The organism is Pseudomonas sp. DW-iso17 (assembly GCF_058725345.1).
Map to the genome: position 1 here is coordinate 341,694 of NZ_JBZXEA010000011.1, position 44,016 is coordinate 385,709.

Consider the following 44,016-nt stretch of genomic DNA (forward strand, 5'->3'; position numbering starts at 1 on the left):
GTCAATCCGAGTGCCTGGCGCACAAACACGGCTTTGGCTTCGGGCATCTGGTCGACGATTTTCAAACCCGCGTTGCGTAACCAGCGCAGCGGCAGTTGATCGGCCTGGAACAAGCGCTCAAAGCCTTCCATCGCCGCCATCAGCGCCAGGTTGTGGGGCATGCGACGTCGCTCGTAACGGCTCAGCACTTTCACATCGGCCAGGCGCTCGCCGCGCTCGGTCGCCGCCAACAGCACTTCGGCCAGCACGGCTGCATCGAGCAAACCCAGGTTGACGCCCTGCCCCGCCAACGGGTGGATGACGTGAGCGGCGTCGCCGATCAGTGCCAGGCCTTCGGCCACATAGCGTTTGGCATGGCGCTGGCGCAACGGTACGCACACACGCGGGTCAGCACTGAGCACGGTGCCCAGGCGTCCCTCGAAAGCACGCTCCAGCTCACGGCAGAAGCCTTCTTCATCCAGCGCCATCAAGCGCTCGGATTCGGCGGGCGTGGTCGACCAGACTATCGAACACCAGTCTTCCTGCCCATCGCGCACCAGCGGCAGGAACGCCAGCGGACCGGTGTCGGTGAAGCGTTGCCACGCGGTACGCTGGTGCGGCTGACTGCTGCGCACGCTGGTGACGATGGCGTTGTGCAGGTAATCCCATTCACGGGTAGGTGTACCGGTCAGGCGGCGTACGGCGGAGTTGGCACCGTCGGCGGCCACCACCAGCGGCGCGCGCAGCTTGCGGCCGTCGGCCAGGGTCAGTAACCAGTCATCGCCGGAGCGGCGCATCTGTTCCAGGCGCGCACTGGCCAGCAGGCCGAGGTCGCAGTCATGCAGGCGATCGAGCAAGGCATCCTGCACCACGCGGTTCTCGACGATATGCCCAAGCACCTCGGCATGCACACTGGCCGCCGAGAAGTGGATCTGCCCGGTGCCGCTGCCGTCCCATACCTGCATTTCGCCATAGGGGCTGGCACGCCGCTCTACGATACCGTCCCACACGCCCAGGCGCTCAAGAATGCGCTGGCTGGCCGCCGACAACGCGCTCACCCGCGGTTCAAACGCCGCAGCCGGGTCAAATGGCTTGACGCTCAACGGGCTGCCGTCGAGCAGCAGTACTTGCAAGCCACTGCCCTGCAACGCCAGCGCCAGGGCGCTTCCGACCATTCCGGCCCCGACAATCAGCACATCTGCGCGCATGTCCATATTCAAGCCTGTCTCGCTGGCGGCTTGCGCCGCACATAAAGGGTTTTGTCGACCCGCGCCACCAGAGTGCCGGAGCCGTCATGAATCTCGACTTTGAGGTGGGGCAGATATTTCTCGCCACCTTCAGTCTGGCGCCGGATCTGATCGAGCAAAGCGTCGTCGATGGAGAATTCGGCATATACCGGGCCTTTGCCCGGCGAGATGAAGTCGATACTCGCAGCCTTGTCCCACACGATGTAGTCGCGGCCCAGGTTCTCGATCAACAGCAACATGTAGAACGGATCGACCATCGAATACAGGCTGCCGCCAAATTGCGTACCGACGTAATTGCGGTTGTACCAACCCAGGCCCATGCGCACCTTGGCATGTCGGAAATCGGCACTCAATGCCTGCACCCGCACCCCGGCGCCGAGGTACGGCGGGTACAGGGTGAGGAACCAGCGCAACAGCCGCGCCTTGCCCACGCGTTGGGTTAGCCACTTACGCATCGGAACGCGTACCCAAGCCCATGGCCTGACGGGCGAACCAGCGTTTGGCCGGTGGTAACAGGTCGAGGCCAAGCAAGCCCATATTGCGGCCCAGCGCCATCAACGGTTGGGCACTGCCAAACAGGCGCGTGACCTGGTCGGAGAAGCCTACGGTGAGTTGCTGGTCGAGGCGCTGGCGCTCGCGATAGCCTTGCAAGGTCGCCAGGTCACCCGGCACAGCAGGCCCGGCCAACAGGGCTTCGGCCAAGGCATTGGCATCGCGCAGGGACAGGTTGAACCCCTGCCCGGCAATCGGGTGCAGGCTGTGGGCGGCATTGCCGAGGACCACCAGGTGCGAACGCACTTGCTCTTCGGCTTCCACCAGGGTCAACGGGTACAGGTGGCGGGCGCCCACTCGCTTGAGGGTGCCCAGGCGATACCCGAACACACCCTGAAGTTCGCTCAGGAAGCTACGCTCGTCGAGGCTGGCCAAGCGCTGGGCGTCCATGCCGATGCGGGTCCAGACCAGCGCGCAACGGTTGTCCGGCAGCGGCAGCAAGGCCATGGGGCCTTCATCGGTAAAGCGCTCGAACGCCTCGCCATTGTGCGCTTCGCTCGGCGTGATGTTGGCGATCAGCGCGCTCTGGTTGTAGGGCCGGGTTTTCACGCCGATGCCCAGCTGCTCACGCAAGCCGGAACGGCCGCCATCGGCCAGTACCGCAAGGTCGCATTCCAGCACGGTTTCATCGTTGAGGGTCAGGCGATAGCCATCGGGCAGAGGCTCCATGCGCGTGACTTCTGCCGGGCAACGCCAGCTCACCACGTCCTTGTCCAAGCCTTGCCACAGGCATTGGCCGAGCCAGGCGTTTTCCACCACATAACCCAGGGCTGGCACGCCCTCCTCCATCGCGGACAAACGCGCGGTGGAGAAGCGCCCACGGTCCGATACATGGATCTGCTTGATCGGCTCCGCCCGTCGGGAAATGGCCTGCCACAGGCCCAGACGCTGGTAAATCTGGCGCGCGCCAAACGACAGCGCGGAAGATCGCGCATCGTAGCTCGGCTGGTAGCTGTCGCCCGGTGCAAAGGGTTCGATCAGTACGATCTTCCAACCCCGAGCCTTGGCCCCGGCTTGCAATGCCAGGGCCAGGCTGGCCCCCACCAGGCCGCCGCCGACAATCGCCAGGTTGACCCGGCTCATCGGGCAGCCGCCATCAACGCTTCGATCTCGGCAACGGTCTTGGGCACACCGCCGGTCAGGATTTCACAGCCTTGCTTGGTCACTACCACGTCGTCCTCGATGCGCACGCCAATGCCACGCCATTTCTTTGCCACAGTCTGGTTGTCCGGGGAAATATAGATACCCGGCTCCACGGTCAAGGCCATGCCCACTTCCAGCACGCGCCATTCACCGCCCACTTTGTACTCGCCCACATCATGCACATCCATGCCCAGCCAGTGGCCGGCACGGTGCATGTAGAAGGCGCGGTAGGCTTCGCTGGCGATCAGTTCGTCAACGTCACCTTGCAACAACCCCAGCTTCACCAGGCCGGCGGTGATGACCTGCACGGTCGCCTCGTGGGCCTGGTTCCAATGTTTGTTCGGCGCGATCTGCTTGAAGGCGGCTTCCTGGGAGGCCAGCACAATCTCGTAGATCGCCTTTTGCTCGGGCGAAAACTTGCCGTTGACCGGCCAGGTACGGGTGATATCGCTGGCGTAGCAATCGATCTCACACCCGGCGTCGATCAGCACCAGGTCGCCGTCCTTGAGCACCGCGTCATTCTGCTGGTAATGCAGGATGCAGCTGTTGCGCCCAGCAGCGACGATGGAGCCATAGGCCGGCATCTTCGCGCCGCCTTTGCGAAACTCGTAATCCAGCTCGGCTTCCAGGCTGAACTCATGCAGGCCGGCACGACTGGCCTGCATCGCCCGCACATGGGCCGCACAGGAGATTCGCGCCGCCTCGCGCATCACCTTCACTTCTGCCGCCGATTTATACAGGCGCATATCGTGGAGCAAATGATCCAGGGCAACGAATTCGTTCGGCGGCTGGGCGCCCAGGTGCGCTTTGGAACGGATCACGTTGATCCACTCCATCACGTGCCGGTCGAACTCGGCATTGCTGCCCATGGCCGAGTACACGCGGTCGCGACCTTCGATCAGGCCGGGCAGGATGTCGTCGATATCGGTAATGGGGAAGGCGTCATCCGCGCCAAAGTCGCGAATCGCGCCCTCGGTGCCCGCACGCAGGCCGTCCCACAATTCGCGCTCGGCATTGCGCTCGCGGCAGAACAGCACGTACTCGCCGTGCTGGCGACCGGGCATCAGCACGATCACCGCTTCGGGCTCGGGGAAACCGCTCAGGTACTGAAAATCGCTGTCCTGGCGGTAAACATGCTCGACATCGCGGTTGCGGATGGCCACGGCGGCGGCCGGCAGGATCGCGATGCTGTTGGGTTCCATCTGCGCCATGAGCGCTTTGCGGCGCCGGGTGTATTCCGCTTTGGGGATATGGATCATGGGCAGATGGGTGTCCTTTCTCAGTGCAACGACGGCTTGGGAGCAGCGGGCTCAGCGGACTTGCGGGTCTCGGTGAACAGCAGCAGCGGCGCGACGCGCAGGTACTCCATGACTTCCATGTAGTCGCCTTCGCCGTCTTCGGATTCTTCCAGGGCATCTTGCACCTGGGAGATGGCCGCCAGGTCCTGCAGCACTTCCTTGGCGTCGGTGCTCAGCTCCAGGCCGCCGGCATTCACGCCGAAACCGTGGAGGAAACCCTGGCACCATTGGCCCAGCGCGGCAGCGCGATCGGCCAGCGGGGCGTCGTCGGTGGGCAGCAGCAGGACCACGGTGACGTCATCACCGGTCAGTTCGCCCTTGACCATTTCTTGCAGGCCGATCAATGCGTTGCGCACATTGTCGGTGGGTTCGGTTTCCAGCAGCTCGGCCACATCGGCCAGCCAGTTGTCGGCATCAAAGCCGACACCGGTGCAACTGCGGCCCAACAGCACGCCGTGCAGTTCAGCAGGCGAGCATGGATGGCCGCTGGCGCTCAGCAGTTTGGAAAAAGCATCGTACGGGGAGTTCTGAATGGGCATGGTGAGCTAGGCGCCAGACGGCGCAATGTCTAGAATGGAGCGCTGTATCCTAGCACCGGCAGACGCACCAAGACTATCGAGGGCGTCAGATCGTTTATCCTGCAGTTGCCATTCATCAGACAAATCCAGTGGAACCCAATGGAAGACACCGACCTGCAAGCGCTGATGGCCAGACTCGAACTGCTAATTGATCGGGTCGAGCAACTTAAGAGTCAAAACGGACTCCTATTAGCTCAGGAAAAGACCTGGCGCGAGGAACGCGCTCACCTCATTGAAAAAAACGAAATCGCCCGGCGTAAGGTCGAATCGATGATTTCGCGCCTGAAGGCCCTGGAGCAAGACTCATGAGTTCAAGCAATAGCGTTACCGTGCAGATCCTCGACAAAGAATATTCGATCATCTGCCCCCAGGAAGAACGCAGCAACCTGGTGAGCGCTGCCCGCTACCTGGACGGCAAGATGCGCGAAATACGCAGCAGCGGCAAAGTGATCGGCGCCGACCGCATCGCCGTGATGGCCGCGCTGAATATCACCCATGACCTGCTGCATAAGCAGGAGCGCCCTGACGTACAGGCCAGCGGCTCGACGCGCGAGCAGGTGCGTGACCTGCTCGATCGCGTGGATCTGGTGCTTTCCACCGATTCAGACACACCCAAGGGCTGATTGCCGAGCAGGTTTAAGGTATACTCGCCCCACTCCCTGGCGTGTTTGCCAGTCGGCGATGTCCCTGAGCCGATTCGCACTACCCTGGAAGTTGCACGTTGGGCTGGTGTGCATGTCCGCTAGACGGAAAGCCTTAAAGCCTACTGCTTCTTCCACCTTGAACTTTCGGGTTCAAGGGCTAAGTCGACAGCGGCTCTGTCGGGGAGCCTGAATTCCCAAACTCAATGCCAGTCCCCGGACTGGCATTGTTTTATGAGCCGAAAAATCATGACCGAACCTGCGCCGCTTTCCCGTCCGCAACTTCGACGCATGTTGCGCAAGGCCCGCCGCGCGCTCACGCCAAGCGAGCAGCGCCAGGCCGCTCAGGGTCTGTACCGGCAACTGGCACAGCACCCGCTGTTTCGCCGGGCCAAACATATCTCTTTATATCTGCCCACGGACGGTGAAATCGATCCGCGCCTGCTGCTGCGTGCGGCCCAGCGTCGCGGCAAAGCCACTTACCTGCCGGTGCTCAGCGCCTGGCCGCGCACCAAGATGGTGTTCCAGCGCGTACGCCCTGGGGATAGGTTGTTGCCCAACCGCTTTCGCATCCTTGAGCCACGGGTCAATGCCCATCACCAGCGCCAAGTCTGGGCGCTGGACCTGGTATTGTTGCCGTTGGTGGGGTTCGATGATTTGGGTGGGCGCCTGGGCATGGGCGGCGGGTTCTACGATCGCAGCCTGGCCTATCTTGCCCGCCGCCAGAGCTGGCGCAAGCCAACGCTGCTGGGGCTGGCCCATGAATGCCAGAAAGTCGAACGCCTGGCGCAGGCAAGCTGGGATGTGCCGTTGGCGGGGACGGTGACTGATAAGCAGTGGTATGTCGCACAAACGCCGCTGGAAACAGCGGCGCCTTGGTGAATGCTTGAGTTAACGCTTGAACGGTTGTGGCTGCTGCTGAGCCAGTTCAACCGGTGCATCGGTCTTGTTCGACCACAGGCTCTGGGCATAACCGGTGGTCACGACGCCCAGACCAAACAAAATAACCAAAATCCATAGTAAATCCGGCTTACGTTGCATCGATTGCCCCCCTTTCAGGCACCTCGTACACGATGACAACAACGTTCCAAAGTAGTCCGTTGCAGCTGCGTCAAGCTTAAAAGCGCGCATTCTGCGGTAACGTGAACCAACACGCAAACCTTGACGCCAACCGACTGTCGGTTTGTCATGCAATTGCCCGACAACTTACCCAATGCCTTTTTCAGGAGCCCAACCATGGCCTACTGGCTGATGAAATCCGAGCCCGACGAACTCTCCATCAACGGCCTGGAAAAGCTCGGCGAAGCGCGCTGGGACGGGGTACGCAACTATCAGGCGCGCAACTTTTTGCGCGCCATGGCCGTGGGCGACGAGTTTTTTTTCTATCACTCCAGTTGCCCGGAGCCAGGGATTGCCGGCATCGGCAAAATCATCCGGGCCGCCTATCCGGACCCCACTGCGCTGGAACCAGAAAGCCACTATTTCGACGCCAAGGCCACCCCGGAGAAAAACCCGTGGAGCGCGATCGATGTCGCACATGTGCAAACCTTCTCCAAGGTGCTGGGGCTCGGCTATCTAAAACAGCAAACTGCACTGGCTGAAATGCCGCTGGTGCAAAAGGGCAGTCGGCTTTCGGTCATGGCGGTCACACCGGAGCAGTGGGCAGCGGTCCTCCAGTTGCTTTAATTGAAACTGGCTTCTTGCGGTGCCTGTCAGGGCCTCTTCGCGGGCAAGCCCGCTCCCACACTGGAAATGCGAACCCCTCTGGGAGCGGGCTTGCCCGCGATAGTCGCGCAGCGACTTACTGGATGATCAGGTTGTTGAACAGCAGGTCTTCTACCACTGGCTTGCCGGTTTCATCATTCATCACCTGCTGCGTTTGCTTCAACGCTTCCTGACGCAGCTTTTCCTTGCCTTCCACACTGCTCATGGTCTCGTTGGTCTGCTGGGTAAACAGCGCCACCAGTTGGTTGCGAATCAACGGGTCGTTGGCCTTGACCAACTTCGCCGCCTCATCACCCGTCACGCGCAGTGCAATGTCGGCTTTGTAGACCTTGAGCTTGGCGGTGCCATCCAGGCCGTAATTGCCCACGAACGGCGGGCTCAGGCTGATATAGCTGACCTTCGGCGCCTCGCCCTCTTTGGCCTCTTCGGCCTGGGCTGCCATCGGCAAGGTCAGGGCCAGCATCAACAGGATCCACGCTTTCACAGTTCATTCCTCGAATTCGGTTGCCGGGTAGCATAACGCTAGCAAGGCTGAGCACAAGCTTATGGGGGCTTATCAGGCGCGGGCATGCTCGTTGACCCACGGGCGTACCCTCCTACACTTATCGGCCACGACGCCAAAAGGAATAGTCCGATGAAAGCTGTGCTGTGCAAAGCCTTCGGCCCCGCCGAAACCCTGGTGCTGGAAGAGATCGCCAGCCCCGCGATCAAGAAGAACGAAATCCTGTTGGACGTGCACGCGGCCGGGGTGAATTTCCCGGACACGCTGATCATCGAAGGCAAATACCAGTTCAAGCCGCCCTTTCCGTTCTCACCCGGTGGTGAAGCGGCAGGCGTGGTCAGTGAAGTGGGTGAGAAAGTCAGCCATCTGAAAGTCGGTGACCGTGTGATGGCGCTGACCGGCTGGGGCAGCTTTGCCGAGCAGGTCGCAGTGCCCGGCTATAACGTGCTGCCGATCCCGCCGAGCATGGATTTCAACACCGCCGCCGCCTTCAGCATGACCTACGGCACCTCCATGCATGCGCTGAAACAACGCGCCAACCTGCAACCTGGCGAGACCCTGCTGGTGCTTGGCGCGTCCGGCGGCGTGGGCCTGGCCGCCGTGGAGATCGGCAAGGCCATGGGCGCCCGGGTGATTGCCGCCGCCAGCAGCGCCGACAAGCTCGCAGTGGCCAAGGCGGCCGGCGCCGATGAGCTGATCAACTACAGCGAAGCCAGCCTCAAGGATGAGGTCAAGCGCCTGACCGATGGCAATGGCGCTGACGTGATTTACGACCCGGTGGGGGGTGACCTGTTTGACCAGGCCATTCGTTCGATCGCCTGGAATGGGCGCCTGTTGGTGGTGGGTTTCGCCAGCGGGCGTATTCCTGAACTGCCGGTGAACCTGGCGTTGCTCAAGGGCGCAGCGGTGGTCGGGGTGTTCTGGGGTTCGTTTGCCCAGCGCCAACCGCAGGACAATGCAGCGAATTTCCAGCAGTTGTTCACCTGGTATGGCGAGGGCAAGCTCAAGCCGTTGGTGTCGCAGGTGTATCCGCTGGAACAGGCCGCCCAGGCGATCAATGATCTGGGACAGCGCAAGGCAGTGGGTAAAATAGTTGTCCAAACCCGATAACACACCTGAAATGCAATCCATGTGGGAGCTGGCTTGCCTGCGATAGCGGTGGGTCAGCTGCTACAGATGAAGCTGAAAGACCGTCATCGCAGGCAAGCCAGCTCCCACAGTAGTTACTTCGCGGTCTTAGGACCTAACCACGACCATCACTTATCTATAGGCGACATGTTCGTAAAAGAACATGCAATTGCTCTCGTTTCCTGTGTTTGCGGATAAGAGGCGATGCTATTTTCGGTAACGAAACTGTAACATTCGCATCCGCAGTCAAAACAAGAAATTTGGAGCTCTTGAATGTTTGCTTTCTTTCGTCCTGCCGCACACCAGGCGCCCCTGCCTGAAGAAAAAATAGACAGTACCTACCGACGGCTGCGCTGGCAGATCTTCGCGGGTATTTTCTTTGGTTACGCCGGCTACTACCTGCTGCGTAAAAACTTCTCCCTGGCCATGCCCTACCTGATCGACGAGGGTTACACCCGTGGTGAACTGGGCCTGGCAATGTCGGCGATCGCGATTGCCTACGGCTTGTCCAAGTTCCTGATGGGCCTGGTGTCCGACCGCTCCAACCCACGTTACTTCCTGCCCTTCGGCCTGCTGGTTTCGGCGGGGGTGATGTTCATTTTCGGTTTCGCGCCTTGGGCAACGTCCAGCGTGACCATGATGTTCATTTTGCTGTTCATCAACGGCTGGGCCCAGGGCATGGGCTGGCCGCCAAGTGGGCGGACCATGGTGCACTGGTGGTCGCAGAAAGAACGCGGCGGCGTGGTGTCCGTGTGGAACGTGGCGCATAACGTCGGCGGTGGCTTGATCGGCCCGCTGTTCCTGCTGGGCATGGCGTGGTTCAACGACTGGCATGCGGCGTTCTACGTGCCGGCCACCGTGGCCCTGGCGGTGGCGGCGTTTGCCTTCATCACCATGCGCGACACCCCGCAATCGGTGGGCCTGCCGCCTATCGAGCAGTACAAGAACGACTATCCGGAAGGTTACGACGCCAGCCACGAAGACGAATTCAGCGCCAAGGAAATCTTCGTCAAGTACGTGCTGCGCAACAAAATGCTCTGGTACATCGCCTTCGCCAACGTGTTCGTCTATCTGTTGCGTTACGGCGTACTGGACTGGGCGCCGACCTACTTGAAAGAAGCCAAGCACTTCACGGTCGATAAGTCGTCCTGGGCGTACTTCTTCTACGAGTGGGCAGGTATCCCGGGTACGCTGCTATGCGGCTGGATGTCGGACAAGATCTTCCGTGGCAACCGCGGCCTGACCGGCATCGTGTTCATGGCCCTGGTGACAGTGGCAACCCTGGTTTACTGGCTCAACCCGCCGGGCAACCCGATGATCGACATGATTGCGCTGTTCTCCATCGGCTTCCTGATCTACGGCCCGGTGATGCTGATCGGCCTGCAGGCACTGGAACTGGCTCCGAAGAAGGCCGCCGGTACCGCAGCGGGCTTCACCGGCTTGTTCGGTTACCTGGGCGGTTCGGTAGCGGCAAGTGCCGCCATGGGCTATACGGTTGACCATTTCGGCTGGGACGGCGGCTTTGTACTGCTGATCAGCGCCTGCGTACTGGCGATCGCGTTCCTGATCCCTACGCTGTGGCACACCAACAGTGTCAGCTCGGCGCGTTAACCGCCCAGGCAATCCTTGGCACAACGCTTGAGCCGCGCCTCCAGGTTTTTATCTGGCATGGCGTGGCTACGCAGGGCGTTCACGGTCTGCTCGACATAATCGCGAGTCGTACCGTAACGCCCGCAAGCGCTTTGCAGTACATGATTAAGCACGATATCGGGCAAGTTGCCGGCATAGCTGGGCAAATGCCGCTCCAACACAAACCCCAACGCCTGGACGGTGCTGCCATCTTCCAATCGGCAACTGAGCCAGTGCGGCCGGTACGAGGGGTAAGGCATCTCACGCTGCCACAGGGCGTAAAGCGAGGCCTCCAACTGGTCCTCCGGCAAGCGGTAGGCAAACCCGCTGCAGGAACCACCGCGATCCAACCCAAACACCAGCCCCGGCAGCTCCGGCGTACCGCGATGCTCGTGTGACCACAAATACAAGCCACGGTGATAACCGTGAACCCGTGCACGCACCCGCTCGGTCGACGAGCATTCAGGGCGCCAGATCAGCGAACCATACGCAAACAGCCACACCGGCCCACCCTTGTGCCGAGCCATGGTGGCTTGCATCGAGCTCATCAATTGTTCGTGAGTGAGTTGCGGCCCCAGATCGAGCCGCGGAGGGTAAGCCAATTGCAGAACATCGGTTTCAATGGCGGTCATGGCGAAAAGCGGTGCGCCTCCTGTGTGTTACCAGTTGTAAGCGACTTTACCGTAATAGAACGCGCCGCTGTAACCGTACGGCGAAAAAGTGCTGTAGGCGAGGTTGCCGCCGCTGCTGGCGAAGGCGTTAACCTTCTCCGGGTACTTATCGGTGACGTTGTCGCCACCCAGGGTGAAGGTCCAGTTCTTCAACTTGTAATCCGCCGACAGGTCCAGCACCCAGGCGGCCTTGAAGGTCTGATCGTTGACCTTGTCCGTCTGATAACTGGTGAACTCACCATAGCGCACCAGGTTAGTGTGCAGCGCCCAATTACCGAAGGTGAAGTCATTGCCCAGGCTCAGCTTGTGCTGGGGCGTGGTATCGCCCAGCAAACCGATACGCTCGCGGCGGTCCACCCGCACCAGGTTGGCCCCCAGGCTGTCGAGAATCGCGGGGTTGGCTTTCACGTCGGTGACTTTGGTGTGGTTGTAGTTGTAGCCCACGGTACTGTTCCAGCGAATGCCGTTATCGAGCTGGTAGCGATAGTTGGCTACCAGATCGACGCCATCGGTGCTGGTGTCCGTGGCGTTGGTGAAGTAACGGGCCGTGGTGTAGTTGATATTGCCGACGCCATTGGCTTGCAGGTAGGCCACCGTGGCCGGGTTGAGATTGAGGTTGGACGACAGGCTGATGCGGTCGCGGATGTCGATGCGGTACACATCGAGCGTGACGGTCAGGTCATCGGCCGGCTCGAGCACCAGGCCGAGGCTGTAGTTGCGCGACTTTTCGGCCTTGAGGTCCTCGGCACCCAGCAGGCGCGCGACCTGACTGTTGGCCGGGAAGGTGCCGGCTTCCTGGATGGTGCTACCGATCAACTGCGATGAGGTGTAGGCAAAATTCTGCTGGGCAAGGGACGGCGCACGGAAACCGTTGGAGATGCTGCCGCGCACGGCCACCTGGGGGGTGAAGTCATAGCGGGCCGACAGCGAGCCGCTGACGTTGGAACCAAAGTCACTGTAATCCTCATGGCGCACGGCAGCCGAGGCGCTGAGCTTTTCGGTGAAGTTGGTTTCCAGGTCCAGGTACTGCGCCCAGTTATGCCGCGTGCTGGTACCGGCATCGGCATCGCGGAAACCACCCAGGCCGGAGCTGCCGGTCTGGTAATAGGACGCGGGCTCGCCCGCCTCGATTTCATAGCCCTGATGCAGGTACTCACCGCCGAACGCCACAGAGACCGGATACGGCAGAAAGCCCACATCGAATTCACGGGACAGGTCCAGGCTGACTTGCTTCTGATCGTTGCTCAGTGTGCCGTTATTGAATTTACGCGGCGTCGCCATGCCCAGTGAGGTGTTGATGGTTTCAGTCCCCAGTTCGTACTGGTTCTTGCCGTAGTTGGCCGACAAGTCGTAATGCCAGTCGTAGGCCAGCAGGCCGCGCAAGCCCACCACCAGCGAGGTGTCTTCCAGGTTGCCTTTGATCAGTGGCAGGTAGCCGTTGGGGTTGAGCGCCTTGATGTTGTTGGACGCGTTGCTTGCCCGGTAGAAGGCTGCCGTTTCACCGCGCCGCTTGCTGTAGCCACCGAAGGTGTAGAACTCGGCGGCATCGTTGAAGGCATACTCCGAGTTGAACTGGAATTTGCCTTCATTGGTGGCCGGCTCACCTTGGCGGAACACACGCTGGCCGTAAGTAGTAGAGCCGATGCTGCCGGGGCGGTAGTCGTTGCCGGCGCGGTTGGTGTAATCGTTGTCGGCGCCTTCGGCAGACAGGTTGATAAAGCCATTGTCGCCCAATGCCAGGCCCGCATTACCGCTGACATTACGCTGGATGCCGTCACCCTTTTTGTACTCGCCAAACTTGCTGGAAACCGAGCCGCCATGGTCGGCGTGCTTGAGGATCACGTTGATCACCCCGGCGATCGCATCGGAGCCGTAACGGGAAGAAGCGCCGTCGCGCAGCACCTCGATATGGTCCACCGCCGACAGCGGGATGGCATTCAAGTCTGCCGGAGCCGAACCGCGCCCAACCGCACCGCCCAGATTGACAAAGGCACTGGTATGGCGACGCTTGCCGTTGACCAGTACCAATACCTGGTCCGGCGACAAGCCGCGCAACTGCGCCGGACGCACGAGTTCGGCGCCGTCCACCAGGCTTGGTCGGGGGAAGTTGATCGACGGAATCAGGCGCGCTAATACGGCACCCAGCTCATCGGAGCCGGTGCTGCGCAGGGATTCACCGGAGATTACGTCGATTGGCGACAGCGATGCACTGGCGGTGCGCTCTTGGGCGCGGGTGCCGGTGACGATCACGGTGTCGAGTTTAGGTGCATCAACCGCAGATGTTTCGTCTGCCAGAACTGGATTGAATCCCACAACGGTCAGCAAATTTGCCGACAAAATCGCCGTGTATCGCGCGTGTTTCCTGTAGCTGCCCATACCGCTCCCCTTTGAATCAAAAATAGAACTGCAATGCGCGAAGTTCGTACGATCGATCCGGCTGGCGGGCGGTGGCGGTCAGTATCTGGTTATGGTCGGTGAAGTCGGTAGTCCGTTGCGATATAGCTTAAAGATATTCATCAGCCAGAATAAATACCTTAAAAGAATAAGCAAAAGCATAAGCACACTCGCCCATTCGTCAGGATCCACGCGGCTAATCCCGGTACTTTCAGCCCCGGTTCAGCCTGGGCGGGCGCCAAGCCGTCAAACTGACGCGCCTATAACGACCCACTTAGCCGCTCATCAAATCGACTACCGAGGTCGCCCATGAAAAAATTCCGATTGCCTGGCCTGCTATTGCTTGCCCAGGCCACCACAGCACTGGCTAGCGAAACGCCAACGGTCACTGACGACAAAGGCTTCTGGTACGCCCAGACCAGCATCTACACCCGGCACTTTGCACCCGACCCGCAACACAACAACAAACAGGACTTGATCGGCCTGGAGCGCAATGAGGCGTCGGGCCTGGTGTATGGCGGGGTGACCTTTCGCAACTCGTTCCGCCAACGCTCGTACTACGCCTATGCGGGCAAGCGCTATGACATGGCCGACTATCCGGTGTATGCGAAGTTGACCGGCGGGCTGATCCAGGGCTATCGCGGCGAGTATCGCGACAAGATCCCATTGAACCGATTCGGTGTGGCGCCGGTGATCATTCCATCGGTGGGAACGCATTACGGGCCGGTGGCGGCGGAGCTGGTGCTGCTCGGGTTCAACGCAGCAATGGTGACGACTGGCGTGCGCTTCTGACACAGCACGGTCCTGGGTGGGAGCTGGCTTGCCTGCGATAGCGGTGTGCCAGGCGGCAAATGAGGCGCTGACCCACCGCTATCGCAGGCAAGCCAGCTCCCACATTTTGCAGCGCAAGGTCTTAGGGCCGTGGGGCATAGGCGAAGACATCGGCGCGCATCCGGTGCGCATCCATGCCGGCGTTGACCAGTGCGTCCAAGGTGCCGTAGATCATCGCCGGCGAACCGCTGGCGTAGACGTGCACGCTATTGAGGTCGGCAATGTCTTCGCACACTACCTCATGCAGCAAACCGCAGCGCCCTTCCCAGCCACACAGGTCGCTGACCACTTTGTGCAGGAACAGATTGGGCAATTGCAGCCACTGATTCCAGTGCTCGATCTGGTAGAAATCTTCCGGGCGCCGTACGCCCCAATACAGGTGCACCGGGTGCTTGAAGCCCGAAGCGCGGCAGTGCTCGATCAGGCTGTGCATCTGCGCCATACCGGTACCGGCGGCCATCAGCACCAGCGGCCCGTCCGGCAACTCGGCCAGGTGGGTGTCACCGAACGGCAGTTCCACACGAGCCATCTGGTTGCGCTGCAATTGTTCGATCAGGTTGCGCGCACTGTCTTCGCGCACCAGCACATGCAGCTCCAACTCACGCCCGGCATGGGGCGCAGAAGCCAGAGAAAACGCCGACTTTTCGCCGTTCTCCCGTTCGAGCATCAAGTATTGCCCGGCGTGGTAACGCACCGCCTTACCGGCCGGGGCGCGCAGGCGCACACGCCAGACATCGCCGCCGACTTCCACGCACTCGATCAATTGGCATGACAATTTGCGCAACGGCAACTCTCCTGGCGCCAGTACGCCATCCCACAACACAATGCAGTCTTCCAGGGGCTCGGCGATGCAGGTGTAGAACTCACCATGATCGCGCACTTCCCCGGCTTGGCGTACCCGGCCCTCCACCAGCAACGCCGCGCAGACATGGCACACGCCATTGCGACAGGCCTGAGGGCACTCATAGCCCAGGCGACGGGCGCCCTCGAGGATTCGCTCGCCAGGGGCCAGTTCCAGCACAGCACCGGAAGGTTGCAGGGTTACACGCATCAATCTATTCCCAATTCTTTCCAGATCGCATCGACCCGCGCCGTGACGGCTTCATCCTTGACGATCACCCGGCCCCACTCACGCGTGGTTTCGCCCGGCCATTTGTGCGTGGCATCCAGGCCCATCTTTGAGCCAAGGCCCGATACCGGCGACGCGAAGTCGAGGTAGTCGATAGGCGTGTTGTCGATCATCACCGTGTCGCGCTTGGGATCCATGCGCGTGGTGATGGCCCAGATCACGTCGTTCCAGTCCCGGGCATTGATGTCGTCGTCGGTGACGATAACGAACTTGGTATACATGAACTGTCGCAAAAACGACCACACACCGAGCATTACCCGCTTGGCATGCCCCGGATACGACTTCTTCATGGTGACGATGGCCATGCGATACGAACAGCCCTCGGGCGGCAGGTAGAAGTCGGTGATCTCAGGGAATTGCTTTTGCAGGATCGGCACGAACACTTCGTTGAGCGCCACACCGAGGATGGCCGGCTCATCGGGCGGACGGCCTGTGTAGGTACTGTGGTAGATCGGCTTGACCCGATGGGTGATGCGCTCGACGGTGAACACCGGGAAGCTGTCGACTTCGTTGTAGTAACCGGTGTGGTCGCCGTACGGGCCTTCATCGGCCATTTCACCTGGGTGAATCACGCCTTCAAGGATGATTTCGGCGGTAGCCGGCACTTGCAGGTCGTTACCGCGGCACTTCACCAGCTCCGTGCGATTACCGCGCAACAAGCCGGCGAAGGCGTACTCGGAGAGGCTGTCAGGTACGGGAGTGACGGCACCGAGAATGGTCGCCGGGTCGGCACCCAGGGCCACGGACACCGGGAACGGCTTGCCGGGATGCTTCTCGCACCACTCACGAAAGTCGAGGGCGCCGCCACGGTGGCTGAGCCAGCGCATGATCACTTTGTTACGGCCAATGACTTGCTGACGGTAGATACCGAGGTTCTGGCGATCCTTGTTCGGGCCCTTGGTGACAGTCAGGCCCCAGGTGATCAACGGGCCGACGTCGCCGGGCCAGCAGGTTTGCACCGGGAGCATGGCCAGGTCGACATCATCGCCTTCAATGACCACTTCCTGGCACACCGCGTCCTTGACCACCTTGGGGGCCATGGCGATGATCTTGCGGAAGATCGGCAGTTTGGACCAGGCGTCCTTCAAGCCCTTGGGCGGCTCGGGCTCCTTGAGAAAGGCCAGCAGCTTGCCGATCTCACGCAGCTCGCTGACAGACTCGGCGCCCATGCCAAAGGCCACGCGCTCGGGAGTACCGAACAGGTTGCCCAGCACCGGGATATCAAAGCCGGTCGGGTTTTCGAACAACAGCGCCGGGCCCTTGTTGCGCAAGGTGCGGTCGCAAATCTCAGTCATTTCCAGCACCGGAGAAATCGGCATCTGGATACGTTTCAACTCTCCGCGCTGCTCAAGTTGCTGCACGAAATCCCGAAGATCCTTGAATTTCATTAACCATGCCACCCGTAAAATAGGCGTACATCCTACCTGCTCTGAGGGCGGCTGGCAGCTTAATTGGCCGTCAATCCACGTGATTGCAACGAACTGAACAACGGTTCCAGGAAGGCTTCGATGTGTCGCGCGCCGACGTCCGAAAGATGGTTATCGTCGGTATACAACGCGCGGCCATTGAGTTCGACCCGGCACAACCCATCGGCGCCGCACAGTAATGGCGCGGGGTCCAGCACCGCGACACCGCTGTCGGCAGCCGCCAATTCATCAAACAATTGCGTGATAAAGGCCTGGCGCTTCACATGCTCGGCCACGGCGAGCCCTTCACCGTCCACGGGCCGGTTCATCATGGCCAGGCGGCTGAGACGGTAAGGCACGATGATTTCCTGCAGCGGCACTTCCTTGACCAACCAGACCTTGTGGCCGGCAGCGCGCAAGTCCCGAATGCGCTCGCGCAGGCCCTGGGCAAAGCGTTGTTCGGCGACGGCACGCACATACTGGCCGGTGCCAGGATCTTTGAGTGCATGCTCCTTGTCACCGGACATTTGCCCATACACATACAGGCTCCAGCGGGCGGCCAACACCACATCGCTGAACGTCTGCTCGGCCATGGCCTTCTCGACGCGCCGGTTGAAATGCGCGCAGCGGGCAATATTTTCCAGGCCATCGAGGGGAATACAGCCGGCAAAACTGGCTTCGACCAGGCTGATATCGTGACGATCAGCGCCCTCTTTGAGTGCCGGTATCAGCGCGGTAGCGTGACTGTCACCCCATACCAACGCCGAAACCGATTGGTCTTTCGGGCCGAAATGGCAGAACAAGCGTTCATCGGGCGTATCTTTGTCGGCCATGCACGCCAGCAGGTCAGGGCTCCACTTCTTGGCCTGGGCAAAACGCAACGCCTGTTCGGACAAGCGCGAAGGCACGCCGTCAGCTTCGCGTATCGCAAGGCCAGTGAAGCCCAGCCCCAGAATGCCGACCATGGCTGACGCCAGAATCGCCTTACGCGAAGCCAGCAAACGTTTTTCCCGGAACGGCGTTTCCACGAAGCGCCAGGACAGATAGCCCAGCACCAGCGAAAGCAGCATCAGCCCCCCCAGTTCCAGCGCGCTCAAGCCATCCACCGCGGCGTAGTTGGCGTACACGAATACCGGCCAGTGCCAGAGGTACCAGGAATAAGAGATCAGCCCGATACCCACCATGATCCGCGTGCCCAACAGGCGAGCGACCCAAGTCTGTTGCTGGCCGTTGGCCCAGATCAACCCGACCACACCCAGCACAGGCAACAACGCAGTCGCGCCTGGGAACGGCGTTTTCGCGTCGTAGCCCAGCACAGCGATGAGGATCAATGCCAGGGAAGCCAGGCTGATCCCTTGCGCCAAGGCCCGCGACGCGCGCCACTCACGCTTGGGCTGCACCGCCAGCATCGCACCGGCCAGTAGCTCCCAGGCCCGCAGATGCAACAGGAAGAAAGCTTTCTGTGGCTCATGCTGAACCGCCCAGACGCTCATGCCAAACGACGCCAGCAGCACCGCGAACAATGCCAGGCGCCAGTGCTTCAAACGGCTGGAAAGCAAGGTCAACAGCAATGGGAAGAAAATATAGAACTGCTCTTCTACCGCCAATGACCAGGTATGCAACAGGGGTTTGATGTCTGATGAAGCATCGAAATAGCCGTGCTGGCGCGAGAACAACAGGTTCGAGGTAAAGGTCACCTGATAATGCGCAGACCGCCCCAACTCTTCATAGTCCTTGGGCGCCAACAGAAACCAACCCACTGCCAGTGTCGCCGCGATCATCACAAACAGGGCCGGCAATATACGCCGGGCACGGCGAGCCCAGAAGTCGATGAAGCTGAAGCGTCCAGCTTGACGCTCACGCCAGATAATTGACGTGATCAGGAAACCTGAGATGACGAAGAAGACGTCAACGCCAACAAAACCGCCAGTAATGCCAGGGACACCAAAGTGGAACAACACGACTGCAAGGACAGCGATGGCACGCAGGCCATCGATGTCTCTGCGGTAAGCAAGGGTGGTCATAAGAATGTGGTCAGTCTGCGACGAAAGGGATGAGCGAAGTCACGCGTCAATTTTTGTTACTTAACGGATACTTATGCCACAAAAATCGCAGAATCTCGACGCAAAAAAAATGGCCCCCCATTAAGGGCGCCATTTTTTTGGACCTGAAACGCTGTATTACTTGCGTTTCATCGACAGGAAGAACTCGTCGTTGGTCTTGGTGGTTTTCAGCTTGTCGATCAGAAACTCGATGGCAGCGACTTCGTCCATCGGGTGCAGCAGCTTGCGCAGGATCCACATACGCTGCAGTTCGTCGTCTGCGGTCAGCAGCTCTTCGCGGCGGGTGCCGGAGCGGTTGATGTTGATCGCAGGGAACACACGCTTTTCAGCGATGCGACGGTCCAAAGGCAGTTCCATGTTGCCGGTACCCTTGAACTCTTCGTAGATCACTTCGTCCATCTTCGAGCCGGTTTCAACCAGCGCGGTGGCGATAATGGTCAGCGAGCCGCCTTCTTCGATGTTGCGCGCAGCGCCGAAGAAACGCTTTGGTTTTTCCAGGGCGTGGGCATCGACACCACCGGTCAGCACCTTGCCGGAGCTCGGGATCACGGTGTTGTAGGCGCGGGCCAGACGGGTGATGGAGTCGAGCAGGATCACCACGTCTTTCTTGTGCTCGACCAGGCGCTTGGCCTTTTCGATCACCATTTCGGCAACCTGCACGTGGCGGGTTGGCGGCTCATCGAACGTCGAGGCAACCACTTCGCCGCGCACGGTGCGCTGCATCTCGGTCACTTCTTCCGGACGCTCATCGATCAACAGTACGATCAGGTGAACTTCAGGGTTGTTACGTGCGATGTTCGCTGCAATGTTCTGCAGCATGATCGTTTTACCGGCTTTCGGCGGTGCGACGATCAGGCCACGCTGGCCTTTGCCGATTGGAGCGCAGAGGTCAATCACACGACCGGTCAAGTCTTCGGTGGAGCCGTTACCGGCTTCCATCTTCATGCGCACGGTCGGGAACAGCGGCGTCAGGTTCTCGAAGAGAATCTTGTTTTTCGCATTCTCGGGGCGATCGAAGTTGATCGTGTCGACCTTGAGCAGGGCGAAGTAACGCTCGCCTTCCTTCGGAGGACGGATCTTGCCAACGATGGTGTCACCGGTGCGCAAGTTGAAGCGACGGATCTGGCTCGGCGAGACGTAGATATCATCTGGGCCGGCGAGATAGGACGCATCTGCAGAGCGGAGGAAGCCGAAGCCGTCCTGGAGAATCTCCAGCACGCCATCACCGGAGATTTCCTCGCCGCTTTTCGCGTGCTTCTTGAGCAGGGAGAAAATCACGTCCTGCTTGCGCGAACGGGCCATATTTTCTATGCCCATTTCTTCGGCCAGTTGGAGCAGGTCGGTAATCGGCTTTTGCTTGAGTTCAGTCAGATTCATATAGGAATGACGTAATCATTTATGGAGGGGGGAAATTAAGCTTTTGGCTTAATGAGGCCGCGCCGCAGAGAAGGCGACAGGATCGCGTACTAATCGAAAAGGAATGCGTCGGCGACGGCTTGCAGGGGGCAGTGGAGAAACCACTGCGGGGCCGAATGTAACACCTGGATTTCGGAGCGTCTAGCCCTGTTTTACGAAAAAGCCCCGCAATTTGCGGGGCTTTTTTGACGACGCTTAGAGGCTCGCGTCGAGGAAAGCTTGCAACTGGGACTTCGACAGAGCACCCACTTTAGTCGCTTCGACATTGCCGTTCTTGAACAGCATCAGGGTCGGGATACCACGCACGCCATGCTTGGCCGGGGTGTCCTGGTTCTCGTCAATGTTCAGCTTGGCAATGGTCAGCTTGCCTGCGTAGGTGGTTGCAATGTCGTCCAGGACCGGAGCGATCATTTTGCAAGGGCCGCACCATTCAGCCCAGTAGTCAACCAGCACCGGGCCGTCAGCCTTGAGGACTTCGGCTTCAAAGGTCGCGTCGGTGACGTGCTTGATAAGATCGCTGCTCATGGATGTCTCCGGATTGTAAGCAAAAAAAACGTTGCCCATCATAGCCGCCCTTCCCCTGTTCAGGAAGCCGCGTCTGATTGAGTCTTGCTATGAGGTTGAATGAGCGTGGGTATGACTCTGTCACGGCGTGGCGGGCGTCATGAACGCAATGCCCGTGCGCAACGCTGCATTACGTATATGTTCCTGCATGGTTTTCTGCGCCGCCGTACTGTTGCGGCGGGCCAGGGCGCGCAGGATTCTGCGATGTTCCTGCCAGGTTTCCATGGCCCGTTCCGGCCGGATGAACGGTAGCTTCTGACTTTCCAGAAACACCTCGGCGCTGGCGCTCAGGATGCTCACCATGGCCTGGTTACCGCTGGCCAGCAGAATACGCTGATGAAATTCGAAGTCCAGGCGGGCGGCCGCTTCGAAGTCGCCCGCCTTGAGCACTTTGCGCATGGCTTGTACGTTGTCTTGCAGGCTGTCCAGTGCATCGAGGGTCAGTGTCATTGCTGCCAACCCCGCCGCAAACCCCTCCAAGGCGTAGCGCAGCTGGAAGATATCCGGCGGCGTGGCCTGCGCCGTGAAGGGCCAGGCGAACCCCGGTGCCTCTTGCACGTCCTGCACGAACACGCCCTTGCCCGGCTGCACGTTGACCACGCCCAAAGCGCTGAGGGACGACAGCGCCTCACGCAACGACGCCCGGCTCACCCCCAATTGCAGGGCCAGGTCGCGCTGGGATGGCAGCGCGTCGCCCGGCCCAAAGCCTTGCTCCTTGATCAGTTTGCGGATGGCCTGCAAGGCCGCTTCCGGTACGGCTTGGGCAATGGAATTCATAAAAAGCTCAGGGTTCCCGATAGCGTGTGTGACCCGTTGTAAAACTATTCATAGCTGGCTGCAAGCCACGCCCCAAAGGCGCTCGCGGCTTTTTGCAAACGCTCGAAAAGGGTGCGGGAAACCTGACCACTGTTCAGACCAGTAAGACCACTGCACCTCAACAAACATCAGCCTTGCAGACGATCCGAACGGTGCTGGCATGGGCTGTGCACTGGGCAAACTCAGAAAATTCCTTCGCCTTTTTCGGAGAGCTGCCATGACCAAGCGCTACAGCGCCCTGCTCACTGCCCTGTTTGCCAGCCTGATGCTGAGCCAGGCACCCGCCCAGGCGAGTGGTCTGGATGACATCGTCGCCCGTGGCACCCTGAAGGTTGCCGTCCCCCAGGACTTCCCGCCGTTTGGTTCGGTCGGCCCTGACATGCAACCCCGGGGCCTGGACATCGACACCGCCAAGCTGCTGGCCGACCAACTCAAGGTCAAGCTGGAACTGACGCCGGTCAACAGCACCAACCGCATACCGTTCCTCACCACTGGCAAAGTCGACCTGGTTATTTCCAGCCTGGGCAAGAACCCCGAGCGCGCAAAGGTCATCGACTTCTCCAACGCCTACGCGCCGTTCTACCTTGCCGTGTTTGGGCCGCCTGATGCCGCCATCGCCAGCCTCGACGACCTCAAGGGCAAGACCATCAGCGTGACCCGTGGCGCCATCGAAGACATCGAGCTGACCGCGGTAGCGCCCAAGGAAGCCACGATCAAGCGTTTTGAAGACAACAACTCCACCATCGCCGCCTACCTGGCCGGCCAGGTCGACCTGATCGCCAGTGGCAACGTGGTCATGGTGGCCATCAGCGAACGCAACCCCAAGCGCGTACCGGCACTGAAGGTGAAACTCAAGGATTCGCCGGTGTACGTAGGCGTGAACAAGAACGAGCCGGCGCTGCTGGAAAAGGTCAACCAGATCCTGGTGGCAGCCAAGGCTGACGGCAGCCTTGGGAAAAACGCGATGCAGTGGCTCAAAGAACCGCTGCCTGCCGACCTCTGACGCGGAGCTCAAAGATGGCCTATCAATTCGACTTTGTGCCGGTGCTGGCCAATACCGACCTGCTCCTGCGTGGCGCGCTGTTCACCCTTGAGCTGACGGCCATTGGCGCCATCCTCGGCGTGGCCCTGGGCACTGTCGGCGCCGTGGTACGGGCGTGGAAGATCCAACCGTTTGCGTGGGTCTTTGGTGTGTATGTCGAGTTGATCCGCAACACGCCGTTCCTGGTGCAACTGTTCTTCATCTTCTTCGGCCTGCCATCCCTCGGGTTGAAAATTACCGAGTGGCAAGCCGCCGTGCTGGCGATGGTGATCAACCTGGGGGCCTACTCCACCGAGATCATCCGTGCCGGCATCCAGGCCATCCCACGGGGGCAACTGGAGGCGGCCGCGGCACTGGCAATGACGCGCTTTGAAGCGTTTCGCCATGTGGTGCTGCTGCCGGCCCTGGGCAAGGTGTGGCCCGCCCTGAGCAGCCAGATCATCATCGTGATGCTCGGTTCGGCGGTGTGTTCGCAGATTGCGACTGAAGAATTGAGCTTTGCCGCCAACTTTATCCAGTCGCGTAATTTCCGTGCCTTTGAAACCTATGCCCTGACCACCCTGGTGTACCTGTGCATGGCGCTGATGATTCGCCAATTGCTCAACTGGATCGGCCGACGGTTTGTCATGAGGAACAGCCGATGAGTGATTTTTCGTTCTGGGACATTGTGCGCAACCTGCTGACCGGCCTGCAATGGACGCTGTTGCTGTCATTGGTGGCGTTTGTGGGCGGCGGCCTGATCGGCTTATTGGTGATGACCCTGCGCATCAGCCGCAAAGCGTTCCCACGCAATATGGCCCGCACCTATATCGAACTGTTCCAGGGCACGCCACTGCTGATGCAGCTGTTCCTGGTGTTTTTCGGCGTTGCCCTGCTTGGCGTGGACATATCGCCCTGGCTGGCAGCGGCAATTGCCTTGACCCTGTTTACCAGTGCCTACCTGGCTGAAATATGGCGCGGTTGCGTCGATTCCATTGCCCACGGCCAATGGGAAGCCTCGGCCAGCCTGGCCCTCAACCCGCTTGAACAACTGCGCTATGTGATCCTGCCCCAGGCGCTGCGCATTGCTGTCGCGCCGACGGTGGGCTTTTCGGTGCAGGTGGTCAAAGGCACCGCCGTGACCTCGATCATCGGCTTCACCGAACTGACCAAGACGGGCGGCATGCTCGCCAACGCCACCTTTGAACCCTTCATGGTCTACGGCCTGGTGGCCCTCGGTTACTTTTTGCTCTGTTACCCCTTGTCCCTCAGTGCGCGCTACCTGGAAAGGAGACTGCATGCCTCTGCTTAGAATTTCTGCCCTGCATAAGTATTACGGCGATCACCACGTACTCAAGGGCATCGACTTGACGGTGGACGAAGGCCAGGTGGTCGCGATCATCGGCCGCAGCGGCTCGGGCAAGTCCACCTTGCTGCGCACCCTCAATGGCCTGGAGTCGATCAACGACGGTGTAATCGAAGTCGATGGCGAATACCTCGACGCCGCCCGCGCCGACCTGCGCAGCCTGCGGCAGAAGGTCGGCATGGTGTTCCAGCAATTCAATCTGTTCCCGCACCTGACCGTGGGCGAGAACGTGATGCTGGCGCCGCAAGTGGTGCAGAAAGTGCCCAAGGCCAAGGCCGCCCAACTGGCCAGGCAGATGCTGGACCGGGTCGGGCTGGGCGAAAAATTCGACGCCTTTCCCGATCGCCTGTCCGGCGGCCAGCAACAGCGCGTCGCCATTGCCCGCGCCCTGGCCATGTCGCCCAAGGTGCTGCTGTGCGACGAGATCACTTCAGCCCTGGACCCCGAACTGGTCAATGAAGTGCTGAGCGTGGTGCGCCAACTGGCTCAGGACGGCATGACCCTGATCATGGTGACTCACGAAATGCGTTTTGCCCGTGAGGTCGGCGACAAGCTCGTGTTCATGCACCACGGCAAGGTACATGAAACCGGTGACCCGAAGGTACTGTTCGCCAACCCGAAAACGGCCGAGCTGGCTAACTTCATTGGCTCGGTGGAACAGCCGGGCTAACCAGTTCGAAACGGCCCTGCCCTTCAAGGTGGGCCTGCGTGCGTACCACCAACGCGTCGAAGGGCAGTTCGGTGTCGATATCGACCTGGGCGGTGAGCCTGCGCCCTGTCACCGGCACACCTGAGACTCGCGCAATCAAGGCCTGGCCGGGTAACAACTGGCCGCTGGCCGACTCATCAGGTGCTTGAGCAGACGACCAGCCGACTGCTCGCCCGTCGACCTGGGCATGCTTGAGACGCAAGCGCAAACGCCCCTCACGACCAAACCGAAACCCTTGCCCATCGGCAGGCGCTGCGACAAAACGCAGGGCCATTGCCGCCGGCTCCGCGCAGAGCACGGTCATGCTGAACGTGCGGGTAGCCAGCACCACAGTGGCATTTTCAACCACTGCATCCCGGTATATCGGCCCATAGTCGATGCGCGACTGGCTCAGCGATAGCCGACAGTTTTCAGCTTGCGCATCAAGTGCTGCCAGCAACATGCATAACAGGGCCAAGGGCAGGCTTGCACGCTTAACCACCCTGGCACACCGCCGATACCGCTTCATAGAATTTGTCATTGTCAGGCTTGGCCTCGGGGTCGATGTGCAACAGGCAAGTGGAAGAGTCCGGCAATGAAACTTTCAGGCTTTGCGACTCGGAGACGTCGTTGAGGAAAATCATGCCCTCGCCCACCACACTGGTGATGAAGCGATTGCCCTTGCCCAAGACCGAGGCGCCCTGAGGCAATGGTCGGCCGTGCTGATCGTTGGCGGTTACCAGCATCCGGCGTACTTTCACCACGTCAAAATCCACGTTATTGAACGAGCCTCGGCCTGCCGCAAGGACCTGGGTGCCGTTTTTCAGGTCCACCCGTTTGGGCAAGGAAGGGGTCTGCACCTGGACGCGGCTGTTGGTGTAGGCCGGCAAGCCGGCGATTACCGCCTGGCCGCTGAAGTCGGTCCATACCGGGCCTTGTGGCGTCTCGACTTTCGCCGAGCCGATATCGCCGACCGAGACGATGCCGAACGTGTCCTGCACGCTGTAGGGCGAAAAGGTCAGCCCGCCTTCGTGAGCCACCGCACCACCCTGCCATTGGCCGGTGTAGCTGGTGCCCAGCGGGTCACGGCTAACGCCCAGGCCCACTCGCGTATAGCGTGGCAACAAGTCCACTTGCCCACGCAACGATTGCTCCCTGGCCCGCATGTCACGCTCAACTCCCACTTCGTAGTTCATATACTCGTTGACCCGCTCGCTCAGTGCAGTGCCCGCGGTAAATTGCTCCCCACGGCGGCTGGTGTAGCTGCTCACACGGCGATCGCCGCCCAGCGGCACGCTGACCTGCAACCGCAGGGACACATCGTTATCCACGGCACGATCACGCCGGCTGCCTGTATAGGTGGCGTCACGGCCAGCCCGTGAACCCCCTACCTGTGAATCAGCGATCAGCGCCACATCGGCATGGCCAAACGACTTGTTCCATGAGGCAAACACATGCTCGCTGGTTTGCCCGCCAAATTGAGCGCTGCGGGTGTAATTCAAAGAAAATACGCCCAGCGTGGGGTCGGCCCAGCTCACGCCCGCGGTGTACTGGTTTTTAAAGTGGGAATCGAGATCATCGGCCCTGAGCGACTGGCCCACTTCAGTGACTTCACGGTAACCATGCGTCTGGGTAGTGGCGCTGAGGTTGACGTCGATATTGGCCCCGACCGGGCTGCTCAGTGACAGGCTGCTGCGTGAGCCGGACACGGCTTTCTGGCTGTCCCGGGACAGGTTATGGCGTGCGTTGACAGAAACCCGCTGGAAAAACACGCTGCTCAGGGTGCCCCCTGCCGCCCAATAGTCATCGGTACTCAACAAGCCAAAACCCGCAGACGAGTGGCTCCCCAGCCCCCAGGTACCACTGCCCATGGCGATCACCGGTGAAGGCCCTTCCTCACCCGCCGTTCTGCGCAACTCGCCCACCGACAAATAGTATCCAGGCGCCGCCGGGGTAGCCCCCGCGAACGATGCCGCCGGCACCACGAAACTGCGCTTGGCACCCCGCACGTCAATTACACTGACCTCAAGGTCGCTGGTGGTGTTAAGCAGGGGCAAGCCCGTCAGCCGGAACGGTCCTTCAGGCACCAACGTACTGTGGACCAACACACCGGACTGGCGTATTTCAACCCGCGATTGGCTTTGGGCCAACCCCTCGACCACTGCGTTAGTGCCGCCTGCGGGTGTTCTGGCCTGCCCATCGGGGGAGAACTGCACGCCCGACAGTTGGATCCCGCCAAACAACGGGTTATTGCTGGAGATCTGGCCTGCCTGGAACGTCGACTGCAACCCGGCGATATCCCGCTGGGCATAAGCGTGCAAGTGTTCGGTACGGGTCTGGCCGTTGTCAGACACATAGAACTGGCGGCTGCGGACAATCCAGTCGTCGAGGTTGAAGCCCGCCTCTGTATAAGCCGACACGAACCGGCTGGGCCCACTGCGCAAATGGCTGTCGTAACCCAGCACGTCATAGTTGAACAACGCTGCCGCGCCGCCGTGGGAAAAATTCCCGCTTTCCCACTGGGGTTCGCGCAAGGCCTGGGTCGGCACCACCAGCACCACTTCGTCGTTGCCGGGGCGCAGCCGCACCATCGTCGCCGGGAATGCGCCGAGAAAGTCATGGCAGGCCTGGTCGGGCCTGGCGCCGGGCTGCAGGATTGCGCCGGGTTTAACCAGCCCGGCCTTCTCAAGTAAACCTGGGGTGAAACACAACTCACCCTGCGAACCAAACCGGGCATCCACCCGCCCAAGCGGGTTGCCATTGACCCGCAACCCCACCACCTGGACACCTTCGCGAAAGCGCGCCGCACTGCGAAAGTAATCGGCAACCTTGGGGTCTATGCCGTGGGTTGTGAGGGCCGCCAGGTCAAACCCTTCCCCGAGTTCCAGCGCGGTCGCCATACCAGGCAGACTCCAGAGCGCCGCAAAGCCGATGGATAACGTGGATCGACCGGGCCAGGCAGTACCGGCAATGTCGCGCCTCGAAGGAAGCCTCATGAACCGATCAACCTTCATCGGTGATGACCGGCGCTCGGTAGCTGTCTACCGAAAACCCGTAGACCGTGGCGGGCTGGATCTCTACTTGAGCCACATTGCCCAGAGTACCTTCGCCCTTCGCCACCAATGCCTCACCCGGCAAGATGTAAGTGCGCGGCAATGTCGCCAGTGTGCCTTGTGGCAGCAGCTGCACATCTGGCGCCAGGCGCACCACATAGGCGCTGTCGTTATGGACGCTGAGCCGGTCCCCGACGCGCTTCCACGTCAACAATTCCCACGGCGTATGGTGTCGCGGCAGGCCTTGGGGGTGCAGGATCAGCGGCAAATTCTGCCGCAGGGTGATGCCAATGGTTGCACCACCCGCAGCCCGCGCCTGGGGGATGCCCTCAAACGACACGCGCTTGAGCCGCTGGGTCTTGAGCGGCTGTTTCAGGGTGCTGATAAAACGCACCAGCTGGGTGTCGCCTGCCTCCACACGGGTAACTGGCGGTGTGACAATCAGTAGCGGCTCCAGGTCTTCAGGCACATTCTCAACTACGGAATGCAGCAGCGCGGGCCCCGCATCGGTGTTCTTGATACTCAGGGTGGCTTCGCCGTCCTCTTCATAAAGCACCACCACTGTTGTTTCCGGCAACATACCGTCGGCGGTGGCAACAGCACTAAAAAAAAGATGCCACAGCCATACACAACTTATTAAAAAACCACGCACTCAGTATTCCCCTCAACTCATGCCATTGACGATTGGCAATCGCGCAGCCATAGAAAAACAGCCAATAAGAAAGGGTTAGTTTCTTGATCGGCTGCTTTCAGTTATTTAGATGTAACTCAATACAAGCGTGGCGCGCCCATCAATGGAAATGTCGCGGCTTAAATCCAGATCCCGAGCCTTGTTGATTACCGCTTTCACCGCGAGCGTACCGGTCAATTGGCTGATAGCGGCAGGGGTAATCGTCGTGCCATTACGCCAGGAGTACTGGCTCGGCGACTGGGCCACTTTGCCATCGCTGTTGTACCAGGCCCCCAGGCCGCTGCGCATGATCGGAAACAGCGTTGTGCCGGAGGACCTGAGGTCCTTGAGAGTCACCGAATAGCCACCGGTACGCCGGGCGCCCACCATACCCAAACCATAGTTCTGTGCTTCGGTGAAGCCCGCGCCGAGGATGCCCGTCACCTTGCTGCCCGCTTGCAGGTCGGTAAACGTGAGCCCGAACCTGGCAGGCGTGGTGCCGCAATTGATCACCAGCGAAGTGGTCCTCTCTTCGCGCGGGTTAAACGCTGTTTGGGACAATTCGCCCGAGCGAATCGTGCCGTAGTCGATGATGCCACTGCCCGCCAGGCTGAGGTTGCAGGCAGCAGGTGTAATGGTGCCCCTGACGACCAACTGCGCACTGGTGGTTGCCTGGGCATTGAGGGTTGCAGCCAGGCACACCATACCGACGGTTAATCCAATAATTTTTTTCATGCTCGTCCTGTCATTAGGAATTAACAGGCGTTCTTTATTTTGGTTTTAGCGACTCCGTCGCTCAACGCTTTATCTTCCGTAACACAAAACTATAAATAAATAACACCCAGGCAGAATTGCCGAATGACAGTCTGGCGCCTTGGTGCCTGGCAAAAAAATCAGACAACACGGTATTTGCTGTGGGCCGTATTAAATTAGGCAACGGCTTTAATCGATCAGCAAAGTAGTCCTCTGACTGAAATCGCATGATCTACAGCCCCGATCACTGTAAGCAATGTCATACACAACTTACGACGACATACAGTTAAAACGTCTTACGGTATCGGATTGCCTATTCGTTTAAAGCTTGCGAAGCTGCCCTGCACTTCCCAGAGATTTCCCTACAGACAGCATCGGTCCAATTACCGAAGCACAACGCGTTGGCGTCAGCGGTCGATCGTGGCACGATGGCAAGGTTATCGACCGAGATCCTCAAACCATGCCGCAATCCCAAGCCAAGAATCTGTCCTTGATCGCCGCCATCGACCTGGGCTCCAACAGCTTTCATATGGTCGTGGCCAAGGCCCAGAACGGTGAGATCCGCATCCTTGAGCGGCTCGGCGAAAAAGTGCAACTGGCCGCCGGGATCGACGACGAGCGCAAGCTCAATGAAGAATCCATGCAGCGCGGCCTCGATTGCCTCAAGCGTTTTGCGCAACTGATCAACGGCATGCCCCCTGGCGCAGTGCGTATCGTTGGCACCAATGCCTTGCGCGAGGCCCGCAACCGCAACGAGTTCATCCATCGCGCCGAGGAAATCCTCGGGCATCCGGTGGAGGTCATCTCGGGCCGTGAAGAGGCTCGCCTGATCTACCTCGGCGTGTCACACACACTGGCCGATACGCCCGGCAAACGCCTGGTGGCAGACATTGGCGGCGGTAGCACCGAGTTCATCATCGGCCAGCGTTTCGAACCGCTGCTGCGTGAAAGCCTGCAGATGGGATGCGTGAGTTTCACCCAGCGTTATTTCAAGGATGGCAAGATCACTCCGGCGCGCTATGCCCAGGCCTACACCGCAGCGCGTCTGGAAATCATGAGCATCGAACACGCCTTGCACCGACTGACCTGGGATGAAGCCATCGGCTCGTCCGGCACCATCCGTGCCATCGGCCTGGCCTTGAAAGCCGGTGGCCATGGCACCGGCGAGGTGAACGCCGAGGGCTTGGCGTGGCTCAAGCGCAAGTTGTTCAAGCTGGGGGATGCAGAGAAAATCGACTTCGATGGCATCAAGCCCGACCGCCGTGCGATTTTCCCTGCGGGCCTGGCAATTCTCGAAGCCATCTTCGACGCCCTCGAACTGCAACGCATGGACCACTGTGACGGCGCCCTGCGCGAAGGCGTGCTCTACGACCTGCTGGGCCGGCACCACCACGAAGACGTGCGCGAGCGCACCCTCAGCTCGCTGATGGAGCGTTATCACGTTGACCTGGAACAAGCCGCACGCGTGGAGCGCAAAGCCCTGCACGCGTTCGACCAGGTGGCCGAGGACTGGGACCTGGAAGACGGCGTCTGGCGCGAGTTACTCGGCTGGGCAGCCAAGGTGCATGAAGTCGGCCTGGACATCGCCCACTACCATTATCACAAGCACGGCGCCTACCTGATCGAACACTCGGACCTGGCCGGTTTCTCCCGGGAAGACCAACAGATGCTCGCGCTGCTGGTACGCGGCCATCGCCGTAATATTCCCAAGGACAAGTTTGCCGAATTCGGTAAAGACGGCATCAAGCTGATTCGCCTGTGCGCGCTGCTGCGCTTTGCGATCCTGTTCCACCACATCCGTGGCACCCAGGAAATGCCCCAGGTCAAACTGCATGCCGATGGCGACAGCCTGGAAGTGATGTTCCCCAAAGGCTGGCTGGATGAAAACCAGCTGACCCAGGCGGACTTCGCCCAGGAAGCGGAATGGCTGACACGGGTGGGGTTCAGCCTGAACCTGCGCTAAAGCCCACTGCAAAACAAATGTGGGAGCGGGCTTGCCCGCAAATGCAGTGGAACAGTCACCAGATGCATTGACTGACACACCGCATTCGCGAGCAAGCCCGCTCCCACATGGAGTTGCGTATGCCTGGGCTAGTTCACCGTCAGAATCGGGCTACCCAACTTCTCCAATAATGTCGCCTGCGCGCTGCGCGGGTTCTGGTTGCCGGTCGGGGTGTTACGCACGTAGCGACCATCCGACTGCAGGCTCCAGCTGTGGGTGTTGTCGGTGAGGTAGCTTTCCAGCTCCTTCTTGACCCGCATGATCAGCTTCTTGCCTTCCACCGGGAAGCAGGTCTCCACGCGCTTGTCGAGGTTGCGCTCCATCCAGTCGGCACTGGAGAGGAACATCTGTTCTTCGCCGCCGTTAAGGAAGTAGAACACGCGGGTGTGCTCCAGGAAGCGGCCGATGATCGAGCGCACATGGATGTTATGCGACACGCCCACAATGCCGGGGCGCAGGCAGCACATGCCACGTACCACCAGGTCGATGCGCACACCGGACTGGCTGGCCTTGTACAGAGCACGGATGATCTTCGGATCGGTCAGCGAGTTGAACTTGGCGATGATGTGCGCCGGCTTGCCATCGAGGGCAAACTGGGTCTCGCGGGCAATCATGTCGAGCATGCCCTTCTTGAGCGTGAACGGCGCGTGCAACAGCTTCTTCATGCGTAGGGTCTTGCCCATGCCGATCAACTGGCTGAACAACTTGCCGACGTCTTCGCACAGCGCGTCGTCGGACGTCAGCAAGCTGTAGTCGGTGTAGAGCTTGGCGTTGCCGGCGTGATAGTTACCGGTACCCAAGTGGGCGTAGCGCACGATCTCACCGGCTTCACGGCGCAGGATCAGCATCATCTTGGCGTGGGTCTTGAAGCCGACCACGCCGTAGATCACCACCGCACCGGCCGCTTGCAGACGGCTGGCCAGTTGCAGGTTGGACTCTTCGTCGAAACGCGCACGCAACTCGATCACCGCAGTGACTTCTTTGCCATTACGCGCCGCATCCACCAGCGCATCGACGATTTCCGAGTTCGCGCCGCTGCGGTACAGGGTCTGGCGCACGGCCAGGACGTGCGGGTCCTTGGCAGCCTGGCGCAGCAGGTCGACCACCGGGGTGAACGACTCGAAAGGGTGCAGCAGCAGGATGTCCTGCTTGCTCACCACGCTGAAGATGTTCTCGCTGTTTTGCAAAAGTTTCGGGATCTGCGGCGTGAACGGCTTGTATTGCAGCTCCGGGTGGCTGTCCAGGCCGGTAATGCTGAACAGGCGCGTGAGGTTCACAGGGCCGTTGACCTGGTACAGCTCCGATTCTGCCAAGTTGAACTGCTTGAGCAGGTAGTCCGACAGATGTTTCGGGCAGGTGTCCGCCACTTCCAGGCGCACCGCATCGCCATAGCGCCGTGAGAACAGTTCGCCGCGCAGGGCACGTGCCAGGTCTTCAACGTCTTCGGAGTCCAGCGCCAGGTCGGCGTTACGGGTCAGGCGGAACTGGTAGCAGCCCTTGACCTTCATGCCCTGGAACAGGTCGTCGGCGTGCGCGTGAATCATCGATGACAGGAATACATAGTTGTCGCCAGCGCCCCCTACCTCTTCCGGTACCTTGATGATCCGAGGCAACAGACGCGGCGCCGGGATGATCGCCAGGCCCGAATCGCGGCCGAAAGCGTCGATACCTTCGAGTTCGACGATGAAGTTGAGGCTCTTGTTCACCAGCAAGGGGAACGGGTGCGTCGGGTCGAGGCCGATAGGCGTGATGATCGGCGAAATCTCGTCCCGGAAGTAACGGCGCACCCAGGTCTTGATCTTGGCGGTCCAGTGACGACGACGAATGAAGCGGACTTGGTGCTTTTCCAGCTCCGGCAGCAGGATGTCGTTGAGGATCGCATACTGGCGGTCTACATGGCCGTGCACCAGCTCACTGATACGCGCCAGGGCCTGGTGCGGTTGCAGGCCATCGGCACCGGCTTGTTCACGGGCAAAGGTGATCTGCTTCTTGAGGCCGGCAACACGGATCTCGAAGAACTCGTCCAGGTTACTGGAGAAGATCAGCAGGAATTTCAGCCGCTCCAGCAAGGGGTAGGACTCATCCAGCGCCTGCTCAAGCACGCGGATGTTGAATTGCAGTTGTGACAACTCGCGGTGGATGTACAGGCTGCTGTCATCCAGGTTGGTGACCACGGCCACCGGCGCCGGCGCAGGCGCTTCGGCCACCACCGCAGGCGGTGCGGGCTCCAGCTCCGGCGGGGTCTGGGCGACTTGTTCAACCACCGGGTGAGCGTCTTTTACGGCAACTTCTGAGAGTCCTTCGGTATTCATCGAGTGTTCCTGTGAGGGCTATTGTTGCTCTCTAAGCAATTGGGCGGCGCGGGCGGCGAAGTAGGTCAGAATGCCATCAGCGCCGGCACGTTTAAAGGCAGTCAGGGATTCGAGGATCACCCCTTCACTCAACCAACCATTCTGGATGGCCGCCATGTGCATGGCGTATTCACCGCTGACCTGATAGACAAAGGTCGGCACTTTGAATTCCTCTTTGACCCGGTAAAGAATGTCAAGGTAGGGCATCCCCGGCTTGACCATCACCATATCGGCGCCTTCGGCCAGGTCGGCAGCCACCTCGTGCAGGGCTTCCTGGCTGTTGGCCGGGTCCATCTGATACGAGGCCTTGTTGGCCTTGCCCAGGTTCAGCGCCGAGCCTACCGCATCGCGGAATGGGCCGTAGTAGGCGCTGGCGTATTTGGCCGAGTAGGCCATGATCCGCACATTGACGTGACCGGCCAGCTCAAGGGCTTCGCGAATCGCCTGGATGCGCCCGTCCATCATGTCCGACGGTGCAACCACCTGGGCGCCCGCAGCCGCGTGTGATAACGCCTGCTTGACCAGTGCATCGACGGTGATGTCGTTCTGCACATAACCGTCTTCGTCAAGAATGCCATCCTGGCCGTGGGTGGTGAACGGGTCCAGGGCCACGTCAGTGATCACCCCAAGCTCCGGGAAGCGCTCGCGCAAGGCACGGGTGGCGCGCTGGGCAATCCCGTCGGGGTTCCAGGCTTCAGCGGCGTCCAGGGACTTGAGTTCCGCCGGGGTCACCGGAAACAGCGCCAGCGCCGGAATGCCCAACTCGACCCAATTCGCCGCTTCTTCAAGCAACAAATCAATGGTCAGACGCTCCACACCCGGCATCGACGCCACCGCTTCCCGGCGATTTTCGCCGTCGAGCACGAAAACCGGCAGGATCAGATCATTCGTGGTCAGTACATTTTCACGTACCAGGCGACGAGAAAAATCATCACGACGATTGCGACGCAGACGGGTGGCAGGGAACAGGCGATTGGCAGGGGTAAAGCTCACGACAGACTCCTGAGCCCGTGTTTACGGGCGAGCGTTGCAGTTATAAGCGGCCATTATGACGAATGAATGACAGTTGTGCTTATCGACGCGACCTGTAGTCCCATTCGTCATTTGCATAGGAATTGTTCACTTCGTGACACATCTCGATACTTTCATGAATCTTCGTGAAGGCGTAGGCTGCGCGTTCATTTCGCCAGCACCCTAGACCATGCTTCAACAATTTCTGCATGACTTCGGCTACTTTGCCCTCTTTCTCGGCACGTTCTTCGAAGGCGAGACCATCCTTGTACTCGCAGGCTTCCTGGCGTTCCGTGGCTACATGGATATCAACCTGGTGGTGGTCGTTGCCTTTTTTGGCAGCTACGCCGGCGACCAGCTCTGGTACTACATGGGGCGCAAGCACGGCCGCAAGTTGCTGGCGCGCAAGCCGCGCTGGCAATTGATGGGCGACAAGGCGCTGGAACATATCCGCAAGCATCCGGATATCTGGGTATTGAGTTTCCGCTTCGTCTACGGCTTGCGCACGGTGATGCCCGTGGCGATTGGCCTGTCCGGCTATCCACCGTTGCGCTACCTGGTCCTCAACGGTATTGGCGCGGCGATCTGGGCCGCGGCACTGGGGGCGGCGGCCTACCACTTTGGCGCGGTGCTGGAAGGGATGCTCGGCAGCGTCAAGAAATACGAGCTGTGGGTACTGGGCGCCTTGCTGGTGCTGGGCTTTGGCCTGTGGCTGCGCCGTCGCTTCAAGAATGCCCGCATCGCCCGCCAAGCCTGTGCCGAGGCCAAGGCTCGGCTGGCTAACGAGCCAGCCCCGATCGAAACGCCTAAGACACCCACCGAGTAAGCCGGCTTCTGCAACAGTAGAGGCCGATGAGGCTGAGCAGGCTGTAGCTCGCCAGGCCCAGCCAGCCCAGGTTGCTGGCGGGCCACAACCCTGCCAGCGGCGCCAGCCATACCAAGGGAACATTCAGCACCAGGCGCGCCAGCTCGGCCTTCAGTGCCCATGGACGATTCTCCAGCGCAACCCCCAGGGTAAACAATCCCAGTGCCATTGCGCCCCAACCGAGGACCAGCGCCGACGTGGGCGAGCCCTCACCCACATTCATCAGATAGCTGCCAAACCCCACATAAGCCGCAAACTGCAAGGCGATGTAGACCTGTTGGCGCACGTCCAGCGGCACCTCGAATTTGCGGAACTGGCTCAGGTCCGGCTTGGCCATCGGGTACTTGGCCTTGACGTCCGCCGGCCGCCAACCGGTGCGCATGAACCAGATGCGCAGCTTGTCCCACCAACGCTCAGTACGCCTGGCGTCGCTCCAGAGCTGCGCATAAAACTGCAGGTTGGCCCACAGCGGATTCCAACTGGCCAGGGGTGTGGTTACGCCGAAAATCACCGGTTCGTTATCGTCTTCCTCTTGGAAAGTGCCGAACAGCCGGTCCCAAATAATGAACACCCCGCCGTAGTTGCGATCCATGTAGAGAGCGTTCTGTGCATGGTGGGCCCGATGATTGGACGGTGTGACGAAAAACCATTCGACCCAGCCGAGCTTGGGAACATGGCGTGTATGGACCCAGAATTGATACAGCAGGTTGAGCGACGCTACGCTGATAAACACCACCAGCGGCACACCAACCACCGCCAGGGGCAAGTAGAAGATCCAACTCAGCAGGAAACCGGTGCTGGTCTGGCGCAAGGCAGTGCTGAGGTTGTAGTCCTCGCTCTGGTGATGCACCGAATGCGCGGCCCACAGGATGTTGCGTTCATGCCCCATGCGGTGCAGCCAGTAGTAGCAGAAATCATAAAACACAAAAGCGAATACCCAGGTCCAGACGCTCTGGGTCGGCAACTCGAACAACGCCAGGTGCTTGAGGGCGAAGGCGTAGGTCAGCAGGCCCACACCCTTGGTGAGCAAGCCGGTGGTGGTGGACAGCACACCGGTGCTGAGGCTGTTGATGGCATCCGCCACTCGGTAGTTGCGCGCGCCGCGCCAACGGTCGGCCAGCAACTCCACCACAATCAGGGCGATAAAAAACGGTACTGCGTAAGGCACGAAGTCCATGGGCTAGTCCGGTCTATTTTTGTTACATCAAGATTAGGTGCAGCGACGTGAGATCCCATTGGCAACAGGTTACAAATTAGTAGACATTTAACGCCATGAATCAGGAGAAATGCCCATGAGCAAAAAGATTGCAGTGATCCTTTCCGGCTGTGGCGTCTACGACGGCGCAGAGATCCATGAAAGCGTGATCACCCTGCTGCGCCTGGACCAGCGCGGCGCTCAAGTGGAATGCTTTGCACCCGACGTTGCGCAGTTGCACGTGATCAACCACCTCACGGGCGAAGAAATGCCCGAGTCGCGCAATGTGCTGGTGGAATCGGCGCGCATTGCCCGCGGCGCCGTGAAGGATATAGGCCAAGCCAACGCCGCAGACTTTGACGCGCTGATCGTGCCGGGCGGGTTTGGTGCGGCCAAGAACCTGTCGAACTTTGCCGTGGAAGGCGCCGGTTGCAGCATCAACCCCCAGGTGCTGGCACTGGCTGAAGCCTTTGCCGAAGCGGGCAAGCCGGTGGGGTTGATCTGCATTTCGCCGGCCCTGGCCGCCAAGATCTACGGCCCTGGCGTGACCTGTACCATCGGCAACGATGCCGACACCGCGGCAGCCCTGGACAAGATGGGCGCCACCCACCTCGAATGCAGCGTGGAGGACATCGTCGAAGACCAGGCGCGCAAGCTGGTGAGTACGCCGGCCTACATGCTGGGCAAGAACATCAGCGAGGTGGCGTCAGGCATCAACAAGCTGGTGGATCGGGTGTTGGAGTTGACTCACGAGAACGACTGACGCCCTCTTTCTGTAGGAGCGAGCTTGCTCGCTCCTACAGTGGTTTCATCAAGCGGGTAAGGATTCGGTCCAGCGCATTGGCAAACGCCTGCTTGTCCTTTTCGCTGTGGGGCGGTGGGCCGCCGCCCATCTGGCCTTGCTCGCGCAGGTCGGTAAACAGGTTACGCACCGCCAACCTCTCGCTCATGTTCGCTGGGCTGAATTCCTTGCCACGCGGGTCAAGGGCCGTCACGCCCTTCTTCACCAGGCGGTCGGCCAAGGGCACGTCGCTGCAAATCACCAGTTCGCCGGGCACGGCGTGCTCCACCAGGTAATCATCGGCGGCATCCGGCCCGCTGGGCACCACGATCAGCTTCACACAGGCAAAGCTCGGTTTGATCTGGCTTTGCCCTGCCACCAGCACTACCTCAAACTGGCGCTTGAGGGCGAACTTCACCACTTGGTCCTTGGCCGCCCGAGGGCAGGCGTCGGCGTCGATCCACACGCGCATGCTACGCCGCCACCCGGCGCTTTTCGGTCAGGCGGCTACGGCCATACAACACCACAATCGCCAGGATCGCCACGGCCTGTGCCCCCAACGAGTACGCATCGGCGTGGATGCCCAGCCAGTCGAAGTCAAAGAACGCCACCGGCCGCGTGCCGAAGATGCCTGCTTCCTGCAAGGCTTTCACACCGTGCCCGGCAAACACCACCGACAGCGCACACAGCAGCGCGGCGTTGATGCCGAAGAACAGCGCCAGGGGCAACTTCGCCGAACCGCGCAGGATCACCCAGGCCAGGCCCACCAGCAGCACCAACGCCGTGGCACCACCGGCCAGCACCGCGTTGTGCCCGGCAGGGCCGGCTTGCAGCCACAGGGTTTCGTAGAACAGGATGACTTCGAACAGTTCGCGGTACACCGAGAAGAACGCCAGCACGGCAAAACCGAAACGCCCACCGCCGCCCACCAGGCTGCTCTTGATGTAGTCCTGCCAGGCTGCCGCGTGACGCCGGTCGTGCATCCACACGCCGAGCCACAGCACCATCACACTGGCGAACAACGCCGTGCAGCCTTCAAGCAACTCACGCTGGGCACCGCTGACGTCAATGACATAGGCCGCCAAAGCCCAGGTACCCAAGCCTGCCAACAGCGCCAGGCCCCAGCCGACGTTGACGCTGCGCACCGCCGATTGCTGGCCGGTGTTACGCAGAAAGGCGAGGATCGCTGCCAGCACCAGAATCGCTTCCAGGCCTTCGCGCAGCAGGATCAGCAAGCCGGAGATATAGCTCAACGACCAGCTCAGGCCATCGCCGCCCAGCAAACCGGCCGATTCAGTGAGTTTCCCTTTGGCCAAGTCCAAGCGCTGCTGCACCTGCTCGATAGGCAAGCCGTCCTGCAACGATTGCCGATAGGCCATCAGGGCCTTCTCGGTGTCTTTGCGCACATTGGCATCGACGTTATCCAGGGAGCTTTCCACCAGTTCGAAGCCTTCCAGATAGGCCGCGACGGATAGATCGTAAGCCTGCTCATGGTCGCCGTTGCGGAAGGCCGCGAGGCTCTTGTCCAGGGTGGCGGCGGTGTAGTCGAGCAACTGCGCGGGGCCACGCTGAACCTGCGGCGGTTGGGCACGTTGAGCGCGGAATGTCGCGGCAGCGCCAGGGCCGTCAGCGGCGAGCACTTCATTGGGGGTCTGGCGGGCCAGGTCGGCAAGGTTGAATGTCTGCTCGCCTTTGGCGGCGGCCGGGTCGGCCGTGAAGCCGGCGATATAGGTTGCCAGGTCCCAGCGCTGGCGGTCGTCCAATTGGTCAGCGAACGACGGCATGTCGGTGCCCTCCACGCCCAGGCCGAGGGTGTTGTAGATCGCGTAGAGGCTCAGGCGATCCAGGCGCGTGGCATCGCGCAGGTTAGCGGGTGGTGGCGTCATGCCCATGCCTGCGGGGCCATCGCCGGCACCTGCTGTGCCGTGGCACACCGAACAATGCTGGGCGTAGAGCGGCGCGCCGCGCGTCGGGTCCGGCGTGATGGCCGGGGCCTGGCTGACTTCATACGCCACGGCCAGCTTGGCACCCAATTGACGGGCCTGGCGGGCAACGCTTGCGCCATCCTGGTGGGCAGTGACCGCGGCCAGCAGTTCATCAACGCCCTTTATCAGCTCGGCGCGCTCGGGTTTGTCTGGCAAATCCGCCACCAGCCCCTGCAACACCCCGAGAAATTCCACTTGTTCACGGTATTCCGAGTCATCCACCACCTTGCCCGCCTCCACCGTGGGTGGGTAGTCGGCGCCAATGTAGTCCAGCAAATGCAGGGCTTGCGGCGCGCCCTCGGCGGTCGCGGCCAACAGATTGAAGCTGCACGACAGCAACGCCGGCAACAGCAGCCAGGCGAGAAAGCGGAAAGGGGCGGTCATGAATGAATCTCAAGTGGAAATACGAAGTAACACTATTGTTGAGCTTTAATGGATTCGACTCAAGGTGTTATTTCATATCACCCGCTCCCACATTTTTGAGCCAGTCGCTTGGTCAGGCCGTGGCGCGATGCAGGCTCGCCAGGAAACCGGCAGCGCCGACAAACAAGCCAGCAAAGGTGCGGTTTACGCGTTTCTGTTGTTTGGGCGTACGCAACAGGCGCAAGACTTTCGACGCCAACCCTGTATAGCCCGCCATCACGATCATATCGACGCTGATCATAGTGGCACCGAGGATCAGGTACTGGATCAACAACGGCGCCTGCGGGTTCACGAACTGCGGCAGCACCGCCAGCATAAACACCAGCGCCTTGGGATTGCTGGCGTTAACCAGGAAGCCGCGGAACATCATCGCCATCGGTTTGCCGATCGGGCGCACGGCGGCGTCATCGGTCATGTCCATGGGCAGGGCACGCCATTGTTTGATGGCCAGATACACGAGGTAGGCCACGCCAAACCATTTGATCGCATAGAACGCAGTAGACGAGGCCGCCAGAATGGCACCCAAACCACCGGCGACCACCGCAATCTGCATCGCCAGGCCCAGTTGCAGACCGATGGCGTTCCAGTAGCCACGCACAAAACCGTATTGCAGGCCGCTGGACATCGAGGCGATGGCACCGGCGCCAGGAGAAAGGGAGATGATCCAACTGGCCAGGAAAAAGGCCAGCCATGTATCGAGAGCCATTGCACACCTCGTAAGGGAGTTAGCGGTTGTGCCTTAAGCTAACTCCAGCGACCAAAGGCTGGCTATAGATTTCTGTAGGAGCGAGCTTGCTCGCGCCTACAGGATATTAGTGCCAGAGCCGGGCCAACGGCGTACCGAACGCTGGAAGAACAGACTATTGGGCACCTGCACCATCGCGCTGTTGGTCCCGGCTTCCTCGACTTCGATCAGCGTGGTGTAGAGCAAGTTGATCGCCACGACCCGGCCCTTCACGCCCGGTTTGTCGACGGTGTCCACCAACTCGACGATATCACCGAGGCGAAACGGCCCGACCGTGAAGATCAGGATCGCGCACAGCAGGTTGGACAGCACCGACCACATGGCGAAGAACGCCACGGCCGCCACCGCGACAAAGCCTGACAGGGCCGTCCACAACACCGTGGCAGACACACCCAGGCGGCCCAGCACAAAGATCAGCGCACTGCCCATGATCAGCCAGCGCAAGCCGCCCCGCAGGGGCATCAGCAATTGCGGCGGGAACGGGTAGCGCTCACCCAGGCGCGTAAGGCCTTTTGCGACGAAGCGCTGAGCCAGGTAGCCAGCCAGCAGGATCAGCAGGATTTGCACGCCGATCCAGATGGGTTCGATCCATTGCACCGGTACCGGTAATTGCAACGCCTCCATCAGGACAGCGCCTCCAGCTCCGCTTGCAGGGTTTCGAGCAATTCGAGGGCCTCCATCCAGGTTTCCTCCAACTGCCCCTCGCGCACCTTGAGCTTGGCCTGTTCGGCCAGCAGGTCACGCAGCTCGTCCTTGCGCGCCGCCTCGTACACGGCGCTGTCGCCCAGGCTGGCTTCGATCTTGGCCAGGCGCTCATGCACCTTGCCCAGATCGGCTTCCAGCTTGTCGGCCTCACGCTTGTGCGGCGCCAACTGCTGGCGCAGCGCGGCGGCGGCCTGGCGCTGGGCTTTCTTGTCGGTCTTGTCCGGGTTGACCGGCGTGTTGCTGGCCGGCGCATTGCGCAGACGGTACTCCGTCAGCCAGCGCGCGTAGTCGTCCAGGTCGCCATCGAACTCTTCGACCTTACCGTCGGCCACCAGCAGGAAGTTGTCGGTGGTGCTCTTGAGCAGGTGACGGTCGTGAGACACCACCAATACCGCACCGCTGAACTCCTGCAGGGCCATGGTCAGCGCCAGGCGCATTTCCAGGTCCAAGTGGTTGGTCGGCTCGTCGAGCAGCAACAGGTTCGGGCGATCCCACGCGATCAGGGCCAGGGCCAGTCGGGCTTTTTCGCCACCGGAAAAATTCAGCACAGGTTCGTCAATGCGCGCGCCACGGAAGTCGAAACCGCCAAGGAAGTCGCGCAGGGTCTGCTCGCGCTCGGTCGGCGCCAGGCGTTGCAGGTGCAACAACGGGCTTGCCTTGGCGTCCAGCGAGTCCAGTTGATGCTGGGCGAAGTAACCCACCACCGTGTTCTCGCCACGAGTGAGGCGACCGGCCAGCGGCTCAAGCTCACCCGAAAGGTTCTTGATCAGTGTCGACTTGCCTGCGCCGTTCGGGCCGAGCAAACCGATGCGTGCGCCCGGCGTGAGCTGCAGCTTGACCTTCTCCAGGATGGTTTTGTCGCCATAGCCAAGGCGAGCGTCCGAGAGGTCCAACAGCGGGCTGGAGATCTTCACCGACTCACGGAAGACAAAGTCGAACGGCGAATCGACGTGGGCCGCCGACAGCTCTTCCATGCGTTCCAGGGCCTTGATCCGGCTCTGGGCCTGGCGGGCCTTGGTAGCCTGGGCCTTGAACCTTGCGATGTAACTTTCCATGTGCGCACGTTGCGCCTGTTGCTTTTCAAAGGCCTGTTGCTGCTGGGCCAGGCGTTCGGCGCGGGCGCGTTCGAACGCGGTATAGCCGCCACGGTAAAGGGTGATTTTCTTCTGTTCGACATGGGCGATGTTATCGACCACGGCGTCGAGGAAATCCCGGTCGTGGGAGATCAGCAGCAAGGTGCCCTGGTAACTCTTGAGGAAATCTTCCAGCCACAGGATCGCATCGAGGTCCAAGTGGTTGGTCGGTTCGTCGAGCAGCAGCAGGTCAGAGGGGCACATCAGCGCTTGAGCCAGGTTCAGGCGCATGCGCCAGCCACCGGAGAAATCGGCGACCGGGCGGTCCATCTGTTCGTTGGTAAACCCAAGGCCAGCGAGCATCTTGCGAGCGCGAGCGTCGGCCGTGTAGCCGTCGGCGCTGTCCAGCTCCGAGTGCAGGCGCGCCTGGGCGGCACCGTCCTGGGCTTTTTCGGCCTCAGCCAGGTCGTGTTGCACCTGGCGCAGGCGCAGGTCGCCATCGAGCACGTAGTCGATGGCGATACGGTCCAGGGTGTCGATCTCCTGGCGCATATGGGCAATGCGCCAGTCGGCAGGCAGCAGGCAGTCCCCGGAATCCGGGGTCAGCTCCCCCAGCAACAGGGCGAACAACGTGGATTTGCCGGCGCCGTTGGCACCGATCAGGCCGGCTTTGTGACCGGCGTGCAGGGTCAGCTCGGCGTCTTCAAGAAGACGTTGCGGGCCACGCTGTAATGTTAGGCTTTGAAGTCGGATCATAATGGCGGCGGAGTTTACCAGCTTCGTTGGCCGCTGGCTTGGGTGTGAATATGTGCGCTGACCTGTGGAGCTTTGCCCTTTCGACCTATGCCCGCCCAGGCGTGGAGGCCGCGTGCCTGCGCTTGCAGGAGCAAGGGGCAGACGTGTGCCTGTTGTTGTGTGGTGCTTGGCTGGAGCAACGAGGTGTGGCGTACAAGCCCGAACGCGTTCAGGCACTGCAACAGATGGCTCATCCGTGGCGGGTGCAGGTAGTCGAACCGCTACGACAAGTGCGCGTGCAATGGCGAGCCTTGGCCCAGCAGGATGCGCAATTGGCATCGCTACGCGAGCAGATCAAGACACTGGAGCTGGAGGCCGAAAGAACGTTGCTGGCGCGCTTGGAAGCGCTGGCGCAGACATGGCCGATCAATGAGGTGGTGGATCAGCAAGACTGGCTTGAAGGCCTGGCGACCGAAGCCGCCAACCTTGACCACGACGCGCTGCTGCAATTGCGCGTCATGGCCACCAACACTTAGGAAGCGCTGGTTGGGGTGGTGCTTGGCGCTACCGGTGCAGGGGTGCTGCTGGCCGATGCAGTTGGAGCGGTGGCTGCTGCCGGGGTGGCAGTGGGTGCTGCTGGAGCGGCTGGCTTTGCGGGCGCTGGCTTGGCGGCTGGCTTCACGGCTGGTTTAGCAGCCGCAGGTTTAGCGGCTGGCTTGGCAGCCGGTTTGACAGCAGCGGTTTTAGCGGCTGGCTTCGCGGCTGGTTTGGCAGCAGCGGTTTTAGCGACTGGCTTGGCAGCTGGTTTGGCGGCAGCAGTTTTAGCAGCTGGCTTCGCGGCTGGTTTGGCAGCAGCGGTTTTAGCGACTGGCTTGGCAGCTG

General features: G+C 60.6%; 43 protein-coding genes and 1 other RNA gene (1 of these 44 cut by a window edge). 16 read left to right on the forward strand and 28 right to left on the reverse strand.

Annotated features, from left to right (window positions below; genetic code table 11):
• The 5 genes in view from AC4PS6_RS09470 to AC4PS6_RS09490 are tightly spaced (at most 20 nt apart) and all read right to left on the reverse strand, a layout consistent with a single transcriptional unit that may run on beyond the window.
• Window positions 1-1,187, reverse strand: partial view of a 2-octaprenyl-3-methyl-6-methoxy-1,4-benzoquinol hydroxylase gene (locus AC4PS6_RS09470; protein ID WP_181004904.1) — the 5' portion only. The gene continues 31 nt to the left of window position 1, outside the view; the window shows 1,187 of its 1,218 coding nt (coding positions 1-1,187); the start codon lies at window positions 1,185-1,187; the stop codon falls past the left edge of the window.
• Between the two features lie 8 nt (window positions 1,188-1,195).
• Complete coding sequence (locus tag AC4PS6_RS09475) at window positions 1,196-1,681, reverse strand: DUF4442 domain-containing protein (protein WP_019817788.1); 486 nt, start codon at window positions 1,679-1,681, stop codon at window positions 1,196-1,198.
• A complete protein-coding gene (gene ubiH / locus AC4PS6_RS09480; RefSeq protein ID WP_336826833.1) occupies window positions 1,674-2,861 on the reverse strand; it encodes a 2-octaprenyl-6-methoxyphenyl hydroxylase in 1,188 nt (395 codons plus the stop codon). The genes AC4PS6_RS09475 and ubiH overlap by 8 nt, the downstream gene beginning before the upstream one ends.
• Complete coding sequence (gene pepP, locus AC4PS6_RS09485) at window positions 2,858-4,180, reverse strand: Xaa-Pro aminopeptidase (RefSeq protein WP_014720408.1); 1,323 nt, start codon at window positions 4,178-4,180, stop codon at window positions 2,858-2,860. Before pepP ends, ubiH begins: the two co-directional genes overlap by 4 nt.
• Before the next feature lie 20 nt (window positions 4,181-4,200).
• A complete protein-coding gene (locus AC4PS6_RS09490; protein ID WP_014720409.1) occupies window positions 4,201-4,758 on the reverse strand; it encodes a YecA/YgfB family protein in 558 nt (185 codons plus the stop codon).
• Between the two features lie 138 nt (window positions 4,759-4,896).
• Between AC4PS6_RS09490 and AC4PS6_RS09495 the strand changes: the two genes are divergently transcribed.
• The 4 genes from AC4PS6_RS09495 (at window position 4,897) to AC4PS6_RS09510 (ending at window position 6,320) form a co-directional block, all read left to right on the forward strand.
• The gene (locus tag AC4PS6_RS09495) at window positions 4,897-5,106 is read left to right on the forward strand and encodes a TIGR02449 family protein (RefSeq protein WP_003177365.1); all 210 of its coding nucleotides are present in this window, start codon (window positions 4,897-4,899) and stop codon (window positions 5,104-5,106) included.
• The gene (locus AC4PS6_RS09500; protein ID WP_014720410.1) at window positions 5,103-5,420 is read left to right on the forward strand and encodes a cell division protein ZapA; all 318 of its coding nucleotides are present in this window, start codon (window positions 5,103-5,105) and stop codon (window positions 5,418-5,420) included. The genes AC4PS6_RS09495 and AC4PS6_RS09500 overlap by 4 nt, the downstream gene beginning before the upstream one ends.
• Before the next feature lie 30 nt (window positions 5,421-5,450).
• A non-coding RNA gene (ssrS, locus tag AC4PS6_RS09505) (6S RNA) lies at window positions 5,451-5,629 on the forward strand.
• A gap of 58 nt (window positions 5,630-5,687) precedes the next feature.
• A complete protein-coding gene (locus AC4PS6_RS09510; protein WP_020301815.1) occupies window positions 5,688-6,320 on the forward strand; it encodes a 5-formyltetrahydrofolate cyclo-ligase in 633 nt (210 codons plus the stop codon).
• Window positions 6,321-6,329: 9 nt separating this feature from the next.
• Here the strand turns inward: AC4PS6_RS09510 and AC4PS6_RS09515 are convergent, their stop codons facing one another.
• Window positions 6,330-6,479: a hypothetical protein gene (locus tag AC4PS6_RS09515; RefSeq protein ID WP_010207387.1), complete on the reverse strand. Its 150-nt coding sequence runs from the start codon at window positions 6,477-6,479 to the stop codon at window positions 6,330-6,332.
• Window positions 6,480-6,674: 195 nt separating this feature from the next.
• Between AC4PS6_RS09515 and AC4PS6_RS09520 the strand changes: the two genes are divergently transcribed.
• Entirely contained in the window at window positions 6,675-7,124 is a 450-nt protein-coding gene (locus AC4PS6_RS09520; RefSeq protein ID WP_014720412.1) for an EVE domain-containing protein, read from the forward strand.
• Between the two features lie 115 nt (window positions 7,125-7,239).
• On the opposite strand, the gene AC4PS6_RS09525 is transcribed toward AC4PS6_RS09520, so the two are convergent.
• Window positions 7,240-7,647, reverse strand: a complete 408-nt coding sequence (locus tag AC4PS6_RS09525) for a flagellar basal body-associated protein FliL (RefSeq protein ID WP_014720413.1) — start codon at window positions 7,645-7,647, stop codon at window positions 7,240-7,242.
• A 150-nt stretch (window positions 7,648-7,797) separates the two neighbouring features.
• On the opposite strand from AC4PS6_RS09525, the gene AC4PS6_RS09530 reads away from it, so the two are divergent.
• Window positions 7,798-8,775 (forward strand): NADPH:quinone oxidoreductase family protein, encoded by a 978-nt coding sequence (locus AC4PS6_RS09530; protein ID WP_019817790.1) that lies wholly within the window; start codon window positions 7,798-7,800, stop codon window positions 8,773-8,775.
• A 291-nt stretch (window positions 8,776-9,066) separates the two neighbouring features.
• Window positions 9,067-10,404, forward strand: coding sequence for a glycerol-3-phosphate transporter (gene glpT, locus AC4PS6_RS09535; RefSeq protein ID WP_014720415.1), 1,338 nt, complete (start codon window positions 9,067-9,069; stop codon window positions 10,402-10,404).
• Here glpT and AC4PS6_RS09540 read toward each other — a convergent pair.
• Window positions 10,401-11,054 (reverse strand): gamma-glutamylcyclotransferase, encoded by a 654-nt coding sequence (locus AC4PS6_RS09540; protein WP_020301814.1) that lies wholly within the window; start codon window positions 11,052-11,054, stop codon window positions 10,401-10,403. The genes glpT and AC4PS6_RS09540 overlap by 4 nt on opposite strands.
• Window positions 11,055-11,081: 27 nt before the next feature.
• The gene (locus AC4PS6_RS09545; protein ID WP_492180777.1) at window positions 11,082-13,469 is read right to left on the reverse strand and encodes a TonB-dependent receptor plug domain-containing protein; all 2,388 of its coding nucleotides are present in this window, start codon (window positions 13,467-13,469) and stop codon (window positions 11,082-11,084) included.
• Window positions 13,470-13,796: 327 nt separating this feature from the next.
• Between AC4PS6_RS09545 and AC4PS6_RS09550 the strand changes: the two genes are divergently transcribed.
• Window positions 13,797-14,279 (forward strand): serine/threonine-protein phosphatase 2A activator family protein, encoded by a 483-nt coding sequence (locus AC4PS6_RS09550; RefSeq protein WP_014720418.1) that lies wholly within the window; start codon window positions 13,797-13,799, stop codon window positions 14,277-14,279.
• 121 nt (window positions 14,280-14,400) lie between these two features.
• On the opposite strand, the gene AC4PS6_RS09555 is transcribed toward AC4PS6_RS09550, so the two are convergent.
• The 6 genes from AC4PS6_RS09555 to AC4PS6_RS09580 all read right to left on the reverse strand — a co-directional run bounded on the left by AC4PS6_RS09555 (window position 14,401) and on the right by AC4PS6_RS09580 (window position 21,673).
• Entirely contained in the window at window positions 14,401-15,369 is a 969-nt protein-coding gene (locus AC4PS6_RS09555; protein WP_336826835.1) for a CDP-6-deoxy-delta-3,4-glucoseen reductase, read from the reverse strand.
• Window positions 15,369-16,835: a 4-hydroxy-3-polyprenylbenzoate decarboxylase gene (gene ubiD, locus AC4PS6_RS09560; protein WP_003195329.1), complete on the reverse strand. Its 1,467-nt coding sequence runs from the start codon at window positions 16,833-16,835 to the stop codon at window positions 15,369-15,371. The genes AC4PS6_RS09555 and ubiD overlap by 1 nt, the downstream gene beginning before the upstream one ends.
• A 59-nt stretch (window positions 16,836-16,894) precedes the next feature.
• Window positions 16,895-18,877: an acyltransferase family protein gene (locus tag AC4PS6_RS09565; RefSeq protein WP_020301811.1), complete on the reverse strand. Its 1,983-nt coding sequence runs from the start codon at window positions 18,875-18,877 to the stop codon at window positions 16,895-16,897.
• A 156-nt stretch (window positions 18,878-19,033) separates the two neighbouring features.
• Window positions 19,034-20,293 carry a transcription termination factor Rho gene (gene rho / locus AC4PS6_RS09570; protein ID WP_003176825.1) on the reverse strand — a complete coding sequence of 420 codons (1,260 nt, stop codon included), beginning with the start codon at window positions 20,291-20,293 and terminating at the stop codon, window positions 19,034-19,036.
• A gap of 234 nt (window positions 20,294-20,527) precedes the next feature.
• Window positions 20,528-20,857 (reverse strand): thioredoxin TrxA, encoded by a 330-nt coding sequence (gene trxA / locus AC4PS6_RS09575; protein WP_014720421.1) that lies wholly within the window; start codon window positions 20,855-20,857, stop codon window positions 20,528-20,530.
• A 120-nt stretch (window positions 20,858-20,977) separates the two neighbouring features.
• The gene (locus AC4PS6_RS09580) at window positions 20,978-21,673 is read right to left on the reverse strand and encodes a FadR/GntR family transcriptional regulator (RefSeq protein WP_336826836.1); all 696 of its coding nucleotides are present in this window, start codon (window positions 21,671-21,673) and stop codon (window positions 20,978-20,980) included.
• A 256-nt stretch (window positions 21,674-21,929) separates the two neighbouring features.
• On the opposite strand from AC4PS6_RS09580, the gene AC4PS6_RS09585 reads away from it, so the two are divergent.
• From AC4PS6_RS09585 to AC4PS6_RS09600, 4 genes are read left to right on the forward strand one after another with little or no spacing between them, the layout of a single operon-like run.
• Window positions 21,930-22,715, forward strand: coding sequence for a transporter substrate-binding domain-containing protein (locus AC4PS6_RS09585; protein WP_014720423.1), 786 nt, complete (start codon window positions 21,930-21,932; stop codon window positions 22,713-22,715).
• A 14-nt stretch (window positions 22,716-22,729) separates the two neighbouring features.
• Complete coding sequence (locus AC4PS6_RS09590) at window positions 22,730-23,398, forward strand: amino acid ABC transporter permease (protein ID WP_014720424.1); 669 nt, start codon at window positions 22,730-22,732, stop codon at window positions 23,396-23,398.
• Window positions 23,395-24,045, forward strand: a complete 651-nt coding sequence (locus AC4PS6_RS09595; RefSeq protein WP_032894590.1) for an amino acid ABC transporter permease — start codon at window positions 23,395-23,397, stop codon at window positions 24,043-24,045. The genes AC4PS6_RS09590 and AC4PS6_RS09595 overlap by 4 nt, the downstream gene beginning before the upstream one ends.
• Window positions 24,032-24,769: an amino acid ABC transporter ATP-binding protein gene (locus AC4PS6_RS09600; RefSeq protein ID WP_060766873.1), complete on the forward strand. Its 738-nt coding sequence runs from the start codon at window positions 24,032-24,034 to the stop codon at window positions 24,767-24,769. Before AC4PS6_RS09595 ends, AC4PS6_RS09600 begins: the two co-directional genes overlap by 14 nt.
• On the opposite strand, the gene AC4PS6_RS09605 is transcribed toward AC4PS6_RS09600, so the two are convergent.
• The 4 genes from AC4PS6_RS09605 to AC4PS6_RS09620 form a co-directional block, all read right to left on the reverse strand.
• A complete protein-coding gene (locus tag AC4PS6_RS09605) occupies window positions 24,741-25,316 on the reverse strand; it encodes a DUF1120 domain-containing protein (RefSeq protein ID WP_138726204.1) in 576 nt (191 codons plus the stop codon). The two genes, AC4PS6_RS09600 and AC4PS6_RS09605, sit on opposite strands and share 29 nt — an antisense overlap.
• The gene (locus AC4PS6_RS09610; protein WP_336826837.1) at window positions 25,282-27,783 is read right to left on the reverse strand and encodes a fimbria/pilus outer membrane usher protein; all 2,502 of its coding nucleotides are present in this window, start codon (window positions 27,781-27,783) and stop codon (window positions 25,282-25,284) included. The genes AC4PS6_RS09605 and AC4PS6_RS09610 overlap by 35 nt, the downstream gene beginning before the upstream one ends.
• A 7-nt stretch (window positions 27,784-27,790) precedes the next feature.
• Entirely contained in the window at window positions 27,791-28,477 is a 687-nt protein-coding gene (locus AC4PS6_RS09615; RefSeq protein WP_093114399.1) for a fimbria/pilus chaperone family protein, read from the reverse strand.
• Between the two features lie 120 nt (window positions 28,478-28,597).
• Window positions 28,598-29,245 (reverse strand): DUF1120 domain-containing protein, encoded by a 648-nt coding sequence (locus AC4PS6_RS09620; protein WP_014720430.1) that lies wholly within the window; start codon window positions 29,243-29,245, stop codon window positions 28,598-28,600.
• A 478-nt stretch (window positions 29,246-29,723) separates the two neighbouring features.
• Between AC4PS6_RS09620 and ppx the strand changes: the two genes are divergently transcribed.
• Complete coding sequence (ppx, locus tag AC4PS6_RS09625; protein WP_003195352.1) at window positions 29,724-31,226, forward strand: exopolyphosphatase; 1,503 nt, start codon at window positions 29,724-29,726, stop codon at window positions 31,224-31,226.
• A 128-nt stretch (window positions 31,227-31,354) separates the two neighbouring features.
• Here the strand turns inward: ppx and ppk1 are convergent, their stop codons facing one another.
• Together ppk1 and hemB are read right to left on the reverse strand one after the other, a co-directional pair.
• Complete coding sequence (gene ppk1 / locus AC4PS6_RS09630; protein WP_014720431.1) at window positions 31,355-33,577, reverse strand: polyphosphate kinase 1; 2,223 nt, start codon at window positions 33,575-33,577, stop codon at window positions 31,355-31,357.
• Between the two features lie 18 nt (window positions 33,578-33,595).
• Complete coding sequence (gene hemB, locus AC4PS6_RS09635; protein ID WP_019819828.1) at window positions 33,596-34,609, reverse strand: porphobilinogen synthase; 1,014 nt, start codon at window positions 34,607-34,609, stop codon at window positions 33,596-33,598.
• A 208-nt stretch (window positions 34,610-34,817) separates the two neighbouring features.
• Between hemB and AC4PS6_RS09640 the strand changes: the two genes are divergently transcribed.
• Entirely contained in the window at window positions 34,818-35,453 is a 636-nt protein-coding gene (locus tag AC4PS6_RS09640; RefSeq protein ID WP_014720433.1) for a DedA family protein, read from the forward strand.
• On the opposite strand, the gene AC4PS6_RS09645 is transcribed toward AC4PS6_RS09640, so the two are convergent.
• Window positions 35,434-36,669 carry a sterol desaturase family protein gene (locus AC4PS6_RS09645; RefSeq protein WP_336826838.1) on the reverse strand — a complete coding sequence of 412 codons (1,236 nt, stop codon included), beginning with the start codon at window positions 36,667-36,669 and terminating at the stop codon, window positions 35,434-35,436. The genes AC4PS6_RS09640 and AC4PS6_RS09645 overlap by 20 nt on opposite strands.
• A 115-nt stretch (window positions 36,670-36,784) precedes the next feature.
• On the opposite strand from AC4PS6_RS09645, the gene elbB reads away from it, so the two are divergent.
• A complete protein-coding gene (gene elbB / locus AC4PS6_RS09650; protein ID WP_019819824.1) occupies window positions 36,785-37,450 on the forward strand; it encodes an isoprenoid biosynthesis glyoxalase ElbB in 666 nt (221 codons plus the stop codon).
• A 34-nt stretch (window positions 37,451-37,484) separates the two neighbouring features.
• On the opposite strand, the gene AC4PS6_RS09655 is transcribed toward elbB, so the two are convergent.
• From AC4PS6_RS09655 to AC4PS6_RS09675, 5 genes are all read right to left on the reverse strand, one after another.
• Window positions 37,485-37,940: a YaiI/YqxD family protein gene (locus AC4PS6_RS09655; protein WP_014720436.1), complete on the reverse strand. Its 456-nt coding sequence runs from the start codon at window positions 37,938-37,940 to the stop codon at window positions 37,485-37,487.
• A gap of 1 nt (window position 37,941) precedes the next feature.
• Window positions 37,942-39,837 (reverse strand): FTR1 family protein, encoded by a 1,896-nt coding sequence (locus AC4PS6_RS09660; RefSeq protein ID WP_014720437.1) that lies wholly within the window; start codon window positions 39,835-39,837, stop codon window positions 37,942-37,944.
• 112 nt (window positions 39,838-39,949) lie between these two features.
• Window positions 39,950-40,582, reverse strand: a complete 633-nt coding sequence (locus tag AC4PS6_RS09665) for a LysE family transporter (RefSeq protein WP_005792425.1) — start codon at window positions 40,580-40,582, stop codon at window positions 39,950-39,952.
• Between the two features lie 96 nt (window positions 40,583-40,678).
• Window positions 40,679-41,245: a mechanosensitive ion channel family protein gene (locus AC4PS6_RS09670; RefSeq protein ID WP_003195372.1), complete on the reverse strand. Its 567-nt coding sequence runs from the start codon at window positions 41,243-41,245 to the stop codon at window positions 40,679-40,681.
• Entirely contained in the window at window positions 41,245-43,155 is a 1,911-nt protein-coding gene (locus AC4PS6_RS09675) for an ATP-binding cassette domain-containing protein (protein ID WP_020301803.1), read from the reverse strand. The genes AC4PS6_RS09670 and AC4PS6_RS09675 overlap by 1 nt, the downstream gene beginning before the upstream one ends.
• Before the next feature lie 50 nt (window positions 43,156-43,205).
• On the opposite strand from AC4PS6_RS09675, the gene AC4PS6_RS09680 reads away from it, so the two are divergent.
• Window positions 43,206-43,670 carry a TIGR02444 family protein gene (locus AC4PS6_RS09680; protein ID WP_019819821.1) on the forward strand — a complete coding sequence of 155 codons (465 nt, stop codon included), beginning with the start codon at window positions 43,206-43,208 and terminating at the stop codon, window positions 43,668-43,670.
• On the opposite strand, the gene AC4PS6_RS09685 is transcribed toward AC4PS6_RS09680, so the two are convergent.
• Window positions 43,667-44,016 (reverse strand): hypothetical protein (locus AC4PS6_RS09685; RefSeq protein ID WP_492180778.1); only part of this gene is annotated, 350 nt, incomplete at its 5' end. The genes AC4PS6_RS09680 and AC4PS6_RS09685 overlap by 4 nt on opposite strands.

Bases quoted from the DNA above. Each gene is read 5' to 3' on its own strand.
- ppk1 (WP_014720431.1), bottom strand. From the start codon at position 33,577: ATGAATACCGAAGGACTCTCAGAAGTTGCCGTAAAAGACGCTCACCCG.
- AC4PS6_RS09495 (WP_003177365.1), top strand. From the start codon at position 4,897: ATGGAAGACACCGACCTGCAAGCGCTGATGGCCAGACTCGAACTGCTA.
- AC4PS6_RS09590 (WP_014720424.1), top strand. From the start codon at position 22,730: ATGGCCTATCAATTCGACTTTGTGCCGGTGCTGGCCAATACCGACCTG.
- AC4PS6_RS09640 (WP_014720433.1), top strand. From the start codon at position 34,818: ATGCTTCAACAATTTCTGCATGACTTCGGCTACTTTGCCCTCTTTCTC.
- rho (WP_003176825.1), bottom strand. From the start codon at position 20,293: ATGAATCTGACTGAACTCAAGCAAAAGCCGATTACCGACCTGCTCCAA.
- AC4PS6_RS09545 (WP_492180777.1), bottom strand. From the start codon at position 13,469: ATGGGCAGCTACAGGAAACACGCGCGATACACGGCGATTTTGTCGGCA.
- AC4PS6_RS09620 (WP_014720430.1), bottom strand. From the start codon at position 29,245: ATGAAAAAAATTATTGGATTAACCGTCGGTATGGTGTGCCTGGCTGCA.
- AC4PS6_RS09660 (WP_014720437.1), bottom strand. From the start codon at position 39,837: ATGACCGCCCCTTTCCGCTTTCTCGCCTGGCTGCTGTTGCCGGCGTTG.
- AC4PS6_RS09680 (WP_019819821.1), top strand. From the start codon at position 43,206: ATGTGCGCTGACCTGTGGAGCTTTGCCCTTTCGACCTATGCCCGCCCA.
- AC4PS6_RS09510 (WP_020301815.1), top strand. From the start codon at position 5,688: ATGACCGAACCTGCGCCGCTTTCCCGTCCGCAACTTCGACGCATGTTG.
- AC4PS6_RS09610 (WP_336826837.1), bottom strand. From the start codon at position 27,783: ATGAGGCTTCCTTCGAGGCGCGACATTGCCGGTACTGCCTGGCCCGGT.
- AC4PS6_RS09520 (WP_014720412.1), top strand. From the start codon at position 6,675: ATGGCCTACTGGCTGATGAAATCCGAGCCCGACGAACTCTCCATCAAC.
- AC4PS6_RS09490 (WP_014720409.1), bottom strand. From the start codon at position 4,758: ATGCCCATTCAGAACTCCCCGTACGATGCTTTTTCCAAACTGCTGAGC.
- AC4PS6_RS09605 (WP_138726204.1), bottom strand. From the start codon at position 25,316: ATGAAGCGGTATCGGCGGTGTGCCAGGGTGGTTAAGCGTGCAAGCCTG.
- AC4PS6_RS09645 (WP_336826838.1), bottom strand. From the start codon at position 36,669: ATGGACTTCGTGCCTTACGCAGTACCGTTTTTTATCGCCCTGATTGTG.
- AC4PS6_RS09655 (WP_014720436.1), bottom strand. From the start codon at position 37,940: ATGCGCGTGTGGATCGACGCCGACGCCTGCCCTCGGGCGGCCAAGGAC.
- elbB (WP_019819824.1), top strand. From the start codon at position 36,785: ATGAGCAAAAAGATTGCAGTGATCCTTTCCGGCTGTGGCGTCTACGAC.
- AC4PS6_RS09540 (WP_020301814.1), bottom strand. From the start codon at position 11,054: ATGACCGCCATTGAAACCGATGTTCTGCAATTGGCTTACCCTCCGCGG.
- AC4PS6_RS09675 (WP_020301803.1), bottom strand. From the start codon at position 43,155: ATGATCCGACTTCAAAGCCTAACATTACAGCGTGGCCCGCAACGTCTT.
- glpT (WP_014720415.1), top strand. From the start codon at position 9,067: ATGTTTGCTTTCTTTCGTCCTGCCGCACACCAGGCGCCCCTGCCTGAA.
- ppx (WP_003195352.1), top strand. From the start codon at position 29,724: ATGCCGCAATCCCAAGCCAAGAATCTGTCCTTGATCGCCGCCATCGAC.
- AC4PS6_RS09530 (WP_019817790.1), top strand. From the start codon at position 7,798: ATGAAAGCTGTGCTGTGCAAAGCCTTCGGCCCCGCCGAAACCCTGGTG.
- AC4PS6_RS09515 (WP_010207387.1), bottom strand. From the start codon at position 6,479: ATGCAACGTAAGCCGGATTTACTATGGATTTTGGTTATTTTGTTTGGT.
- pepP (WP_014720408.1), bottom strand. From the start codon at position 4,180: ATGATCCATATCCCCAAAGCGGAATACACCCGGCGCCGCAAAGCGCTC.
- ubiH (WP_336826833.1), bottom strand. From the start codon at position 2,861: ATGAGCCGGGTCAACCTGGCGATTGTCGGCGGCGGCCTGGTGGGGGCC.
- AC4PS6_RS09580 (WP_336826836.1), bottom strand. From the start codon at position 21,673: ATGAATTCCATTGCCCAAGCCGTACCGGAAGCGGCCTTGCAGGCCATC.
- AC4PS6_RS09475 (WP_019817788.1), bottom strand. From the start codon at position 1,681: ATGCGTAAGTGGCTAACCCAACGCGTGGGCAAGGCGCGGCTGTTGCGC.
- AC4PS6_RS09500 (WP_014720410.1), top strand. From the start codon at position 5,103: ATGAGTTCAAGCAATAGCGTTACCGTGCAGATCCTCGACAAAGAATAT.
- ubiD (WP_003195329.1), bottom strand. From the start codon at position 16,835: ATGAAATTCAAGGATCTTCGGGATTTCGTGCAGCAACTTGAGCAGCGC.
- trxA (WP_014720421.1), bottom strand. From the start codon at position 20,857: ATGAGCAGCGATCTTATCAAGCACGTCACCGACGCGACCTTTGAAGCC.
- AC4PS6_RS09670 (WP_003195372.1), bottom strand. From the start codon at position 41,245: ATGGAGGCGTTGCAATTACCGGTACCGGTGCAATGGATCGAACCCATC.
- AC4PS6_RS09595 (WP_032894590.1), top strand. From the start codon at position 23,395: ATGAGTGATTTTTCGTTCTGGGACATTGTGCGCAACCTGCTGACCGGC.
- AC4PS6_RS09555 (WP_336826835.1), bottom strand. From the start codon at position 15,369: ATGCGTGTAACCCTGCAACCTTCCGGTGCTGTGCTGGAACTGGCCCCT.
- AC4PS6_RS09550 (WP_014720418.1), top strand. From the start codon at position 13,797: ATGAAAAAATTCCGATTGCCTGGCCTGCTATTGCTTGCCCAGGCCACC.
- AC4PS6_RS09600 (WP_060766873.1), top strand. From the start codon at position 24,032: ATGCCTCTGCTTAGAATTTCTGCCCTGCATAAGTATTACGGCGATCAC.
- AC4PS6_RS09585 (WP_014720423.1), top strand. From the start codon at position 21,930: ATGACCAAGCGCTACAGCGCCCTGCTCACTGCCCTGTTTGCCAGCCTG.
- AC4PS6_RS09665 (WP_005792425.1), bottom strand. From the start codon at position 40,582: ATGGCTCTCGATACATGGCTGGCCTTTTTCCTGGCCAGTTGGATCATC.
- AC4PS6_RS09565 (WP_020301811.1), bottom strand. From the start codon at position 18,877: ATGACCACCCTTGCTTACCGCAGAGACATCGATGGCCTGCGTGCCATC.